This is a genomic window from Ralstonia sp. VS2407 (genome assembly GCF_052950655.1).
The window spans coordinates 397,904-454,865 of the sequence record NZ_JBRFVG010000003.1; the positions used below are offsets into that span (position 1 = coordinate 397,904).

Sequence of the window (56,962 nt, forward strand, 5' to 3'; positions counted from 1 at the left end):
CACCTCGGGGATCACGTCTCCGGCGCGCCGGACGATCACGGTGTCGCCAACGCGCACATCCTTGCGGCGCACTTCGTCTTCGTTGTGCAGCGTCGCATTGGTGACCGTCACGCCGCCAACGAACACCGGCACAAGCCGCGCCACCGGTGTGATGGCGCCCGTGCGACCGACCTGCACGCCAATCGATTCGACGGTGGTCAGCGCTTCCTGCGCCGGATATTTGTGCGCGACTGCCCAGCGCGGCTCACGCGTGCGAAAGCCGAGTTCGCGCTGCAATGCGAGTGAATTGACCTTGTAGACCACGCCGTCGATATCGAACGGCAAGCTGTCGCGCTTGGCGCCGATAGCCTCATGAAACGTAACCAGCCCGTCTCCGCCCTTGACCGCAGCGCGCTCCGTGCTGACCGGAAAACCAAACGCCTGCAACGCGTCGAGCATGCCGGAATGCGTGTCGGGCATGCCCTGCCAGCCGACGACCTCGCCCAGGCCATAGGCGAAGAAAGACAGCGGGCGCTCGGCCGCCATTTTCGGATCGAGCTGGCGGACGGCGCCGGCCGCGGTGTTGCGCGGATTGACGAACGTCTTGTCGCCGCGCTCGCGCTGGCGGGCGTTGAGCTTTTCGAAATCATCGCGGCGCATGTAGACCTCGCCGCGCACTTCCAGCACGTCGGGCACATGGCCGCCAACAGGCGACAGCCCGAGTGGAATCTGGCGGATCGTGCGGATGTTCTGCGTGACGTCTTCGCCGGTGGTGCCGTCGCCGCGCGTGGCGGCCTGCACGAGATAACCGCGCTCGTAGCGCAGGTTGATCGCCAAACCATCGAACTTCAGCTCAGCGGCATATTCGACGGGCGGGTCCGTGTCATCGAGGCCCAGTTCGCGGCGTACGCTGGCGTCGAATGCGCGCGCGCCGTTGGCGGTGGTGTCGGTCTCGGTGCGGATCGACAGCATGGGAATGACATGCCTGACCGCCGCAAATTCGGGCAACACAGCCCCGCCGACCCGCAGCGTGGGCGAGTCCGGCGTCTTCAGCTCAGGATGATTGGCTTCCAGCGCTTCCAGCTCGCGATAGAGCCGGTCATATTCAGCGTCGGGCACGCTGGGCTGATCGAGCACGTAGTACTCGTGGGCGTAGCGGTTCAGCTCGGCGCGCAGCCACGCTGCCCGCGCCTCGGGCGTGGCGCCGGACGCGGGTTTCGCAGTCTTACTCATCGTGCGTCCGTCAGTGGCTGAACAAGCGCACCGCGGTGCTGGAACCGGCCGGGATGCCGCGCGATTCGAGCTTGTCGTACAGCACCCGCAGATGCTTCTGGATGGCGACGAACGATTGCTCCGTCAGCGGACGCAGGTTGTCATCCACCACCTGCGCACCCATGCGCTGCGACAGCGTGTAAGCGTATTCGCACACCAGCTTGAACGGCTTGCTTGCCTCTTCCGCCACCGGCACATCAAGCAACAGCGTGATCTGGCGGCCGGCCTTGACGGTGAGGTCATCGCGCAGGAAATTGGTATCGCCGAACTGCAGCGTGAACAGTGCGCGCTGCACACCGTCAGGGCCCGCATGGAAGCGTGTGAAACGCGTGCCGTCGCGCGAAAGCACGAGGCCGTCTTGCGTGGCCACCGTCTGCACGTATGCCGCCGACCAGGGCGCCCCATCGGAGATCACACTCACGCCCAGTTGCACATCACACTCGGCGGCAAAGGCGTCGAGTTCGCGCGCATTGGAAATCGTCTCGCTCATATCCGGAAGCTCGGGCACGGCATCAGCCGCTTCCGACAGCGGATCAATCGCGTTGATGAATTCCGAGAACTCCAACGCATTCAGCGGGCCCGTGCGGTTGGCCAGTTGAACGGCCACTTGCACGTCAAGGTAGCGCTGACCGGCGCGAATGGTTTCCCACGCATTGGCGGCGGGGTTCAAACCTTCCACGTGGATCTGCTTGGTGCCTGCGCGGCGCAGCTTGCCCAGCGCCGGCAGCAGGCGATCGCCCGACACCTCGCGGTCCGGATGCAGCGGCACAATGCAATCGATCAGCGGATCGATCACGCCATTTGCCGGCTCAAGCGAACCCGGCGCCGGTTCTGCAACCTCTTCCGTCTCGGCGGCTTCGAGCGCAGCGTCGTCTCCCGAAGGCGTGAGTTCAGCGCCGATCACGCCGGCTTCGGTTTCGGCACTGCCCGTGGCGGGCGTGTTCGCCTTCGCCGAGAAGCCGGGCTCAAGACGCGGTTCAACGCGGTTGGCGTCGTCACGCTCGCCACCCAGGGCGGGTTCGGCGCGCTCGGTCCAACCGTCGCCGCGCGGGGTCTCGTCGGCGGGCGGGTTGTACGCCTCGGGGCGGCGCGCCTTGCGGATCTGCCACTGGTTGTACACAACGATCACCAGCACAAACACCACGCCGGCGCCCAGCAGGGCCATCACCAGGTTGTTGTCCTGCATTTATGCTGCCTCCGCCATGGTCAGTGCGGCATCCATATCCACCGCCACGATCCGGGACACACCTTGTTCCTGCATGGTCACACCGATGAGCTGTTGCGCCATTTCCATCGCAATCTTGTTGTGAGAAATAAAAACGAATTGAGTCTTGTCGGACATGCGCTTGACCATGTTGGCGTAGCGCTCGGTATTGGCGTCGTCCAGCGGCGCGTCCACCTCATCGAGCAAGCAGAACGGGGCCGGGTTCAACTGGAACATCGCAAACACCAGCGCTATGGCGGTCAGCGCTTTCTCGCCGCCCGACAGCAGGTGAATCGTCGAGTTCTTCTTGCCCGGCGGCTGCGCCATCACCTGCACGCCCGCGTCGAGAATCTCTTCGCCGGTCATCATCAGCTTGGCCTGGCCGCCGCCGAACAGCGTCGGGAACAGTTCGCCAAAGTGATAGTTGACCTGGTCGAACGTGCCTTGGAGCAGCGCACGCGTTTCCTGATCGATCTTCCGGATGGCGTCTTCGAGCGTGGTGATGGCGTCGGTCAAATCCGCCGATTGGGCATCAAGGAAGCCCTTGCGCTCGCGCGCCGCAGCCAGCTCATCGAGCGCGGCCATGTTGACCGGGCCGAGCGCGTTGATGGCGTTGTTGATGCGCGTGACTTCACCCTGCAGGTACGAAGGTTTCAGGTCGCCCGTCAGGCGTTCGGCCAGCGCGGCTTCGTCCACATTGGCAGCGGTAAGCTGCTCAGTGAACTGCTCCTGGTTCAAGCGCGCGGCCTGCTCCTTCAGTTGCAGTTCGGTGATGCGATCGCGCAGCGGTTGCTGGGCGCGTTCGGCAGTCAGGCGTTGCTCGTCGTGCGTGCGCAGTTGCGCGGTCAGCGCATCCAGTTCCATGCGCGCCTGCCCAAGTTTTTCTTCCTTCTCGGCGCGGCGCTCCAGCGCTTCCTGCAGCCCGGTGTGAGCGGTCTGCTCGTTGATGGTTTCCAGCTCGGCGCGTGCGTTCTCCAGCGTCAGCACGATCTGCTGCGCCTGATCGCTCGCCACCTGGATGTTGCGCTTCAGTTCGGCAATGCGGTTCTGCAGATTGCGCTCGGCAAAGTGCGCCTCTTGTGCGCCGCGCTCCTGATCGCGCAAGGCGTTGCGCGCGTCGCTCAGGCGAACTTCCAGCGCTTCGAACGCCTGTTGGCTGTCTTCAAACCGCGCCTGCATGTCGGCGAGCGCCGCATCGTGCTGCTCGAACGTCGCTTCGGACTCGGCACGGATGGCACGCTGCTCTTCGATCTGCGCGCGAATCTCTTCCAGCTCACTGTCGATCTGGCCGCTGCGCGCGTTGTAGCGCTCCATCGCCTGCGACAGTTTGAGCACATCCATCTGCAACACGTGGACGCGGCGCGTGGCCTGCTCGGCACGGGCGCGCACCTGCGTGAGGTTTTGGCTGGCCTGGCTGTACGCCGCGTCGGCGCGAACAGCGGCGCTCTTGGCTTCGTCCGCCAACAGCATCTGCGCACGCACCTGCTTGTTCAGGTTTTCGATTTCCTGCGCGCGCGCCAGCATGCCGGCCTGCTCGGAATCGGGCGCGTACAGCTGCACCGACGACCGGCCGATCAAGTGCCCGGCCTTGACGACAAACGTGCCGCCTTCCGGCAGCGTCTGGCGCGCGGCGAGCGCAGCCTGCATGTCGTCGGCGATATAGACGTCGGCCAGCCAGTCTTGCAGCACGGCGCGAATGCCCGGCTCCGTCACTTGCACCAGCGACATCAGCGGACGCAACCCCGATGGCGCCTCCACCGGACGCGCTGCGGGCGGCGGTGCATAGAAGGCGAGCTTGGCGGGCGGTGCGTCGGCCGCAAACGCCTTGATCCAATCCAGGTTGGAGACTTCGAGCGCGCCGAGCTTTTCGCGCAGCACGGCTTCGAGTGCGGGCTCCCAACCCTGCTCGATCTGCAGCTTCTTCCAGAAGCGCGGCAGTTCGCTCAGCTCATGCTTGGCTAGCCACGGCTGGACCTTGCCGTCGGTCTGTACGTTCTCCTGTAACTGCTTGAGCGCGGCGAGGCGGGCTTCCAGGCTGGCGATGGCGGCGGCTTCGGATTGCACACGGTCTTGCGCGGCTCGGCGTGCCTCGTCGAGCTGCGGCACCTGCGTCTCGGCGTCTTCCAGCCCGGCTTGCGCTTCGGCCAGCACCTCTTCCTGCTCAGCCAGTTCGGCGCGCAGCGTTTCGAGCTGCACGTCGTCCGGCTTGTCGAGGCCCGAGGACTCCTGCGTCAGACGTTCGCGGCGCTGCTCGAGCTGCAGCACGGCCTGATCGGCATTGCGCTGGTGCGCGGCTTCGAGCTTGAGGGCCTGTTCCGATTGCAGGATCGCAGCGCGCTGGTCGTTCAGCGCAGTCTGCGCATCACGCCATTGCGCTTCCATGGCGGGCAGTTCATCGGCTTTGCGCGCGACGTCCTCGGCGGCCTGCGCGGCACGCTCCTCGGCCATGGCCAGCTCTTCCTCGGCCGCGGCCAGGTCTTCCTGCGCCTGTTCGCCCTGCGTATGCCACTGTTCCTGCTGCGCGGTCAGCGTGGCGATTTGCTGCTGGATGCGGTTGCGCGATTCCACCACGTAGCGGATCTCGGCTTCCAGGCGGCTGACTTCGGAGTTGGCTTCGTACAGCGCGCCCTGCGCCGCATGCATCGCATCGGACGACGCGTAATGCGCAACGCGCATCGTTTCGAGTTCGGCCTCGATATGGCGCAACTGCGCGGTCTGCGCTTCCAGGTCGATCTGCGCCTGTTCGATGGCGCGCTGATGCCTTTCCTGCTCGGCTTGCGCTTCACGCTTGCGCAGCAGCCACAGCAAGTGCTGCTTCTCTTCGCCGTCGGCCTGCAGCGCCTGGAAGCGCTGCGCGACTTCGGCCTGGCCCTCGAGCTTTTCGAGGTTGGTGCCCAGTTCGCGCAGGATGTCTTCCACACGCGTGAGGTTTTCGCGCGTATCGGAGAGACGGTTTTCGGTTTCGCGGCGTCGTTCCTTGTACTTCGACACCCCCGCGGCTTCTTCCAGGAAGATGCGCATGTCATCGGGCTTGGCCTCGATGATGCGAGAGATCATCCCCTGCCCGATGATGGCGTAGGCGCGCGGCCCGAGGCCCGTGCCGAGGAAGATGTCCTGGATGTCGCGACGGCGCACCGCCTGGTTGTTGATGAAGTACGAGGAGGTACCGTCGCGGCTGAGCACGCGCTTGACCGCCACTTCGGCGTATTGGCTCCACTGGCCGGCGGCGCGGCCTTCCGCGTTGTCGAAGACGAGTTCGACGCTGGCGCGGCCCGCCGGCTTGCGCTGGGTCGAGCCGTTGAAGATGACGTCCTGCATCGATTCGCCACGGAGTTCCGCGGCGCGTGATTCGCCGAGCACCCAGCGCACGGCGTCGATGATGTTGGATTTACCGCAACCGTTCGGGCCGACGATGCCGACAAGCTGGCCCGGAACATGAAAATTGGTCGGATCGACGAAAGACTTGAAGCCTGCGAGCTTGATCGAAGAGAGGCGCACGTTGTGTTCGTCTCGAAGGGATCAGAAAAGGGGATAAAGCGGGCGCCCAAGGAACGCGCCTTTATCGTCACATCTTCACCGTAAAACGTGAAGTGGCAAGGCACGCCCCAAGGGCGCGGATGGCGCCATCATACCATTCGCACCCCTGCCTCCCGCCAATCAAATCGCTACAAAAATGGACGAAATTTGCAGCGCGGGAAGGCAAATTGCTGCGGATTTGTAAGCAGTTTCACCTTCATGACAAATAGCGTCAGTCCGGACGGCGCGTGCGCGAGCGTTCCGGGGCGGCGAGCCAAGCGAGCAGCGCATTGTGCAGCGCGTCAGGATCCTGGATTTGTGGCGCATGGCCCGCATCCGGCAATTCCACCAGCGTCGCGCGGGGGATGGCCTTGGCGGCCGCCCGGCCAAGCTCGGGGTAATGGCCCAGCTGTGCGCGCACTTCCGGCGGCGCGGCGTCCTTGCCGATGGCGGTGGTGTCCTTCTGGCCGATCAGCAGCAGCGTCGGCGGGCGCAACTGGCCGAACTCATAGACGACGGGCTGCGTGTAGATCATGTCGTACAGCAGCGCGGAATTCCACGCCACCAGATCGCGCCCCGGGCCGCGGTACATGCCGGCCAGCATCTGCACCCACGGTTCGTATTGCGTGCGCCATTGCCCGGCGTAGTACGTGGATTGCTCGTAGGCGCGGATGCGCTCGGCGGTGGTCTGCTTTTCACGCGCGAACCACTGGTCGACGGTCAGGGACGGCACGCCTTTGGCCTTCCAGTCTTCCAGGCCGATCGGGTTGATCATCACCAGCCGCGACACCGCATTCGGATACATCAGCGCGTAGCGCGTCGCCAGCATGCCGCCCGTCGAATGGCCGATCAGGATGGCTTGCTCGATTCCAAGCGACGCCAGCAGCGCATGCGTATTGTTCGCCAGTTGCTGGAACGTGTACTGATACGCGCGTGGCTTGCTCGATTTGCAGAAACCGATCTGATCGGGGGCGATCACGCGGTAGCCGGCACCTGTGAGCGCAGCGATCGTGCCTTCCCAGGTGGCCGCGCAGAAATTCTTGCCGTGCAGCAGCACCGCCACCTGACCGTTGGGCTGCTTGGGCGCGACGTCCAGATACGCCATCTCCAGCGCATTGCCCTGCGACTCGAACTTGAAGAGTTTGACCGGTGCCGGGTAATCGAAGCCTTCCAGGCGCGGGCCATACGCGGGGCCGGTCTCTGCAGGAGCGGCGCCGACGGCCGCAGCGGCTGTCGACAGCGCAAACGTCAGCGCGATGGCAATCGAACGAAGCAACATCGGCAACCCCTCGGTTGATTTGCGAAACACCTGCAGCCTACTTGCGCCGCAACAGCCCCGACAGCGCGCCCGCCAGGATGATGCAAGCGCCACCCAGCATTTCTTGGGGAGACAGGCGCTCCGCTGTCAGCAGCGCCGACGACACGGCCGCCACCACGATTTCAAACAGCATCAGCAGCGCCGCGCGATTGGCCGGCAAGCGTTGCAGGCCGCGCTGCACCAGCGCATTGCCGCCGACCAGTACGCAGGCCATGCCCGCCAGCAGCAGCCACGTATTGCCGTGGGAAAAAGCCGCCGGCACCGAACGCACGCCATCGAGCATCAGCGCAGCCGGAAAACCCACCAGCGCGCAGCCGGTGAAGACGACCACGGTCCGCATCTCCGGGCGCATGGTCGGATGACGCTGCCCCGCCAGGCGTGACAGCACGTTGTTGCACGCAAATGCCAGCCCTGCAATCAGCCCCGCCCATTCCGCCGCTGAACCGGGCCACGGCGTGCCGGCCTCGCCCGACCACAGCATCATCACCGCCCCCGACAGCGCCAGCGCGAGCAGCACGCCGCCACGCCAGCCCAGCCGCTCGTGCAGCCACAGGCGCGCGAGCAGCGCCGTCCACACGGGCGTCAGATAGAACAGCAGCAGCACCCGCATGACCGTGCCGTGCACCGTGCCCCAGACGAAGCCCGCGTTGGTGATGCCCGCCGCCATCCCGAGCGCCGGGATCAGCCACGACCACTGGAACGTCGAAAAGTGACGACGCAGCACTACGGCGGCCAGCACGGCCGCAGCGGCACCCGTCATCGACGAAGCCAGCATGCTGCCGAGCCCCCAGCCGGCCAGCAGCCGGTACGGATACCAGGAAATGCCCCAGACCGAAGCGCCCAGGAGAATGAAGAGTGCCGCCGCCCATTGCGGCTCGTGGTGAGCGGACGCGTCCGCCGAGGAGGCTATCGATGTCATCTAAGCAATAAAAAAACGGCGGAAATCCGCCGCATGCAGCATTGTCTTGGGGCGGCCAGCACACGTTGGCCGTATAATTTCGGGCTTCCCGGCAAGCGCCAAGCTTGCCCGCTGACCAGCCCAACACCGCCGCCCAACACCGTGAATCCGCGTCTGTCCGCCCTCCAGCCGTATCCGTTCGAGAAACTGAAAGCGCTTGTGAAGGACGTCACGCCCAGCGCCGTCCATACGCCGATCAGCTTCGGCATCGGCGAGCCCAAGCATCCGACGCCGGCCCTGGTGAAAGACGCGCTGACGGCGGCGCTTGGCGGGCTGGCGAATTATCCCACGACGCTCGGTTCCGATGCACTGCGACAGTGCATCGCCGCATGGCTGGAGCGCCGCTACGGCTTGCCGAAGGTCGATCCGGCCACCGAAGTCATCCCCGTCAACGGCTCGCGCGAGGCGCTGTTCTCGTTCGCGCAAACCGTGATCGACGGCAGCAAGCCCGGCGCCCGCGTGCTGTGCCCGAACCCGTTCTACCAGATCTACGAAGGCTCGGCGCTGCTGGCCGGCGCCACGCCGCTGTTCGCCAACAGCGACCCGGCGCGCAACTACGCGCCCGATTTCGCCGCGATCGCGCCGGAAGAATGGCGCAACGTGCAGCTCGTCTTTGTATGCAGCCCGGGCAACCCGACCGGCGCCGTGCTCACGCTCGAAGACTGGAAACAGCTCTTCGCGCTGTCGGACGAATATGGCTTCATCATCGCCTCGGACGAGTGCTATTCCGAAATCTATTTCGACGAGGCCAACCCGCCGCTGGGCGCGCTGCAGGCCGCACACCAACTGGGCCGCGGCTTTGATCGCCTGGTGATGTTCTCGAGCCTGTCCAAGCGCTCTAACGTGCCCGGCATGCGCTCCGGTTTCGTGGCCGGCGACGCCAAGCTGCTCAAGGCCTACCTGCTGTATCGCACGTATCACGGCAGCGCGATGAGCCCGTCGGTGCAATCCGCTAGCATCGCTGCGTGGAACGACGAGGCCCACGTGCGTGACAACCGCGCGCAGTACGTCAAGAAGTTCCAGCAGGTCACGCCGATGCTGGCCCAGGTGCTGGACGTGGCCCTGCCCGATGCGGCCTTCTACCTGTGGGCCAACGTCAAGCGCACGGGGCTGTCGGATACCGAATTCGCACGCCAGCTGCTGGCTGCAAAGAACGTCGCCGTCCTGCCGGGCAGCTACCTCGCGCGCGAGGCGCACGGCACGAATCCGGGCCAGGACTACGTGCGCATCGCGCTGGTGGCCGGCGTGGACGAATGCCTGGAAGGCGCACGCCGCATCGTCGAGTTCTGCCAGCAGCGCTGACTCCCCTTACTTTTTTTCCCGAATTTCTCCTAGAGCGAACACAGCCATGACGCAACAACTGCAATCCCTGATCGATCAAGCGTGGGAAGACCGCGCCAACCTGTCGCCCAAGGCCGCTCCGGCCGATGTCCGTGAAGCCGTCGCCAACGTGATCGGCCAGCTCGATCGTGGCGCGCTGCGCGTGGCCGAGAAGAAGGACGGTGAGTGGATCGTCAATCAGTGGATCAAGAAGGCCGTGCTGCTGTCGTTCCGCCTGGAAGACAACGCGCCGATGGCTGCCGGCGGCTTCACGCAGTTCTACGACAAGGTGCCGAGCAAGTTCGCCAACTACACGGCAGAAGACTTTGCCGCGGGCGGCTTCCGCGTGGTGCCGCCGGCCGTGGCGCGCCGTGGCTCGTTCATCGCCAAGAACGCCGTGCTGATGCCGTCGTACGTGAACATCGGCGCTTACGTTGACGAAGGCACGATGGTCGACACGTGGGCCACCGTCGGTTCGTGCGCACAGATCGGCAAAAACGTTCACTTGTCGGGCGGCGTGGGCATCGGCGGCGTGCTGGAGCCGCTGCAGGCCAACCCCGTCATCATCGAAGACAACTGCTTCATCGGCGCCCGCTCGGAAGTGGTGGAAGGCGTGATCGTTGAAGAAAACTCGGTGATCTCGATGGGCGTGTACCTGGGCCAGTCGACCAAGATCTACGACCGCGAAACTGGTGAAGTCAGCTATGGCCGCATCCCGGCGGGCTCGGTGGTGGTGGCGGGCAACCTGCCGTCGAAGGATGGCACGCACAGCCTGTACTGCGCCGTGATCGTCAAGAAGGTCGACGCCAAGACGCGCGCCAAGGTGGGCCTGAACGAGCTGCTGCGCGGCGATTAAGCATCGGCGCAAGGCATGCCTGCTAGTCTTGCGGGCATGCCAACCACTTGAAGCCCAGCCATGTCCGAACGCAATGCCACCGGCACCCGCTTCGGCACGCTGCGCCAACGCATCATGGGTCTTGATCCAAACACCATCGGGACTGTCCTGTCGCTGCTGCCCACCATCCTGGAGCAAGCGAACAAGACCATCGACAAGTTCAAGAACCGCAAGAAAACCGGGACCGAGCCTGCCCGCGGAGAAGGCGCCGCGCCTGACCCGAATACACGGATTGCCGAGCTGGAAGCGGCGATCCTGCAGCAGGCCGAGTCCGTCAAGCTGCTGGCCGAACAGCACGCCATCACCATCGACGCGTTGCGCGACGAAGCCGCGCGGCTGGAGCGCCGCCTCAAGCGCATGACGTGGATGGCGTCCATCGGCTTTGCCTTGGCCGTTGTTGCCCTCTCGTTTGCCCTGCAAGCCTCTCGACACTGATTGCGAATCCCACCATGACGACCCTGCACGGCATCCCCAATTGCGACACCGTGAAGAAAGCCCGCACGTGGCTCGAATCGAACGGCATTGCCTACACCTTTCACGATTTCAAGAAGCAAGGCGTGAGCGCCGACATGCTGGCCGGCTGGCTCAAGCATGTGCCGCTCACCACGCTGCTCAACCGCAAGGGCACCACGTGGCGCGCGCTGTCTGACGCCGACAAGGCCCGCGCGGAAGACGAAGCCGGCGCCATCGCGCTGATGCAGGCCAACCCGTCGCTGATCAAGCGGCCAGTGCTCGTGCACGAAAAGAGCGTCAACGTCGGCTTCTCGGCGGATCAGTACGCCGCCCTGTTCTAACCACAACAACATCACCGTGACTGTCGTCATGTCGAACATGCAGCCCACGCTTGCCCTCACTGAAGACCTGATCCGCCGCCGCTCCGTCACGCCCGAAGACAAGGGTTGCCAGGACGTGCTGATCGAACGCCTGACCGCAGCCGGCTTCGAATGCGAAACCGTGATCAGCGGCCCGGACCACTTTCGGGTGACCAACCTGTGGGCCGTCAAGCGCGGCCGGGCCGGCACCGACGGCAAGCTGCTCGTTTTCGCAGGCCACACCGATGTGGTGCCCACCGGCCCCGTGGAACAATGGCACTCCGACCCGTTCGAACCCACGCACCGCGACGGCAAGCTCTACGCCCGCGGCGCGGCCGACATGAAGACGTCCATCGCCGGCTTCGTGGTCGCATCAGAAGAATTCGTCGCCAAGCATCCGGACCACGCCGGCTCGATCGGCTTCCTGATCACCAGCGACGAGGAAGGCCCGGCGCACGACGGCACCGTCAAGGTGTGCGACCTGCTGCGCGCACGCGGGGAACGCCTGGACTACTGCGTGGTCGGCGAGCCGACCTCCGTATCCACACTCGGCGACATGGTGAAGAACGGGCGACGCGGTTCGCTGTCGGGCAAGCTCACGGTGAATGGCGTGCAGGGCCACATCGCCTACCCGCATCTGGCCAAGAACCCGATCCACCTGGCTGCCCCGGCGCTGGCTGAGCTGGCCGCCGCCAAGTGGGACGACGGCAACGCCTACTTCCCGCCGACCACGTGGCAGATGTCGAACATCCACGGCGGCACGGGCGCGACGAACATCATTCCCGGCCACGTCACGATCGACTTCAACTTCCGCTTCTCGACCGCGAGCACACCGGACGGCCTCAAGGCGCGCGTGCACAGCATTCTGGATGCGCACGGCCTCGACTACACGCTCGACTGGACGCTGGGCGGCGAGCCCTTCCTGACCGAGCGAGGCGACCTCTCCGAAGCCCTGTCCTCCGCCATCCAGGCCGAGTGCGGCGTGACGACCGAACTGTCGACCACGGGCGGCACGTCGGACGGCCGCTTCATCGCCAAGATCTGCCCGCAGGTGATCGAGTTCGGCCCGCCGAACGCGAGCATCCACAAGATCGACGAACACGTCGAAGTGGCGTTTATCGAGCCGCTGAAAAACGTGTATCGCCGCGTCTTGGAAACGTTGATCGCCTGAGGTTGCCCCGATGGCGCGCAACGTCGAGATCAAGGCGCGTGTGCGCGATGTGGCGGCACTCATCGAGCGCGCGGCTGCCATCGCGGATTCCGGCCCCGAACGCATCGAGCAGGACGACACGTTCTTCGCCTGTACGAACGGGCGCCTGAAGCTGCGGCAGTTCTCGCCCGAGCGCGGCGAGCTGATCCACTACTTCCGCGCCAACAGCGCCGGCCCGCGCGTGTCGGACTACCACATCGTTCCGACCAGCGCGCCCGACGCGCTGCGCGACACGCTGGCCGCCGCCATCGGCACGGCCGGCCGTGTCATCAAGGTGCGCCAGCTGTATCTCGCCGGCCAGACGCGCATTCATGTCGATGCAGTGAAAGACCTCGGCGATTTCGCCGAACTCGAAGTCGTGCTGCACGATACGCAGTCCGAAGACGACGGCGTGAAGATCGCCCACCAACTGATGCACGCCCTCGGCATTGCCGAATCCGACCTGCTCGACGTGGCCTACGTCGACCTGCTCGCTGCCACCCAACGCTGAGCCATACCCGTCAACCATGACCACGCCTACCCTCCCCGCCTCCCACCCGTTCACCACCGTCCGCGATCTGCTGCGCTACGCCGTATCGCGCTTCACCGCCGCCGGCCTTGTTTTCGGCCATGGCAGCGAAAACGCCTACGACGAAGCCGCTTACCTGATCCTGCACACGCTGCACCTGCCGATCGACACGCTGGAGCCCTTCATGGACGCGCGCCTGCTGCCCGAAGAAGTGGCCGCCGTGCTGAAGGTGATCGAGCGCCGCGCCGTCGACCGCGTGCCCGCCGCGTACATCACGCACGAGGCGTTCATGCACGGCATGCGCTTCTACGTGGACGAGCGCGTGATCGTGCCGCGCAGCTTCATCGGAGAACTGCTCGAAGACGGACTGGAACCGTGGATTGACCAGGAGGACGGCCCGACCGATGTGCTGGAGCTGTGCACCGGCTCGGGCTGCCTGTCGATCCTGGCGGCGCTGCAATGGCCCAATGCGACGATCGACGCGGTGGACCTGTCGCCGGATGCACTGGTGGTGGCCAATCGCAATGTCGACGAATACCACCTGCAAGACCGCATCCGCCTGCATGAGGGCGATCTGTATGCGCCGCTGCCGCCGGGCGTGCATTACGACGTGATCCTGACGAACCCGCCGTACGTGAACGAGGCGTCGATGCAGGCGCTGCCACCCGAATACCGCGCCGAGCCGCGCATGGCCCTGGCCGGCGGCACCGACGGTATGGACATCGTGCGTCGCATTCTGGCCGATGCGCCACGCCATCTGAAGCCGCACGGCGTGCTGGTTGTCGAGATCGGCAACGAGCGCGAAAACGTTGAAGCGGCGTTCCCCGATCTTGATCTGGTCTGGCTGCCGACCAGCGCAGGCGAAGACCAGGTATTCCTGGTCACGCGCGAGGCGCTGTAAGACGCTGAGCCAAGCGCGCCTCCTGCCATTGCAGCAGGCGCGTTCCGTATCGCTGGCAAGGCAACATCCGCAGCCGGAACAGCCGCAACGGTTTTGCGCTTCGGCATCGCGGGGCATCGAGCGTTGCGCCGCAAGATGCATCCCCGGCCCATCGTCCATGCGGTCCAATCCCCGTCTTGACTTCCCCTCGCCGTGCACTAGGGTCTGATTATGCGTGGAAGGTGCGCACGCCGTAAGCCAGCCGCCCCAGTTTCAGTCCACGCAATCCGTCGTCCTACGACGACGCGCGTCAGGCGCGCACGCGCCTGGAAGAGGCAGGAGAACCACCATGACTCCGTGGGAAATCCAAGGGACTGAGCTCATCAACTGCAATTGCTCATACGGCTGTCCGTGTCAGTTCAACGCGCTGCCAACCAAAGGTATCTGCGAAGCAATGGGCGCGATCTCGATCGACAACGGCTACCACGGCGATGTGCAACTGGACGGCGTGAAGATCGCGCTCTTGTTCCATTGGCCCGGCCCCATCCACGAAGGCAAAGGCAGATGTCAGCCGATCGTCGACGAGCGCACCACCCCGGCACAACGCGAAGCCATCCTGAAAATCATGGCAGGGCAAGATACCGAACCGTTCGCGACGATGTTCTCGGTATTCGCGTCGACGTTTGAGCAGGTATTCGATCCGATCTTTACGCAGATCGACTACGACGTCGATGTCGATGCCCGACGCGGCCGGATTCATGTCGATGGCATATTCGATACCGTTGGCGAACCGATCCGTAATCCGGTGACGGGCGCCGAACACCGTGCCCGCATCGATCTGCCGCACGGCTTCGAATACGAACTGGCCGAGGTTGGCTCCGCCACCAGCCACTCACAGGGCAACATCGCGCTGGATCTCAAAAATTCTTACGGGCAATTCGCGCGACTGCACCTGAACAACAAGGGACCGATTCGGCATCGCACCGCTGCATGAGCGGCCTCGAAAGCGTCCTCCAACGCGAGCGCGCCATCACGGGACTCGGCATCGTTGCCGTAGTCACGCTGTCTTGGTGGTATCTGTGGACGGGTGCAGGCATGGGTATGTCCGCACTCGACATGACGGCGTTCACGCTGTTTCCGCATCGATTGCCTGGCGGCATCGGCGGCATGGATGCATCGTTGCCCACCGTGACCCTGATGTGGTGGGTGATGATGACCGCGATGATGACGCCCAGCGCGGCACCGCTCATCTTGCTGTATCTGCGTGTTCTGCGGCACCACGGCACGGCCGAGGCCAGGTCGGCAATCCTTTCGGTGAGTCTTCTGGCCGGTTACCTGGTTGCGTGGCTGGCTTTTTCCCTGGGTGCGGCATCCCTGCAGATGGCGCTGCAACCGACGGGCCTCATTTCAGAAATGATGCTGTGGTCAAAGAGCGCGGGGCTCTCCGCAGCGGTGCTGGCAGCGGCGGGGGCGTATCAGTTCTCTGCGCTCAAGCGCGCGTGCCTGGCGCAGTGCCGCTCGCCGGTGGGCTTCCTGACCGCGCATTGGCGCCCTGGCGCGGCAGGCAGCTTCTTGCTGGGCATGCGCCACGGCGCGTATTGCGTAGGCTGCTGCTGGGTGCTGATGGCCTTGCTCTTTGTGGGCGGCGTCATGAATCTCGTCTGGATTGCCGCTCTGTCACTCGTCGTCTTTGTGGAGAAGATCCTGCCCCGCGGCGAACACGTCGGCCGCGTGCTGGGCGCCGTGCTGATTGCCTGGGCAGGTGCCACGCTGCTGGTTTGATCCCGTGCGGCCGGCAATGCGGATTGTCCGGATACCGCGCATGGCAGCCGTCAGGACTTCACCTCATCACATGCGTCTTTCACGACGCAGATGGAAAAGCGCTTATCGAACACCTGACCGCTCGGGCAGTGGTCGAAGACGGCTTGCGACTGGGCGTCGCAGGTGGCGTAGGCGGTGGTGCAGTTGGTGCGCACGGGTTGCTTGGGACCGCGGTTGGTACCGTCGTCGATCATGAAGCGGCCCGATGGCGCGGGGCATTTGAATTCAGCGGCGGCCTTGGCCAGTGCGGCGGCAGCCTTTTCGGCCTTCGACGTCTGCGGCGTGGGCGGATTGGCCGGGGACGGGCGGCGGTCGCAGGCCGTTAGTGCTAGCGCACACAGCAGCATGCCGAGTGTGAGTGCGCGGGTCATGGGGGGCTCCTTCGGGGTTGGGTGTCCTGAAGTTTACGCTGCGATGTGCGTTTTTGGTCTATCCCTGTTTCGTCCCCTGCCGGGGCCGACCTACTTTCTTTGTCTTGCCAAAGAAAGGTAGGCAAAGAAAGGCGCGCCCGAGATGGCGACTTCCCCTTGAATTTCTGTAACCGGGCGGAGACGGGGAAAACTCGCTGCGCTCAGACAGTTCCCCGTCTTTCTTCCGCCCGCTTACAAAAATTCAAGGCGCCATCTAGGGCATCAACGGCCAAACCGTCTGAGTGCGTGGGATGGCGCCATGACTTGCGCCACACCTTTCTCAGCGGAGCATCGCTGACATGGCAGAGAGGCTGTTGAGCATGCGCACGGCGTGCTCGACCGAATCGGCCGCGAAGCGCAGCATCGTGCCGTCGACGCGTTCCAAGGCGGGCCATTGGCAGAACAGGTCGGCCTGTGCGGGCGTTTGCGTTTGCAGGCGGCAAACGATCGGTGCCTGGAGGCGCAGCGGCATGCTGAAGTGCCCGCGCTGCACCGTTGCCTTCACCGCCGCGTAGATGGCGTCGCACGACTGCTCAGGCGAGAGCGACGTGCCGGCGTTCTGGCCTTCGGCCTGCTTGGTCTCGACAAACGTGGTGTGCGGCAGCAGCGGCTTGGTTTCCTTGATGAACACGTCGTCGCCGCTGGCAACGGCCACCGGCACACCGCGCTCGCCGGCGAGGGCGCCGTAGAGGCCGGCTTCGCCCAGCTCCTGCTCGTTGAACCAGACGCGCGCAAACGCGAAGCTGTTGATGGTGTGTGCCAACACGCCGCGGCTGCCCGCGCGCGCGTGGTAGCCGATCATGCAGACGGCGTCGCAGCCGTCGACGCCGGCCATCATGCTGAGGTAGCGCGGCTTGCCGAGAACGAAGCGTGCGCGGCGGTCGATGGAATCGGGGATGAGGTTGCGGAAGCCGCCGTGCGAATCGTTGACGAGTACGTCCGTGGCACCGCCATCGAAGGCGCCGCGGACGGCGGCGTCGGCTTCGGCGGTCATCCAGCGGCGGGCGCGTTCGTACTCAGCGTTACCGGCACGCGTTTGCTCGGGGTGGAACACGTTGGCCACGCCTTCAATGTCGGCGGAAATCAGGATGCGCATGGAGTCAGGTCAGAGCAATTCGGTCAGGGCGCGGCGCGTGTTGCCGTCTCGGCCGGTGACGGCGGTCGCGTGGAACAGCGCGTGCACGATGGCTTGTTCGACGCTGTCGGCGGCGGCCTGGAACAGCGGGTCGAGGTGCGATTCGTGGGTCATGGCGACGGCCGGCATGGCGCGTGTGCCTTCGTGCGGCACGGTGTAGGCGGTGGAGAACGCGAGCGCGATGTCGCCGCTGCCATGGCCGAAGACGGAGCCGGTACGCGCCAGGCCGGCGCCCGCGCGCAAGGCGAGGCGGCGCAACTGGCGGGCGTCCAGCGGCGCATCGGTGGCGAGCAGCATGATGATCGAACCTTTCTCGGGCTCTGGGGCAACGGCGGCCAGCGCTTTTGCCAGTTCCTCTCCGACACTGCGTCCCGCAAGGGTCAGGTTCTGCATCACGCCAAAGTTGGACAGCACCAGCGCACCGACCGTGCGTTTGGCGCCGTCGGCAAGCGTCACCACGCGTGAGGCAGAACCGATGCCGCCCTTCACGCCGAACGATGACATCCCACGCCCTGCCCCGACCGCGCCCTGCTCGAACGTTTGGGCTGCCGCAGCGTAGGCCGCGTCGTAGTGCACGTCCTGCACGGCAAACGCCTGCAGGTCGTTCAGGTAGCCGTCATTGCATTCGAAGACGAGCGGGTTGACAGTCGACCATGTGCGGCCGATCTGCGGATTGGCCGCAACCGCCTGGCGGATCTGCGCCTGCGCCACAGCGCCCACGGCAAACGTGTTGGTCAGCGCGATCGGCGTTTCCAGCACGCCCAGCTCATCCACCTGCACCAGGCCGATGCTCTTGCCGAAGCCGTTCAGCACCACGCTGGCGGCCGGCACCTTGTCGAGGAACGAGTCCCCGGCGTGCGGGCGCACCACGGTCACGCCGGTCTGGATGTCGCCGCCGGCAATCGTGGCGTGGCCGACGCCGACGCCGGCCACGTCGGTGATGCTGTTGCGCGCACCGGCAGGCAGCGCGCCGATGTGTGGAATGGTGAGGCGCGTCATCTCAGCGACGGTCGATCTTCGGATCCAGCGCGTCGCGCAGTCCGTCGCCCAGCAGGTTGAATGCCAGCACGGTCAGGAAGATCGCCAAACTCGGGAAGATGGCCACGTGCGGTGCCGTCACCATGTCGGCGCGCGCCTCGTTGAGCATCGCGCCCCACTCTGGCGTGGGCGGTTGTGCGCCCAGGCCCAGGAACGAGAGGCTGGCTGCGGTGATGATCGAGGTGCCGATCCGCATCGAGAAGTACACGACGATGGATGAAATCGTGCCCGGCAGGATGTGCCGCATGATGATGGTCCAGTCCGACGCGCCGATGCTGCGCGCAGCTTCCACATACGTCAGGTGCTTGAGCATGAGCGTGTTGCCGCGCACCAGCCGCGCAAATGCCGGAATGCTGAACACCGCCACGGCAAAAACGACGTTCATCATGCCGTTGCCCAGGATGGCCACAATGCCGATCGCCAGCAGGATGCCCGGGAAGGCGAACAGCACGTCGGAGATGCGCATGACGATGCGGTCCCACCAGCCTTCGTAGTAGCCGGCCAGCAGGCCGAGCACGGTGCCCACGATGGCGCCGATAATGACCGACACGAAGCCCGCTTCCAGCGAGATGCGCGTGCCCATCAGGATGCGGCTGAAGATGTCGCGGCCCAGCGAATCGACGCCGAACCAATGCTGCGCCGACGGCCCCGCGTTGAGCGCGTCGTAGTCGAAATAGTTTTCCGGATCGAACGGCACGATGTGCGGCGCGAGGATGGCGATCACCACCAGCGCGATCACGAACACACCGGCGCCCATCGCCAGATGCTGCTTGCGGAACTTGCGCCAGAACTCGCTCCACGGCGTGCGGACGGGCTCTGCAGCGGTTTGCGGCGCGACCGCCACGCTTGTTGCCTGTGTCATGGCGGTCTCCTTACTTCTTGTAGCGGATGGTCGGATTGATGATCGTGTAGAGCACGTCCACCACCAGGTTGATCAGGATGAATTCCAGCGAGAACAGCAGCACCTCGGCCTGGATGACGGGGTAATCGCGCATCTCCACTGAATCCACCAGCAGCCGACCGAGGCCCGGCCAGTTGAACACCTTCTCCACCACGATCGAGCCGCCCAGCAGGAAGCCGAACTGCAGCCCCATCATGGTCACCACGGGAATCATCGCGTTGCGCAGGCAATGCTTGATGACGACCACCGTTTCGCGCACGCCCTTGGCCCTGGCGGTGCGCACAAAATCTTCCTGCAGCACTTCGACGAACGAAGCGCGAGTGAAGCGCGCCATCACGGCAGCCACCGCAGCACCCAGCGTGAGCGAAGGCAGGATGTAGTGTTTCCAGCTCTCGGCGCCGATGGACGGCAGCCAACCGAGCTGCACCGAGAACACTTCCATCAGCAGCATGCCCAGCGCGAAAGCCGGAAACGAAATCCCCGACACCGCCAGCGTCATGCCCAGGCGATCCGGCCACTTGTTGCGCCACACGGCCGAAGCAATGCCGATGGCCATCCCGAAGATCACCGCCCACACCATGCTCGCAATCGTCAGGTTGAGCGTCGGCATGAAGCGATCTCCGATCTCTTCGCTCACCGGACGCTTGGTACGGATCGAGTTGCCGAACTCGCCGCGCACGGCGTTGGCGAAGAAGCGCACGAACTGCTCGTGCATCGGCTTGTCCAGGCCCAGGTCTTTGCGCACCAAGCCAACGGTCACGTCATCGGCCTCGGGGCCGGCCGCGAGCCGGGCCGGATCACCCGGCAGCAGGTGCACGAACAGGAACACCAGCACTGCCACGATCAGCAGTGTCGGGATCACGCCCAGCACACGTTTAATGAAGTAGTTCAGCATGGCAAATCCACCGCAGGCGGCAATTCAACGGCCCGCGCAACGGCTGCGCGGGCCGGTACGGCAATGAAACTTACTGCTTGATGTCGATATCGTCGAAGCTGAACGAGCCGTCCGGTGCCACGTAGGCACCCGAGAGGCGCTTCGAACGCGCGTAGATGATCTTCTCGGTCACCAGGAAGGCCCACGGTGCGTCTTCCCAGATACGCTTCTGGGCGTCGGTGTAGAGCTTCGACTTTTCAGCACGATCGGTGGTGCGCAGTGCGCCGGCAATGTCGGCATCGACCTGGTCGTTCTTGTAGTACGCCGTGTTCAACGATTTAGGCGGCATCGACTCGGAAGCCAGCAGCGGACGGAGTGCCCAATCCGATTCACCCGTCGACGACGACCAGCCTGCGTAGTACATGCGCACGCCGGCGTCTTCCGGCTTGGGCACGCTTTCCACGCGCTCGACGCGCTGGCCGGCTTCCAGCGCCTGCACCTGAGCCTTGATGCCGACCTGGGCCAGTTGCTGCTGCACGAACTGGATGATCTTCTGCGCCGTCGTGTGGTTGTAGGCCGACCACAGTTGCGTCTCGAAGCCGTTCGGGTAGCCCGCTTCCTTCAGCAGCTCTTTCGCCTTAGCCGGGTTGTACGGCCACGGGCCCAGCTTGACCGCGTAATCCACGCCCTGCGGCACCACGCCGTCGGCTGGCACGGCATAGCCCGAGAACGCCACCTTGGTCAGCGCATCCTTGTTGATGGCGTAGTTGATGGCCTGACGCACCTTCGGATTGTCGAACGGCTTGACGCGCGTGTTGAACGACACGTAACGCTGGATGATGGAAGGCGCGGCGATCAGGTCCACCTTCGGGCTGTTCTTGAGTACGGCCGCCTGCTCGAACGGAATGCTGAACGCGAAATCCGCCTCGCCCGTCTGCATGACGGTGGCGCGCGTGTTGTTGTCTACCACCGGCTTCCAGGTGATGGTGTCGATCTTGGGCAGCCCGTGCTTCCAGTAGCCGGCGAATTTCTTGCCCTTCAGATCATCGGTCTGCTTCCACTCGACAAACTCGAACGGGCCGGTGCCGACCGGGTGGAAAGCAATGTCCTTGCCGTACTTCTTGAGTGCCGTGGGCGAAATCATCGCGGCCGACGGGTGCGCCAGCACGTTGATGAACGGCGAGAACGGCTCCTTGAGCGTCACGCGCGCGGTGTACGGGTCCACCACTTCGGTCTTGGCGACACGGTTGAACAGGGTGTAGCGCTTGAGCTTGTTGGCCGGGTCCGTCACGCGGTCCAGGTTGGCCTTGACGGCGTTGGCATCAAACGTGGTGCCGTCGTGGAACTTCACGCCCTTGTGCAGCTTGAACGTGTAGACCAGGCCGTCCTTGCTGACCTCGTAGCTGTCGCACAGCACGTTGACGAGCTTCATGTCCTTGTCGAAGCCGAACAGGCCTTGATAGAACGACTTGGCGGCGCTGAACGACAGCGTGTCGTTCGCGTCGTACGGGTCCATCGTGGTGAAGGTCGAGTAGACCGCCATCACGGCGTCCTTGGCGGCAAAGGCCGGCATGGTGAATGCCGCCAGCGCCAGGCCGCTGGCAACCATGGCTGCGCGCGGGCCGAATGCGACTCGGTGGGCAAAGCGATTGAACATTTCCTTCCTCCTCATCAAAGATGACGTCTCACTGCATTCAATAAGCGCCGCCAATCGAATGGCGGGCAACAAAGTGGTCTGGCGCCACTTGCACCAACGGCTGCACCACCGGCAGGTCGCCAATGGCACGGATCGGGCTGGGAATTTCGTGCGTGGAGAGTTCACGCTTCAGGTGACGGCGGGCCGGGTCCGCAATCGGCACGGCTGACATCAGCTTCTTCGTATAGGCGTGCTGCGGGTTTTCGAAGATGGCGCGGCGCGGGCCGATCTCGACGATCTGGCCGAGGTACATCACCGCCACGCGATGGCTGATGCGCTCCACCACCGCCATGTCGTGCGAGATGAACAGGAACGCAACGCCAAACTCCTTCTGCAGGTCGAGCATCAGGTTGACGATCTGCGCCTGGATCGACACGTCCAGCGCCGACACCGACTCATCGGCAATCACCACCTTCGGGTTCAACGCCAACGCACGCGCAATGCAGATGCGCTGGCGCTGGCCACCCGAGAATTCGTGCGGATAGCGCGACGCATGTGCGGCCTGCAGGCCCACCTTGTCGAGCAGCCATTCCACGCGTTGCTGCGCCTCTTTGCCGGAGGCCACCTTGTGCACCAGCAGCGGCTCCATGATGGAGTAGCCGACCGGCACGCGCGGGTCCAGCGAGGCGAATGGGTCCTGGAAGATGAACTGGATGTTTCGGCGCAGCGTCTGGAGCGCGGGCCCCTTTAACTCGCCGATGTTCTGGCCGGCAAATTCGATGCTGCCGCTCTGGCTGTCCACCAGACGCAAGAGCGACCGTCCCGTCGTCGACTTGCCGCAGCCCGATTCGCCGACCAGCGCCAGCGTCTCACCAGGGTAGAGATCAAAACTGACCTGCTCCACGGCATGCACCCGGCGCGTGACGCGGCCAAAGATGCCCGTGGGCACGTCAAAGCGCGTGACGAGATCCCGCACACGCAAAATGGGTTGCACATCGTGCGACGCCGCCGGTTGCGGTGTCGTGTCGACCGCAGCGGCCGTGCCATCCACACGCAGCAGCGGAAAACGCGCTGGGCCATCGGTACCCTGCATCGAGCCCAAACGCGGCACGGCTGAGAGCAGCGCACGCGTATACGGATGAGCAGGCTGTGCAAACACGGTGGCAGATGGCCCCTCTTCCACGCGGTCGCCCTTGTACATCACGAGCACGCGGTCGGCCACCTCCGCCACCACGCCCATGTCGTGCGTGATGAACACCACCGCCATGTGCAGCTCTTGCTGCAGCGCGCGGATCAGTTGCAGGATTTCGGCCTGGATGGTCACGTCCAGCGCGGTGGTCGGCTCATCCGCAATCAGCAGCGACGGTTTGCAGGACAGCGCCATCGCAATCATCACGCGCTGACGCATGCCGCCCGACAGCTGGTGCGGATAGCGCCCCAGCACGTTGCGCGCTTCCGGAATGCGCACCAGCTCCAGCATACGCAGCGCCTCGGCCTTTGCCTGACTATGCGTCCTCCCCTGATGCAGACGAATCGACTCGGCAATCTGCTCGCCCACGGTAAACACGGGGTTGAGCGAGGTCATCGGCTCCTGGAAGATCATCGCGATGTCGGCGCCGCGCACGCCGCGCATGGCAGCGGGGCTGGCGCTGGCCAGGTCCAGCACTTCGCCGTTGCGGCGGCGCAGATGCATCTGCCCGCCGATGATCTTGCCGCCGCCGTGTTCCACCAGCCGCATCAGCGCCAGCGACGTCACCGACTTGCCCGAACCCGATTCGCCCACCACGGCCAGCGTCTCACCCCGGTCGACGTGGAACGACAGGTTGCGCACCGCGTCGACCACGCGCTCGGAAGTGGCAAAGCGCACACTCAGGTCTTGCACTTGCACGACGCGCTGATCGGGCATGGCAATGACGCTGCTGGCACTGGGCTGTTTGGTTGCTGTCACGACAAATCTCCTGCTGTCCGGCTTGGCGGGTTCGGCTTCTTACCGATAGATCGACACAACGGGCTCTTGCGCGCCGCGTGCGAACCCGCGGTACATCCCTTCGGTGTTGAACGGCAACGCGACGTTGCCCTGCGCATCCACGGCGATCAGGCCACCGCGGCCATTGATGGCCATCAGCTTGCGCATGACCACGTCGTCGGTTGCATCGGCCAATGACTTGCCGGCGTATTCCATCTGCGCGGCAACGTCGTAGGCAGCTACGGCGCGCATGAACATCTCGCCCGTGCCCGTGCACGACACCGCCGCCACGTTGTTGGCAAAGCAGCCAGCGCCAACGATGGGCGTATCGCCCACGCGGCCGACCTTCTTGTTGGTGACGCCGCCCGTGGAGGTGGCGGCCGCCAGGCGCCCTTGCGCGTCGCATGCCACGGCGCCCACGGTGCCGAACTTGCTGTCGGGGTCGATGGGTGCGGCTTCCTTGGCCACGAGCGACGCGGCATCGTGATCGAGCAGCGCCATGCCGTCCTGCTGGCGGGCGCGCTGCCATTGGGCGTAGCGCGCTTCGGTGTAGTAGTAGTCCGGCTCGACAAACTCCAGGCCCTGCGCCTGTGCGAAGGCCTCGGCGCCTTCGGAGGTGAACAGCACGTGTTCGCTGCGCTCCATCACGGCGCGAGCGGCGAGGATCGGGTTGCGCAGGCGCTTGACGCAGGTGACCGCGCCGGCCGCCAGCGTGGCGCCATCCATGATCGACGCATCGAGTTCGTACGTGCCTGCGCTGGTGAGCACCGAGCCCTTGCCGGCGTTGAACAGCGGGCACTCTTCGAGCAGGCGCACCGCTTCGGTCACCGCATCCAACGCGCTGCCGCCGTCCATGAGAATGCGCTGCCCAGCGGCCAGGATGTCATGGAGCGCTTGTTGGTAAGCGGCTTCCTTGTCGGCACTCATGGCCGTGCGGGTAATGGTGCCGGCGCCGCCGTGGATGGCGAGGATGGGCGTAGTCATGCTTGGCTCGATGTCAATCAGTTTTCAGCGGTGCGTTTGCGGCCGCGTCGGGTGGTCGTCGGGGTGCCGGGGGTGCCTGCGGCATCGTTGGCGCGGGGCGCTGGGGCGGTATGCAGCCACGGCAACACAAATTCAGTGAGTCGCTCGGCCGATTCCAGAGAGTGCGCAGAGCGATGCGCCACCGCGCCGCACAGTGCTTCGAACAGCGCCACGGCAGCCGTGTCAGATGTGGCTGAGAACTGCCGCTCCGGCCGCGCATACAACGCAATGTCGGCCAGCGGCGCGAGCGGCGATGTGGGGCTGTCGGTCAGGGCCAGCAGTTGGCAGCCTTGCTTGCCGGCCTGCTTGGCCAGCGTGATGGTGTCGGCCGCATAGCGCGGGAATGCGATGGCGATCAGCAGATCCTTCGGCCCGATCTTGCGCAGTTGGCGCGCCGCGTCCGATGCGCCGCCCGGCTGCGAAACGGAGATCACCGTGTCGCAGTACAGATCGAGCCCATGGCGCAGCAGACCCGCCAGATAGCCGCTGGCGCCAAAGCCCATCACGTAGATGCGCTGTGCGCCCAGGATGGCGTCGACCGCGCGTTCACACGCTGCGGGGTCGAGCATGCGGCGCGTAGCGTCAAGATTGGCGATGTCTTCGTTGAGTGAGGCGGCAAAGATCTCCGCGCTGGTGGCCGGGCGTGCCAGCTCGTGGCGCAGTTTTTCCACCGGCGCGAGCGTCGCCTCGAAGCCGCGCAGCAGCCCCGCACGGAACTGCGGATAGCCATCAAAGCCCAGCGCCAGCGCAAAGCGGTTGGCCGTGGCAATCGACATGTCCACCGCAGCGGCAAACTCGTCGATGCGCATGGTGGCCGCGCGGAACGGGTTCGCCAGCACGTATTCCGCCATGCGCTGGTGCGCCGGCGTGAGCGTGGCCAGGGCCGCACCAATGCGCTCGGAGACCGTCGCGTCGGCAGCGAATGCGCCTTTCGACACATCCGTGCGCTTGCTGGTGGATTTCGCCATGTTCCTGGGCCGTGAAAATTTTGTGTAAATGTATTTTCACGAATCAACCGTGTAAAGAAAAAAACTTTCATGAAGGCCTATGGTTTTCCCTAGGTCCAATACCGCCGCACAGATTGCGGGCGAGCGCGGCCTCGCCACGGTGCAATGCACCAGTCCAAACGCCGGCGGTGCGCCAGGATCGTGCAACGCAGCACGCTACAATCGCACCCTTCTCCGATTTGCCTTCAAGCGCAGTTTTTCGTGATCCGATTCGACGACCTCGTCCTCCAGCGCGGCACCAAGGTGCTGTTCGACCACGCCACCGCCACCCTCAACCCCGGTGAACGGGTCGGCCTTGTCGGCGTGAACGGCAGCGGCAAATCCACGCTGTTTTCCATGCTGCGCGGCGAGCTGCACGCCGACGGCGGCGAAGTCGCCATCCCGCCCACCTGGCAGGTCGCCCACGTGGCGCAGGAAACCCCCGCAGTCGACCGCAGCGCGCTCGACTACACGCTCGACGGCGATACCCGCCTGCGTGACATCGAACGCCGTCTCGCCGCGGCCGAAGCCGCGCACGATGGCCATGCGCAAGCTGAAGCCCACACCGCCTTTGCCGATGCAGACGGCTACACTGCCCCGGCACGCGCGCAGGCGCTGCTGCTCGGCCTCGGTTTCACGATGGCGCAGACCACGCAACCCGTGGCGAGCTTCTCGGGCGGCTGGCGCATGCGTCTGAATCTGGCGCAGGCGCTGATGTGTCCGTCCGACCTGCTGCTGCTCGATGAGCCGACCAACCACCTGGATTTGGACGCCGTGGTCTGGCTGGAAGACTGGCTGTCGCGCTACGCCGGCACGCTGGTCATGATTTCGCACGACCGCGAATTCCTCGACGGCGTGTGCAACGTCACGCTGCATATCGAAAACCAGAAGCTCAAACGCTACGGCGGCAACTACACGCAGTTCGAGACGCAACGCCTGCAGCAGATGGCGCTGCAGGAAGCGTCGTACGCGCGGCAGCAGAAGCAGATTGCGCATCTCGAATCGTTCATCACGCGCTTCAAGGCCAAAGCCAGCAAGGCCAAGCAGGCGCAGAGCCGCGTCAAGGCGCTGGAGCGCATGGAGCGCCTCGCGCCCGTGCATGCGGCGGCGGGCTTCTCGTTCGAATTTCGCGAACCTGAGGCGGCGCCCAACCCGATGCTCACGTTTGAAGGCGTCGATTGCGGCTATCCGGGCCCGAGCGCTGATGAGCCCATCACCATCCTCAAACACCTGACGTTCTCGATCCAGACGGGCCAGCGCATTGGCCTGTTGGGTGCCAACGGCCAGGGCAAGTCGACGCTGGTCAAAACGCTGGCCGAAACGCTGGCGCCGCTGTCCGGCACGATCCGGCGCGGAAAGGGCCTGCAGATCGGCTACTTCGCCCAGCACCAGCTCGAAACGCTGGACGACCATGCCTCGCCGCTGCTGCATCTGGCTCGCCTGGCGCCCGACGTGCGCGAGCAGGAACTGCGCGACTTTCTCGGCAGCTTCAACTTCCGCGGCGACATGGCGACCTCGCCCATCGAGCCGTTTTCTGGCGGCGAGAAAGCGCGCCTGGCACTCGCCCTGATCGTCTGGCAGCGCCCCAACCTGCTGCTGCTTGATGAGCCGACCAACCACCTGGATCTCGACACGCGCGAAGCGTTGACGATGGCACTCGCCCAGTTCGACGGCACGCTGATCCTCGTCTCGCACGACCGGCATCTGCTGCGCGCCACGACCGACCAGTTCCTGCTCGTCGGCCAGGGCACCGTCGCCCCGTTCGATGGCGATCTGGACGACTACCGTGACTGGCTGCTCAAGCAGGCCGCGGCCAAGCGCGCAGCCGCCAGCGCACAGGCTGCTCCGGCCGACGCCGATGGCGCGCCGGCCACCAACCGCCGCGATCAGAAGCGCGAAGAAGCCGCCGAACGTCAGCGCCTGAATGCGCTGCGCAAACCGCTGCAAAAGAACGTCGACGCCATCGAAAAACGCATGGCGCCGCTGCAGAAGGAAAAGGCCGAACTCGAAGCCTTCCTCGCCGACGGCGCCGCGTATGAAGAGGCCAACAAGGCGCGCATGATGGAAAGCCTGCGCCGGCAGGCCGAGCTGAACGCCGAACTCGACGAACTCGAAGAGCGCTGGCTCGAACTGCACGAACAACTCGAACAAATCAATTAAGGCTGGCGTGCCCGGCCAAGGAGACCTGTTGATGACATCGCCCTCGCCGGACACCGCCACGCACCAGCCACTGGCCGGCGTGCGCGTGCTCGACCTTACGCGCTTGCTGCCTGGCCCGGCCGCCACGCGCCACTTGGCTGACCTTGGCGCAGAAGTCATCAAGATCGAAGACCCCAGCCCCGGCGACTACGCGCGCGACATGATGCGCACCTCCGCTGACCGCGCGGCCGAACGCCCGAGCCTGTTCTTCCGCTCGCTCAATCGCGGCAAGACCGAAATGCGGCTCGACCTGAAACGTGCCGAAGACCGCGACGCGCTCATCGAACTCGTACGCCACGCCGATGTGCTCATCGAAAGCTTCCGCCCTGGCGTCATGGCGCGCCTCGGTGTCGGCTGGGACACGCTGCGCGCGGCCAACCCCGCGCTCGTCATGTGTTCCATCAGCGGCTACGGCCAGGACGGACCGCTCGCACAAGCCGCAGGGCACGACATCAACTACGTCGGCTATGCGGGCATGCTCGATCAGCTCGCCAGCGCGGACGGCACGCCCATCGTCCCCAACGTGCAGATCGGCGACCTGCTGGGCGGTGCGCTCACGGCGGTGGTCGGCATCCTGGCCGCGCTGGTCGACGCGCGCGCCACCGGCCGCGGCCGCTATGTCGACGTTTCCATGACGGACTCGGTATTCGCGCATAACCTGATGGCGTTCTTTGCTGTCGGCACGCGCGGCAAGGCCAGCCCCGCCGGCAGCGATCTGCTCAACGGCGGCGTGCCGTGCTACGGCGTATATCGCACGGCGGACGATCGCTTCATGGCCGTCGGCGCACTCGAATTGAAGTTCTGGCAGGTGCTGTGCGAAGTCATCGGCAAGCCTGCATGGAAAGACAAGCACTGGGCGCTCGGCCAGCGCGTCGGCGGCGACGAGGCACGGGCCGTTCGCGACGAACTTGCTGCGCTGTTCCTAACCGCCACGCAAGCCGAATGGACCGAACGTTTTGCCGATGCCGATTGCTGTGTCACGCCCGTGCTGCGCATGGAAGAAGCACTGCAGCATCCGCTCTTTGCCGAGCGCAACAGCGTCGTGAAGGAGAACGGCGAGCCCGTGCAGCTCGCCCTGCCGCTACGGTTTGGCGACTGACGAATCCGCCCGATCCAGCGTATCGAGCAGGCGAGCGGCGTCTTCCAACTGGTGCTGGCTGAACACGCGGATGCCGTGTTGGCGGAGCAGCGCAGCGGTGACGCCCTCGCCATGCTGCAACTGGCTGGAAAACGTGCCGTCGTAGAGGAATGCAGAACCGCAAGACGGGCTGCGCTCGGTGAGCACGGCGACTTGCACGCCGGCAGCCAGCGCCGCCTGCAGGGCGCGTTGCGCGCCCCGTACAAACGCTTCGGTGACGTCATGACCGTGGTGTTCGACGACACGGGCTGCGCCGCGCAGCACCGCCGCACCACCGCCTTCGCCGTGAATTTCCGCGGGCAGACGCGGCACCGGCAAACCGCCGGCCATCTCGGGGCACATCGGCACGATGCGCCCTTCCATCTGCCAGCGCGCCAGGATGCCGCCCTCGGTGACGACCGTGCCGCCGTCATAGCGCACCGGCTGGCCCAGCAGGCAGGCACTCACCAGCACGCGTTGCATGATCGGCGGCCCCGGCTCAGCGGCGCTCGCGGCGGATCATCCCCACCACCAGCGTGAGCGACAGAATCACCAGCCAGATCAACGACCACACCGGCACCGACAGGCCCAGCACCGGCGGCATCGGCCCGACGCACAAGCCATCGGCTTCGAACACCTGCGGCAACCATTTGGCAGTCGGCAGCGCGTTGACCCAGTTTTCGATCGGGTCGATCCCGCACGTTGCCTTCGGATTCAGCAGCAGCGAGACGTGGTACCCCGCCACGCACAGTCCCGCCAAGCCCGAGAGCATCCCGAGCCCGTGCCACAACAGCCGCGTGGCCGACGACAGCGCCGCCAGCAGCGAGAACACGCCAATGCCCAGGAACGCAAACCGCTGGAGGATGCACAGCGGGCACGGCTGCAGCCCCTCAACGTGCTGCAGGTACAGCGCATAGCCGACCAACCCGAAGGAGATCACGGCAATCAGCAGGAAAAAGGCGCGCGAGTTGGCTTGCATGGCGGCGTCAGTTCAGAGGGAGTCGTGGAGAAAAGTTGGCGGATTATCGCACCGCAACGGCACGCGCATTTTCAAATGGCACCAGCGATACCGTTGCGAAATTTTGAACGATCAAGCCTCCAGCGCCCGCACGCGGTCGATGGCCTGCTCGATACGTTCAACGGCAATAACCTCCAGCCCGTCGATCGCCTGCTTCGGGGCGTTGGATTTCGGGATCACGGCAATCGAGAAGCCCAGCTTGGCGGCTTCCTTGAGGCGCTCCTGGCCGCGCGGTGTCGGGCGGATTTCTCCTGCAAGGCCGATCTCGCCAAACACCACCAGCCCACGCGGCAGCGCCTTGTTGCGCATCGACGAATGAATCGCCAGCAGCACCGCCAAGTCCGCCGCCGGTTCGGTAATCTTCACGCCGCCCACCGCGTTCAGGAACACGTCCTGGTCAAAACACGCAATGCCGGCATGACGGTGCAACACCGCCAGCAACATCGCCAGGCGGTTCTGCTCCAGGCCCACCGCCAGACGACGCGGGTTCGGCACGTTGGCTGTATCCACCAGCGCCTGGATTTCGACCAGCAGCGGCCGCGTACCTTCCTGCGTGACGAGCACGCACGAGCCCGGCACCACCTGCTCGTGCTGCGAGAGGAACAGCGCCGACGGATTGGCCACGCCGCGCAGGCCGCGCTCCGTCATCGCAAACACGCCCAGCTCGTTGACGGCGCCGAAACGGTTCTTGAACGCCCGCACCAGCCGGTAGGCGGAATGCGTGTCGCCCTCGAAATACAACACCGTATCGACGATGTGTTCGAGGACTCGCGGGCCCGCCAGCGCGCCCTCCTTGGTTACATGGCCGACCAGAATGGTGGTCACATCCAGCCGCTTGGCAATGCGCGTCAGCTGCGCCGCGCACTCGCGCACCTGGGCCACGGAGCCCGGCGCCGAGGTCAGCGCCTCCGAATACAGCGTCTGGATCGAATCGATGACGACCACCTCGGGCTTTTCCACCTCGATGGTCGCCTGGATGCGCTCAAGCTGGATCTCCGCCAGCAGCGCAAGGTTCGGGCTTTCGATGCCCAGGCGGCGCGCACGCAGCGCGATCTGCGAGCCGGACTCTTCGCCGCTCACATACAGCACCCGCCGATCGGCCGACAGGTTCGACAGCGCCTGCAGCAACAGCGTCGATTTGCCGATGCCCGGATCACCGCCGATCAGCACCACACCGCCGCTGACAAGGCCACCGCCCAGTACGCGGTCAAATTCGTCGATGCCGCTGGAGAAGCGCGGCACATCCACCGCGTCGATGTCCGACAGCTTGCGCACCGTCGCGCTGGATGCGAGCGACTGGAAGCGCGCACCGGCACCGGACGTCGGCTGCGCGACGGTTTCCACCAGCGTGTTCCACTGCTGGCAATTCGGGCACTGCCCCGCCCATTTCGGCGCCGTACCGCCACATTCAGTGCACGTATAGACCGTCTTGCTCTTGGCCAAACAACCCCCTGCTTGCGGCACCGCGCCTGGGCGGCGGCCGCTTGATCTTTGTATTGATGGTGCCGCGCTCAGGCAGCCTTACCCAGGTCGCTGGCGTCTGCCGTGCTGACCGGCTCGACCGACACGGGCACGCGCGGCGCCAGTGCGCACATCAGCTCATAACCGACCGTGCCGGAAGCGTGTGCGACGTCGTCGATCGGCAAGCCTTCGCCCCACAGCGTGACGGGTGTGCCGACACGCGCCTCGGGCACGCCGGCCAGGTCAACGGTAATCATGTCCATCGACACCCGGCCCACGATGTGCGTGCGCACGCCATCGACCAGCACCGGCGTATGGTTGCCGTCCCAGCCCGGCGCATGGCGCGGGTAACCATCGGCATAACCGCACGCGACGATGCCGATGCGCATCGGGTGCTCCACGGTAAAGCGCGAGCCGTAACCAATCGTCGCGCCCGGCTGCAGATCCTGGATGGCGATCAGTTCGCTCTTGAGCGACATGGCGGGCATCAGGCCCGTGCCGTCAATGTCCGCCGCCACGCCCGTCGGCGATGCGCCGTACATGATCACGCCCGGGCGCACCCAGTCACGATGCGCCTTCGGATGCCACAGCGTGGCCGCGGAGTTGGAAAGCGACGCCTCGCCCGGCAAACCTTGCGTAGCCTGCTCAAACGCGACAAGTTGATGCTCGATGCCACGCGGGCCGTCGGCATCGGAAAAATGCGTCATGTGGACGATCGTGCCGACGCCCGAAATGGCGCGGGCGCGTTCCCATGCAGCGCGGTAGGCGGCGGGCGCGAAGCCCAGGCGGCTCATGCCCGTATTGATCTTGAGCTGCACGCTGATGGGGCCCTTCAGGCGCGCCAGTTCCAGCATGCGCAGCTGCTCTTCGCAGTGAACGGTGGTGGTCAGGCGGTACTGCTCGACGATGGCCAGATCTTCCGGCTTGAAAAAACCTTCGAGCAAGAGAACCGGCCCCTGCCACCCGAGCTGGCGCAGGCGGACGGCCTCGTCCAGGTCGAGCAGACCAAAACCATCGGTCTGGCGCAGACCTTCATACGCGCGTTCGATGCCGTGGCCGTACGCGTTGGCTTTAACGACAGCCCACACGCGCGAATTGGGCGCATGGCGGCGGGCAACCTGGAGATTATTGGCAAGTGCTGGGCCGTGGATGACGGCCTGGATGGGTCTTGGCATGACGGCAAACCTGCAAAACGTGAATGCGATGGCGCGCTCGTGGCGCGGCGTCGGTGCTGCAATGCAACAGGCAAATAGGCTGTGAGCGGGCCGTGCGCCCGGCCTCACGCGCTGAGCGTTCTATTTGACCACAGGACGCCAACTGGTTCGCGCCTGTCATGAGCCTGCCAAAAAAGAAAGTGCGCCGCCGTCACCGGGAGCGCACAAGTTTCGTGATATAAAGCCGTTCAATTTAGGCATGGGAAAACCGTCGTGATGCGCTGCCGGCATGGAGAAAGTTGGGCACCAGCCACTTCTTTTTGCGCGATGGCGTCACATCCGATTTGACCATGCAAACAGGCGAGACCAAAACAAGCTGCGGGCGGAACGCATGGCCCCAACGCCTGTCAGTGAAGATTCCCGCGGTTGCCCGGCGATGCATGTCTTGCAGCACCGGACGGGCCCCGCCCAAGGGAACCACAATCCGGGGAGCCCGCGCGGGCGCTGGCTTCAAGGCCTCCACCGCGCACCTGTGCGCTGCGCGGCGGGTCAGCCGATGCATCGCCTGGCCGGCACCTCGAGGGGGCGCTTCCGAGTTCCGGCACGCTGCCGGCACGACGTGAAGACGAACATGGCACCGCGGTCTACGGGGACGAATTCGAAGGTATGAAGAAGGGTTTTTACACCATCATGGCGGCGCAATTTTTTTCGTCGCTCGCCGACAATGCGCTGCTGATTGCCGCCATCGCCCTTCTGACCGAGATGCATGCGCCGCAGTGGATGACCCCGCTGCTCAAGTTGTTCTTCGTGCTCTCTTACGTTCTACTTGCCGCTTTCGTGGGCGCGTTTGCAGATTCCCGGCCCAAGGGCAAGGTGATGCTCATCACCAATGCCATCAAGCTGATTGGTTGTGGCGTGATGCTTTCCGGCCTGCACCCGTTGCTCGCCTACGGTGTGGTCGGCTTCGGTGCGGCGGCGTATTCGCCGGCCAAGTACGGCATCCTGACCGAACTCCTTCCCCCTGAAAAACTTGTCGCCGCCAATGGGTGGATCGAAGGACTGACCGTCGGCTCGATCATCCTGGGCACCGTGCTAGGCGGCGCGCTGATCTCGAATCATGTATCGGCGTGGCTGCTGTCGTTCGACATTCCTGGGCTGGAGCGCATCAACACCCCGGCCGAAGCGGCCATGCTGGTGATCATGGTGATCTACCTGATCGCGGCACTGTTCAACACGCGCATTCCCGATACCGGTGCACGCTATCCGCAGCAGGAAAAGAACCCGGTACGCCTGGTTTCAGAGTTTGCCGACTGCTTCAACGCCCTGTGGCACGACAAGCTAGGCCAGATCTCCCTGGCCGTGACGACGCTGTTTTGGGGTGCCGGCGCCACGCTGCAGTTCATCGTGCTGAAGTGGGCTGAACAATCGCTGGAACTGAACCTCTCGCAGGGCGCCATCCTCCAGGCCGTGGTGGCTGTGGGCGTGGCCGCGGGGGCGATGGCTGCCGCCGTCAAAATCCCGCTGCGCCGCTCGCTTGACGTGCTGCCGGTGGGTGTGGCGATGGGCGCGGTGGTCATGCTGATGGCGTTCTACACCAAGCACACGATTCCCGAGATCACGTTCCACATCGGCGGGATGAAGCTGCCGTTGTACATGATGATTGCCTACCTGTTCCTGATGCTGGTGGGCGCCATGTCTGGCTTTTTCGTGGTGCCGATGAACGCGCTGCTGCAGCACCGCGGGCATGTGTTGCTCTCTGCCGGGCACTCGATTGCGGTGCAGAACTTCAACGAGAACGTGTCTGTGCTGCTGATGCTGTGCCTGTACGCGCTGCTCATCAAGTTGAACGTGTCGGTGGGCGTGGTGATCGTATCGTTCGGCATCTTCGTCTGCCTGACGATGGCGCTGGTCATGCGCCGGCATCGCGTCAACGAGAAGCTGTTCCACACCGCCGCGCTCATCGGCGAAGACAAGCACCACTGACGCAGTGCCCGCCCCGCCGGACGGGGCTTACTGGCCGCCGCGCTCCGCGTAGATCTTGCGCGCCAGACACAGGTCTTCCCATGCACGGGCCTTGTCTGTCGGCGTCCGCAGCAGATAGGCCGGGTGATAGGTCACCACCACGGGCACGCCTTCCACTTCATGCACCTTGCCGCGCAGCTTGCCGACAGGCGTTTGCGTCTGCAGCAGGTTCTGCGCAGCAATGCGACCCAGCACGACGATGATGCGCGGCTTGACCAGCGCAATCTGACGTTTGAGATACGGATCGCACATCGCTGCTTCGTCCGGCTCCGGATCCCGATTGCCGGGTGGGCGGCACTTGAGCACGTTGGCGATGAACACGCCTTTTTCGCGCGACAGGCCAATCGATCGCAGCATGCTGTCGAGCAGCTTGCCGGCCTGGCCGACGAACGGTTCGCCCTGCTTGTCTTCCTGCTCGCCCGGCGCTTCACCGATCAGCATCCATTCGGCCTGACGGTCGCCAACGCCGAATACGGTGTTTGTGCGGCGCTCGCACAGCTTGCACGACGTGCAGTTGGAAACGGCGGCTTCGAGCTGCGCCCAATCGAATGCGGCGATGCGCTGAGCGCGCGGGGCAGCCGAATCCGGCGGCGCCTCGATGACAGGCGGCTCGACTCGCGCAGCCGCAGGCTCTGCAGCCGCAAACGCGGGGGCTTCAGCCTCCGCGGCAACCGGCTCTGCAACGGCAACCTCGACGGCCTCGTCCGCAGCCGGCTCAGCCCCGCGCAATGTCCATTCGGTCGAAACGCCCAGCGCTTCCAGCATTCGGGATCGACGATTCATGCAGCCTCCACCCCGCTCGCTTCACACACCATGCGCATGACGAGCGCATCTTCGCGCGTGTTGTTCTCAGCCGGGTAATAGCGCTTGCGCCGACCGATCTCGGCAAACCCGACACGGTGATACAGCGCAATCGCGCCGATGTTGGAGGGGCGTACCTCCAGCAGCAAGCTGCCGAAACCATGCACCAACGTGAGCGCAGTTGCCAGACGCAGCAGCCAACGGCCCAGCCCTTGCCGCTGCCACGCCGGCGCCACGGTCACGTTGAGCAGGTGCATCTCGTCGACCACCGGCATGAGAATCAAATAGCCCGCGACCTCGTTGCCGCCATCCCGCAGGACAATGCCGAGGTGACCGGACTTGAGCGAATCCTCAAAGTTGCCGCGGGACCAGGGAAACGTGAACGCCGCCTGCTCGACCGCCGCGACGCCAGCCAGATCGCGTGCGGTCATGCGCTCCGCACGCCAGCCCGCAGGCAACGGCGCTTGCGCGATAACGCCGGCCAGCGTGTTCTCGATCAGGCTCATGGCTGTGCACCCCCTGCGGCAGCCTTAGCCTGTTGCACAGCCTGCCGCTCTTCAATGGTGAGCGCGACCTTGTCACGCACATACAGCGGCGCCGCATCTTCGGGCCGCACCGTATGGCCGGCAGCCAAAAGGCGCAGACCCACGGCGATGATCTCGCGGGCGTGCGGCGCGACTTCCGGCAACACAGCGGCAGCGCCTGCCGCAATGCTCAACTGATCACCGAACACTGCTGCGGCATTGCCCGCCAGCCAGTACGCTTGCGGCGGCGCGGCAACGCTATGCGGCCCGCTTACCTGGATGGGCGAAAGTGCATGCCAGCCCGAGGCGTCCTGGGCCGCATCGGCGGGTACGAAGCTGGCCCAGTAGCACTCTTCCATGCGCGCATCGAGGGCGATGGTCACGGCCGTGCCGGCCGGCAGCGTTGCGCGCGTCAGTTCTGCGCAGGCGACGAGGGAATTGACCGGCACGACGGGCAAGTCCGCACCAAACGCCAAACCCTGCGCGACGCCGCATGCCGTACGCAAACCGGTGAACGAACCAGGGCCGGCGCCAAAGGCAATCGCCGCACAATCGGCCAGGGCGATGCCCGCCTCGGCCAGCAACTCGGATGCCGCCGGCAGCACCCGGCTACTGGAGCGCGGACCGGTGTGTTCATGACGGAACAGCGTGCGCGTGCCGTCACCAAGGGCGACGGAACAGAACTCGGTGGAGGTATCGAAAGCAAGAATCCAGGGCATGGCGGCATTGTACCGGCTGGTGTGGCGCCTGAATGCGCAAACCCGTGGCTGCGCCTCGGGAAACCGGGCCAAAAGTCGCGCAGAAAACCGAAGCCGTCCTCGAATTCAAACGGCCCAGCCATACAACCCCGGCGCTATCATCGCCAGACCATTGTTTTCAGCCGGGAATCATCATGAGCGACTTGCAAGCCCGTTTCGACCAAGCCCAAATCGACGTCAAGGGCCTCTCCGAACGCCCCGCCAACATGACGCTGCTGCGCCTGTATGCGCTGTACAAGCAAGGCGCCGAAGGCGACGCACACGGCGACAAGCCGGGCTTTACCGACATCGTCGGCCGCTACAAGTTCGAGGCCTGGGAAGGCCTGAAGGGCACGTCGCAGGACGAAGCCAAGCAAAAGTACATCGACCTTGTCGAAGAACTGAAGAGTGGCGCAACGACCTGAGCGTCGAATCGCCAAACGAAGAACCGGGCCCCGCGCCCGGTTTTTTATTGCGCCGCAGGAATGGCGGATGGCAGCTCTCGGCGGCGCATGCGCCACGCGGCCAGCACGGCAAGTGCGCACAGCGTGCCGAGAAAGATGAATGTCTCGTCGAAGGCCAGGATGCGCGCCTCGGGGTCGACCGCTGCACCGTGCACGGTTTCGATGCCGCGCACGGCGAGCCGCCATTGCAGAAAAATCCCCGTGGCCGACACGCCGATCGCCCCACCCAACTGGCGCAGGAAATTGACAGCGCTGGAGCCTTGCGCAATCAACGTGAAATCGACACCACGCATGGCGCCAAGGCTCAGCGATGGCAGCACGAAGCCAAGCCCGATCCGCCCAATGATGGCGATGGCGATCAGCAGCAGATAGCTTGTTGCCCGCGTGTTGGTTGCCATCAGGAAGAACGAAAGCGCCAGCGCTGCCAGCCCAAACGACACCAGCCGGAATGGCTCGATTCGATTGGTCAGCCGTCCGGCCAGCATGATCGTCACGGCCAGCACCAGGCCTGCGGGCAGCAGTACCAGCCCTGCGCGCGACGGCGCATAGGCCAGCGCCACCTGCATATACACCGGCACCAGGTACGTCGAACCGTACAGCCCCGCCCCGTAGATGAAGGCCACCACCGCCCCCATCGCAAACTGCCGATAGCTGAAGAGCCGCAGGTTCAACAACGGCGACTCCACCCGCCGCTGCCAGAATACGAAGCCCGCCACACACACGGCCGACACCAGCATCAGCACGATGCCATGCGCGGCATCGCCATGCAGAGCGACCAGCCCATTGAGTAGAGTGACCGTCGCGCCGCCGATGAGCAGCAGGCCGCGCCAATCAAGCGGTTTGGGCTCACCGGCCATCGACGAATTGACGGCCATGAAGCGCCGCGCCATCGCCCACCCAATCAACGTAAACGGCATCACCACGAAGAAGATCGAGCGCCAGCCGAACAACTCCACCAGGAAGCCGCCCACGCTCGGGCCTACGGCCGGGGCCAGCACGACGCCAAAGCCGAACAGGCCGAACGCCTTGCCCTGCTCCCGCTCCGGAAATACGCGCAGGATCAGGATGTTGGGCAGCGGCTGCATGATGCCTGCCGCAATGCCTTCCACGACACGCATGGCGATCATCACTTCGTAATTCGGCGACAGACCACCCGCCAGCCCGCCCACACCCAGCAGCAGCAACGCACCGATGAACGTGCGACGCAGCCCGAAGCGCAGCAGCAGCCAGGGCGTCAGCAGCATCGACAAGGTCATCGCCACCATGAAGCTGGCCGACACCCATTGCGCGCGTTCCTGCCCGAGCACGAAATGCCGGCTCAGATCGGGAATCGCCACGTTGACGATGGTGGCCGAGATGACGGAGGACACCGCCCCCACCATCAGCGTGAAGAGAACGAGCCACTTGAAGCGCTCGCCGTAACGCGCGCGCAGGGCCTCCAGGGTGGGCGTGAATGTCGTCATGGTCTCGTTGTTGTGATGTGTGAGACGACCAAAGGCAAGCAAAGCAACCCGGCCGGCGCCTCCTCCAGCGCCGACTGGGCGGGACACGTCAGCCGAGGCGGCCGGTGGCGGCAATCTCGCGGATACGGCGCACGGTGTCGATGTCGGATTCGCGATAGGCGGATTTGACGATCTCGGCGTAGCGCGTGTCGCCGGTTTCGTCGGCGTTGGGCAGCGTGGTGTCGTAGACGAAACGGATGAACGCGGCGTTGGCCTCGTTGCTCTCGATCGTCATGGTCAGCGACCCACCGGCGTGTTCGCCGGTGGCCGCGGTGGTGTAGGTCACGCGCTTGTGCGGCTCGAGCGTCACGCGATCCTGGATGCGCGCCTTGCCGAAAACGAGTTCGCGTTCGACCCAGCCGTCGCCCTCAGCGGTGATGATGCATTCGTCCAGGCTTTCGACAAATTCGGTTTGCTCGCGCACGCGCAATACCAGGCCTTGCCAGATCTGGTTCAGGGTCAGCGTGTCGATGAGGGGGTTCAGTGGATCGTTGACTTCCACCAGGTGTTCAAAGCGCAAAGCGGCCTCCGAAAGATTTCGTGACATTATCGCGCGGCTTGACCGGCCTTGCGGCAAAAGAAAAACGCCGGCGGGTTGCCCCGGCCGGCGTTTCCTCTGCGCGCTTTAAGCGTCGCTTACCTTCAGATTTCTTCGTACAACGGCAGCGTCAGGAATTCTGCAAAGTCTTCCGACGTCGACATCTGTTCGAAGATTTCCGCAGCGCGGTCAAAGTGGCCCACCGCGCCCGTCTCCTTCACCTTGGCCAATTCTTCCGGGATCAGCTTGCGCACCAGTTCAGCCGTGACCTTGGTGCCGTCTTCCAGCTTGCCCTTCGGCGAGCGGATCCATTGCCACACCTGCGAGCGCGAGATTTCTGCCGTAGCGGCATCTTCCATCAGGTTGTGGATCGGCACGCAACCGTTGCCGGCCAGCCAGGCGCCCAGGTAGTGGATGCCAACGTTGATGTTCATGCGCAGGCCGCCTTCGGTGATCGGCGTTTCCGGCTGGAAGTCCAGCAGGTCGGCAGCCTTCACTTCCACGTCCGGGCGTTGCTTCTCGAACTGGTTCAGCTTGTCGCCCAGCACGGCCACGAATTCCTTCATGGCCGGCTCGACCAGGCCCGGGTGGGCCACCCAACCGCCGTCGTAGCCGTCGGTCGCGTCGCGCTTCTTGTCGTTGATGATGCCGGCCATGGCGATGGCGTTCTTCTCCGGATCGTTCTTGATCGGGATCAGCGCGCTCATGCCGCCGATGGCGGGCGCACCACGCTTGTGGCAGGTCTTGAGCAGCAGCAGCGCGTAGGCGCGCATGAACGGCGAGGTCATCGTCACCTTGGCGCGGTCGGCCAGGCAGAAGTTCTTGTCGACCTTGAACTTCTTGATGCACGAGAAGATGTAGTCCCAACGGCCAGCGTTCAGGCCAGCGCTGTGCTCGCGCAGTTCGTACAGGATTTCTTCCATCTCGAACGCGGCGAGGATAGTTTCGATCAGCACGGTGGCCTTGATCGTGCCTTGCGGCAGACCGATCTCGTTCTGCGCCATCACGAAGATGTCGTTCCACAGGCGCGCTTCCAGATGGCTTTCCATCTTCGGCAGATAGAAGAATGGGCCGGCGCCACGAGCGATCTGTTCCTTGGCGTTATGGAACAGGAACAGCGCAAAGTCGAAGATGCCGCCGGACACGCGCTCGCCATCGATCAGCACATGCTTCTCGTCCAGGTGCCAGCCGCGCGGACGCACTTGCAGCGTGGCGATCTTGTCGTTGAGCTTGTAGGTCTTGCCGTTCTGCTCCAGCGTGAGCGTGCGGCGGATGGCGGCCTTCAGGTTGACCTGGCCCTGGATCTGGTTATGCCAGCTCGGCGAATTCGAATCTTCGAAGTCGGTCATGTAGCTGTCCGCGCCCGAATTGAACGCGTTGATGACCATCTTGGCATCGACCGGGCCAGTGATTTCCACACGGCGGCAGTGCAGTGCCGGCGGAATCGGGGCGACCTTCCAGTCGCCTTCACGCACGGCCTTCGTTTCCGGCAGGAAATCCGGGCGCTCGCCGGCGTCCAGGCGCTTGGCGCGCTCGACACGGGCAGCCAGCAGCTCCTTACGACGCGGCTGGAAGGCACGATGCAGCTTGGCAACCAGCGCCAGCGCTTCGGGGGTCAGAATGTCTTCGTAGGCCGGCAGAATCTCGGCCTTGATCTCCATGCCTTGGGGCAGCGTGAGCGCCATGGTTGTTCTCCAGAAGATGATGTGAGGGTTGAACGTGTTTTGGTCTTAATTTGGTCCTATGGCTGGACCGATTGAATGCAATGCCTTAAGTCGCTTGTGTTGCCTGCACGAACTGCAGCAGATCGCGCATGTCGTGGCCTGCCGCGGTGGGCGCCACGTCGAGTGCCTCGGGCGGATGCCCCAGGCGGTTGATCCAGAACGTTGTGAAGCCGTACCACGTCGCGCCGCACGCATCCCAGCCATTGGACGAGACAAACAGAATCTGTTCCGCCGGCACGCCAAACGCTTGTGGCGCCAGCGCATAGGCTTGGGGCGCAGTCTTGTAGAGCTTGACCGCATCGACCGACAGCACGTGATCGAACAGCCCGGACATCCCCGCACTCTTCACGGCAATGTCGAGCATCTGCGGGTTGCCGTTGGAGAGGATGCCCAGCGGCAAGCCCATCTCACGCAGGCGGCGCAGCGCGGGCACGTTCTCGGGAAACGCAGACAGGCACGCATATTCGCGCATCAGCGTGGCCTCGTCGTGGGCGGAAAGCTCGACGCCCAGGCGTGCCGCGGCATAGCGCAGCGCATCGACGGTGATGTCCCAGAACGGCTTGTAGTGTTCGCCCGAGGGGCCGGCCAGCGAGCGGATGCGCGTGTAATCGATCTGCTTGTCGCGCCAGAGCACCGACAGCGCCTCGCCCTTGCCGGCAAACAGTTGCTCGGCACGCGCGGCCACGGAGTACACGTCAAACAACGTGCCATAGGCATCGAAGACCACCGCGCGAATCGAACGCATCTGAAGCTCCACGGACCCGAAGGCCCCGCAATTGGGCGTTCCATCACGCAGAACGCCTTGCCGACCTTCGCAACGAGGGCCATTGTAGAAAAGCTGACGCACCGCACAAAGACGCCAATGGTCACTTGATCTTTGACTTTTACTGATGGAATGACGAGTGATAACCTTTATATTCGTCACAATCCCGCAGACCTCGGTTGCCACGGTATACATCAGGCATGGATCATTTCAAGCAGCTCGAAACCTTTGTCGCCGTCGCAACACGCGGCAGCCTATCCGCCGCCGCCGCCGCTGAGGGCGTGGCGCCTGCCATCATCGGGCGCCGCATCGACGCGCTGGAAGAACGCCTGGGCGTCAAGCTCCTGGTGCGCACCACGCGGCGCATCACCCTCACGTTCGAGGGTTCGGCGTTCCTGGAGGATTGCCAGCGGATTCTCAACGACCTGCACAACGCCGAGGCAAGCGTCTCGGCCGGTGGCGTAAAAGCCAGCGGGCACCTGCGTGTGACCGCCCCCGCCGGTTTTGGCCGCCGCCATGTCGCGCCCATGGTGCCGGACTTTATCGAGGCCCACCCGGATGTCTCGATGACGCTGGACCTGGGCGACCGGGTGGTCGACCTCGTCAACGAAGGCTTCGATTGCGCGATCCGCCTGGGCGATCTGCCCGATTCGAGCCTCGTGTCGATCCGCCTGTGGGAAAACCGCCGCGTGGTGGTGGCCGCACCGTCATATCTCGAGCGCCGCGGCGTTCCGACGCAGGTTGAGCAGCTTTCGACGCACAACTGCCTGGCCTTCGGCGCCAGCGCCAACGTGCAGCGCGGCTGGGTCTTCCAGCAAGGCGGCAAGGCCGTCACCGTCAAGGTGTCCGGCACGATGGAATGCACGGACGGCGCCGTGCTGCGCGAGTGGTGCCTGCAAGGTTATGGCCTGGCGTGGCGCTCCTGGTGGGAGGTCGGGCACGACATTGCCACGGGCAAGCTGGTGACGGTGCTCGATGCCTTTGAAGCGCCGCCGATCGGCATCCACGCGGTGTTTCCGCAGCGCAAGCATCTGCCGCTGCGCGTGCGCCTCTTTATCGATTTCCTCAAGAACACGTATGGCAACCCGGCCTATTGGCGCCGGGCAGACGCCATCATCGGAATGGATTAGCAATCACCCCGAGTGGGTGAAACACCGCGTGCGGCCTACAATCAAGACAAGAACGTCTTCCGCATCCCACTCAGGAGGCCGCATGTTCCAGCACATCCTCATCCCCACCGATGGTTCCGAGCTGTCGCGCAAGGCGGTGGCGGGCGCGCTCGACTTTGCCAAGACGCTGGGCGCGCGTCTGACGGCCTACACCTGCCTTGAGGAATATCCATACACACCGTTCTCCGAGATCGTCGTGGAGACGCCCCAGGCGTTCAAGGAGCGCGTCGAAGCACAGGCGCGCGTGGTGCTCAAGGACGTTGAAGATGCCGCCCGCAGCGCCGGCATCAACTGCGACACCGACATGAGCTGCTTTGCCGTGCCTTACATGGGCATCATCGACGCGGCCGAGCGCCATGGCTGCGACGTCATCTTCATGGCATCCCACGGCCGGCGCGGGCTGGCCGGGCTGCTGCTCGGCAGTGAAACGCAGAAGGTGCTCACGCACACCGAGATTCCAGTGATCGTCTATCGCTGAAGTCTCACCCTGCCCGCACGATAAATAGCCGCCTTTTGAGGCGGCTTTTTTTTCTCCTTGACTCTTGTCTTGCTGGCGCATACAACTTTGTACACAAAACAAAAACATGTTGTGTACATTTTTGCGCACAACGCCTGCACGGCTTGGAAACCGGCAAAACCAAAGGAGACAGCATGACCAGCACCACCGCTTCGGCGGCGCAGGCGGTTGATTCGCCACACGCGCATCCCAACGTCGTCATCAAACCGCATTACGACCCGCGGCTTACCAACGAAGACCTCGCCCCGCTACGCAAGCAGACCTGGGGCACCTACAACATCTTCGCGTTCTGGATGTCCGACGTGCACAGCGTGGGCGGTTATCTGACGGCAGCGAGCCTGTTCTCGCTGGGCCTGTCGAGCCTGCAGGTGCTGTTCGCGCTGCTGGTGGGCATCGTCATCGTGCAGGTGTTCTGCAACCTCGTCGCCAAACCCAGCCAGGCGACCGGCACGCCGTATCCGGTGATCTGCCGCGCGTCGTTCGGTGTGCTGGGCGCAAACATTCCGGCCATCATCCGCGGGCTGATCGCGGTGGCGTGGTATGGCATCCAGACCTATCTGGCATCGAGCGCGTTCCTGGTGCTGGCGCTGAAGTTCATGCCGCAACTCGCGCCGTATGCCGACGTGGCGCAGCATGGCTTTGTGGGCTTGTCGACGCTGGGTTGGGCGGCGTTCATGCTGCTGTGGGTGCTGCAGGCGTTCGTGTTCTGGCACGGCATGGAATCGATCCGCAAGTTCATCGACTGGGCGGGCCCGGCGGTGTACGTGGTGATGATCGCGCTGGCCGCATGGCTCGTGCACAAGGCCGGCTGGAACAACATCAACCTCACGCTTTCCTTCCTCAAATACGAGGGCTGGGATGCGGTGCCAGTGGTGCTGGGCGGGATCGCGCTGGTGGTGTCGTACTTCTCTGGCCCGATGCTGAACTTCGGTGACTTCTCCCGCTACGGCAAGGATTTCACCTCCGTCAAACGCGGCAACTTCTGGGGGCTTCCGGTCAACTTCCTCGGCTTCGCGCTGCTGACGGTCATCACCACGTCGGCCACGCTGCCGGTGTTTGGCGAGATGATCTCCGACCCCGTCGCCGTCGTTGCCCGCATCGACAACATTACGGCCGTGGTGCTCGGTGCGCTCACGTTCATGATCGCGACCATCGGCATCAACATCGTCGCCAACTTCGTGTCGCCGGCGTTCGACTTTTCCAACGTGGCGCCGCAACACATCAGCTGGCGCACGGGCGGCATGATTGCGGCGGTCGCGTCGATCTTCATCACGCCCTGGAACCTCTACAACAACCCCGAGGTGATCCACTACACGATCGACGTGCTGGGCGCGTTCATCGGCCCGCTGTTCGGCATCCTGATCGCGGACTACTACTTCGTGCAACGGCAGCAGGTGCATGTCGACGATCTCTACACGCTGCGCCCCACCGGCCGCTACTGGTACCGCAACGGCTACAACCCGGCTGCCGTTTTGACGCTGATCCCGTCCGCGCTGATCCCGATGGCATGCGTTGTGTTCGAACGGCTGCACGCGCTGGCCAACTACAGCTGGTTCATCGGCGTGGGCATCGCGCTGGTGCTCTACACCGTGCTCAGCCGCAAGCAAGGCACCCTCACCCGCTAATCCGAATCATCCACGCGTCAAGAACATGGACATCCGCATCATCAACCCCAACACCACGACGAGCATGACCGCGCTCATCGGCCGCTGCGCGCAAGCCGCGGCCGCATCGGGCACGCGCATCACGGCGGTGAGCCCGAAGATGGGCCCGGCTTCCATTGAAAGCCATTACGACGAGGCGCTCTCGGTGCCCGGCATCCTGGAGGAAATCCGCCACGGCGAATGCGATGGCGCCGACGCCTACGTCATCGCCTGCTTCGGCGACCCGGGCCTCTACGCCGCACGTGAACTCGCGCACGGCCCCGTGATCGGCATTGCTGAAGCCGCCATGCACATGGCCAGCCTGATCGGCAACAGCTTCAGCGTCGTGACGACGCTGGAGCGCACCGTCGGCATGGCGTGGCACCTGGCAGAGCGCTACGGCATGCGGCATGCGTGCCGCAACGTCCACGCAAGCGACCTGCCCGTGCTGGACCTGGAGAAGCCCGGCTCCAACGCACGCCAGATCATCCTCGACGCCTGCCGCAGCGCGCTTGCGCAAGACCGCAGCGACTGCATCGTGCTCGGCTGTGCCGGCATGGCAGACCTGTGTGAAGACCTGAGCGCCGAGCTGCGCGTGCCTGTCATCGACGGCGTGGTGGCTGCGGTAAAGCTGGTCGAGGCGCTGGTCGGCATGCGGCTTTCCACCAGCAAGCGCGGCGACTGGGCGCGGCCGCTCCCGAAACCCTATACCGGAATGCTTGCTCCGTTTGCACTGGCGTAGTGCAAGGCGGAGTGGCGCATTTGCTACCATGCACCATTCCGCTTTTTCTTCTGCACCGCCACCTGCCATGCCCGCACCCGCACGGGAACCTGCCGACAGCCAACCGGCTGCCGAACCGATCTACCAGGGCCTGCTGACGGCCATCATGGAGCACCGACTGCCGGCCGGCACCAAGCTGGTCGAAGAGCGGCTGTGCGAAGCCACCGGCGCGGGCCGGCCGCGCATCCGCCAGGTGCTGGCCCGGCTGGCGCATGAGCATCTGGTGACCCTCGTGCCCAACAAGGGCGCGTTCGTCGCGCAGCCTTCCGTAAAAGAGGCGCGCGACGTTTTCCAGACCCGCCGCATCATCGAACCCGAACTGGCCAGCATGCTCGCAAACGCATGCACGCCGGCAAAAGCCAAACGCCTGCGCGAACACATTGCGGCGGAACACGCGGCACGCGAACGCGGCGACCGCGCGGCCACCATCCGTCTATCCGGCGAATATCACGTCCTGATTGCCGAGATGGCCGGCAACCATGTGCTGGAACGGCTCACGCGCGAAGCGGTGTCGCGCACGTGCCTGATCATCACGCTCTATGACCGCCCCGGCCTGCCCGCCTGCCCCGAGCACGAGCACGACACCCTGACCGAAGCGATCGCCACCGGCGATGCCGCGCGTGCACACGACCTGATGCGCGAGCATCTGGAGCACATCGAGCACTCGCTCGACCTGCACGCGACTCCCACATCGGCGCTGGATCTCGAATCGATTTTCAAGCGCGCCTGATCGGCCACGCCGCAACGCACCGCACCGCACTAAGCCGCAATCGCACAGAAAAAAAAAACCGCGCCGTTGAGGAAGCGCGGTTCGAGAGGCCGGTGTGTGGTCAGCACGGCCGGCCCGGGAGCCTGGATGCCGGATGCGTCGGCAACCTCAGGCCACCTTCTTGGCTTGCGCCGTTTCTTCGAAGAATTGTTCGTCTTCCGTCGAGCCCTTCAGCGCCGTGGTCGACGCCTCGCGCTCGATGGTCTGCGTCACGGCATCGAAGTAGCCCGTGCCGACTTCGCGCTGGTGCTTCACCGCCGTGAAGCCCTTTTCCGCCGCCTTGAACTCGGCCTCTTGCAGCTCCACGAACGCGCTCATCTGGTTGCGGGCATAGCCGTAGGCCAGGTTGAACATCGAGTAGTTCAGGGCATGGAAACCCGCCAGCGTGATGAACTGGAACTTGTAGCCCATTGCGCCGAGTTCCTTCTGGAATCGGGCGATCGTCACGTCGTCCAGGTTCTTCTTCCAGTTGAACGACGGCGAGCAGTTGTAGGCCAGCATCTTGCCGGGGAACTTGGCGTGGATGGCCTCGGCAAACTTCTTGGCGTATTCCAGATCGGGCTTACCGGTTTCGCACCACACGAGGTCGGCCACTTCCGCATACGCCAGACCGCGCGAGATGGCCTGCTGCAGACCCGGCTTGGTGCGGTAGAAACCTTCGACGGTGCGCTCGCCGGTGCAGAACGGCTTGTCGTTCTCGTCCACATCGGTGGTCAGCAGGTCGGCAGCTTCTGCGTCAGTGCGGGCGATCAGCACAGTCGGCACGCCCATCACGTCAGCAGCCAGACGCGCGGCCACGAGCTTGCTCACGGCCTCACGCGTCGGCACCAGCACCTTGCCGCCCATGTGGCCGCACTTTTTCACAGCCGCAAGTTGGTCTTCAAAGTGCACGCCTGCGGCACCGGCCTCGATCATGGCCTTCATCAGTTCGAACGCGTTCAGCACGCCGCCGAAACCCGCTTCCGCATCCGCCACGATCGGTGCGAAGAAGTCGATGTCGTCCTTGCCTTCCGACCACTGGATCTGGTCAGCGCGCTGGAACGTGTTGTTGATCTTCTTGACGACCTTGGGCACCGAATCCACCGAGTACAGCGACTGGTCCGGATACATCTCGCCGTTGCTGTTGGCATCGCCCGCCACCTGCCAGCCCGACAGATAGATCGCCTTCAGGCCAGCCTTGACCTGCTGCATGGCCTGGTTGCCCGTGAGCGCGCCCAGCGCGTTGACGAAGGGCTCGTTGTTGATCAGGTTCCACAGCTTTTCGGCACCACGCTTGGCCAGCGTGTGTTCGATCTGCAGCGAGCCGCGCAGGCGCACGACATCTTCAGCGGTGTAACCACGCTTGATGCCCTTCCAACGCGGGTTGGTATCCCATTCCTTCTGCAGCTTTTGCACTTCGAGTTCGCGTGACATCGCACTCTCCTGTTTGATCGCATCCATCAAATAAAAACCGGGTAACTCACTCTGCGCCTTGAGCCGCTCGCACCTTCTTGGGGCGCAGCCAGGTGGCTCAAGTCATATGTCTTATATAAGAGTGTAGAAATGGCCGGTGCAGCGCAACAAGGAGAACATGCGCAGGGATTGAAGTTTTTACCTCATATTTTTCAATGACTTACCAACCGTGTTTCATGATGCGGAAAGATTTTTTCTATCATGAAAGAACGTGATGGTGCTGTGCGATGCAGAATTTTTGCGGACCAAAACCACTTTCCGCATTGTGAAAAATCGTGGGCATCTGTCCGTCACATCATCGGGGCACAAAAAACGCCGCAGATGCGGCGTTCAGGATGGTGATGATCGCGTGTGCGCTCAGGACGGGCGCTCTAAGTCCGCCAATACATCCCACTGCAGAAGATCCGGCGCCTTGCCCCGCGGGGCCGCTGCTACAAACAGATAGATCGCATCGATGAAACCGGCCCGAAACTCGCGCGGCAGCGCATGCGTGATGCCGTCGATTTTCGAGCGCAGCCGCATGGCCACGAAGGGCCGGCCGGCACGCGCATCAATGTGCGTACGGAAGAGAAATTCCTTGGCTTCGAGGGCGCCCGATTGGTAATGGCGTAGCGCGTTCAACGTGCACCTCCGTAAAACGGAGGCCAGGAGATGCAAGACGGTGGCGAGGGATAAGACGCGGGGCGATGCCCGCTTGATGCGAAAGACATGACGTCTCCTAGATGAAGAGGCCAGCCGCTCGCTGCTAAACGAGGGTGGCGGGCCTGACGACGGCGTTAGCAGACCGGCCATCTAGAAACCGGCAGACCCGAAGGTCTCACCGCCCGGCCCGCCATGAAGCATAGGCGTGCACAAGCACCGGACATTGTCCGTCTAGATGGCACATCTGGTGGGCTGCTAAACCCGGCTGCTCGAACGAACAGCGCGCGAATTATATCGTGCGCCCCTCCCCCTCCAAATCGGAATCAACCTCGAGACAGGCGATGCGCCACCCAGTCTCCACACGTGATGGCGGGCCGCCCGGCAATGTGCTGCGGGCTAACCGGATAGACAATGCAATCGATCGGTTCGCTGCCGAGCATGACGGCGTGGTTCTCGCGCAGGAACAGCGCATCGCCGCCGGGGTAGACCTCTTCGATCTCGTCCAGCACGGGGACGAGCGCCGCATCGATGCGATACACATCGCCACGCACGGCGGTGCCAGTCGGATCGAGCACGAGCCCGGGATACGCGCCAAAGTCATACAGTCGGCCATGCAACATGGCAGTACCGAGCAGCTCCGGCTCAGGAATGCCGCGCTTGGCCGCGGCAACCCGCAGATCGTTCGCCTCGCCGGCACGCAGCGTGCCGTAGACGAACACGTGGATGGCGTTGGCGCGGATCATTCCAGCATGTCCTGCGAGACCAGCACGCCGTCTTCGTCGGCATAGACCCACTCGCCAGACTGGATGTACGCGCCCGGCATCTGCACGCCCACTTCGCGCTGCCCGGCGTTTTTCTTGATGCTCTTGCGCGGGTGCACCGCCAGGGCGTGGATGCCGACGTTGCATTCGGCCAGCTCGCGCGTATCGCGCACGCAGCCGTTGAGCAGAATGCCCTCCCAGCCGTTCTCTTCGGCCAGCTTGCCGAGATTGCCGCCCACCAGCGCGCAGCGCAGCGAGCCGCCGCCGTCAATCACCAGCACGCGGCCAGCGCCCTGCTCTTCCAGCGCGGCGCGTACCAGGCCGTTGTCTTCAAACACCTTGAGCGTGGAAGCCGGGCCGGCAAACGCGGCGCGCTTGCCAAAGCTGCGGAACACCGGCGTAAGCACACGCAGGCTGCCGTACACCAGCTTGTCTTCGTGCATGTCGCACAAATCAGTCACGGGAATCATCGTCATGGCAATGGATGGTTTGGCGTTAGCAAAAACAGAAAAGCGAAAGCGGAATCAACTGCGCGACTGTGCACGCAACGAATCGATCGTCGCGCGCGGGCTGATGATGTTCGGATCGGTCTGCACCTCAATGACGGACGCAACGCTTGCCGCCAGCGCGGTTTCCACCGCCGACTGGAAGCCTTCGAGCGAACGTACCGTATGCCCCTCGGCGCCGTAGGCTCTGGCGAGCGCGGCAAAGTCGGGGTTGCGCAGCTCGGTCCCGCTCACGTGCTCGGGGTACTCGCGCTCCTGGTGCATGCGGATGGTGCCGTACATGCCGTTGTTGACCACGATAAAGATCACCGGCGCGTTGTACTGCATGGCGGTCGCCAGCTCCTGGCCGTTCATCAGGAAGCAACCGTCGCCAGCCATGCAGATGACGGGCGTGTCAGGGCAGATGATCTTGCCCGCCACTGCGGCGGGCGCCCCATAGCCCATCGCCCCGCTCGTCGGCGCGAGCTGCGTACGCGAGCCCGACGCCAGCGCACCATACTGATAGAAGCGATGCAGCCACGTGGCGTAGTTGCCGGCGCCGTTGGTCAGGATGCTGTTGTGCGGCAGACGCTCGCGCAGCCATTGCATGGCGCGGGCCATGTCGATGCCCTTGCCACCGAACGGCGGCGGCGCGATGTTGGCGCGGTAGTCGGCGTTGGCGGCTTCTGTCCAGTCGGACCACCGCGGCGGCGCATCAGGCGACATACTATCCAGCGCTTCGGCCATCGCGGGCATCGACGCGTGAATCATCAGGTCGGCCTGGTAGACGCGCCCCAACTCTTCTGCGCCGGCATGCACATGCACCAAGGTCTGCTTTGGGCGCGGCACATCGAAGAGCATGTAGCCCGAGGTCGTCATCTCGCCCAGGCGTGTGCCGATGGCGAGTACCAAGTCGGCGTCTTTGACGCGCGCTGCGAGCTTCGGGTTGATGGCGATACCGACATCGCCGGCGTAATTCGGGTGGCGGTTGTCGAACAGGTCTTGCCGGCGGAACACGCAGCCTGCGGGCAGATTCCAGCGCTCGGCAAAGGCTTGCATGCGGGCGGCAGCTTGCGGCGTCCAGCCGGAACCGCCCAGCAGCAGCATCGGCCGCTCGGCGTTCTGCAACAGCGTCTTCAGTTGCGCAAGGTCATGCGGGCCGGGCCACGCCATCGCGCGAGGCATTGGCGGCACATCGGCCACGGTGGCGACGTCGGTCAGCATGTCTTCGGGCAGCGCCAGCACAACCGGGCCGGGGCGGCCCGCGGTGGCGGTCTGGAAAGCGCGTGCGATGTGTTCGGGGATGCGCTCGACGCTATCGATCTGCGCGACCCACTTGGCCATCTGCCCGAACATGCGGCGGTAGTCGATTTCCTGGAACGCTTCGCGATCGACGAAATCGCGGCCGACCTGGCCGATGAAGAGGATCAGCGGCGTGGAGTCTTGAAACGCTGTGTGGACGCCAATGCTGGCGTTGGCGGCGCCCGGCCCGCGTGTGCAGAAGACGATGCCGGGGCGGCCGGTGAGCTTGCCGTAGGCATCCGCCATGTTGGCGGCGCCGCCCTCTTGCCGGCAGACGATGAAGCGTGCGCGGTCGCGGCGCTGGTAGAAGCCTTCGAGCACCGAGAGGTAGCTCTCGCCGGGCACGCCGAAGGCCACATCGACGCCGTGGGCCACCAGTGCATCAACAAGAATCTGGCCGCCGTGGCGTGGCTCGGCAACGTGGCTGGCGGGGCGTGCGGCTGGTGTCTCCATGGCGGGTGCTCTCGCTCTCTCGATCCGTTGACGACACGAAGGATCATAGCGGACCCGCCCCTGCGGCGACTACATCTGCCGGAACAAATGCGCGTATTGCCGCGCCACCGGCAGCGTCTCCGCGCGCCCGCGTATCTTCAGCCCCAGGCGGCCCAGCGACAGATGCACGGCACTCGACACATGCGCCACGTTGACCACCGTGCCGCGATGCACCTGCCAGAAGTGCTCGGGGTCCAACTGGGTCAGCAAATCGCGCAGGCTGGTACGGATGAGGGATTCGCCACTGCCGGCCACCACGTTGACGTACTTGTCAGTCGCTTCCAAGTAGATCACGTCATCCACCGGGATGAAGCGCACCTCCTGCCCGACCAGCGCCTTGATGAAGCGCAGATAGCCGCCCTGCGGGGTGGCACGCGTTTGGGCAGCGCCCTGCAGCCCGGCAAGGCGCTCGACGAGTTCAGCCAGCGTCTGCGCTGGGTCCGTGGCGGCGGCGGTGGCGCCGGCGTTGCCGTTCGGGCGCGCGCCGAGCCGGTCCTTCAGCCTCTTGACGGTCTCGGCCAGGCGCTCGGTCTGAACGGGCTTGAGCACGTAGTCGACCGCGGCTTGCTCAAAGGCGTCGAGCGCGAACTGGTCATATGCGGTAACGAACGCCACCAGCGGACGCATCTCCCGCTGCGATAGTTCGCGCGCCACATCAATGCCCGACAACCCCGGCATGCGGATGTCGAGAAAGACCACATCAGGCCCCTGCCCATCGGCCGCATCGTCAATTACATCGAGCACGGATTGGCCATCGTGCACGGCCGGCAGCAGCGTGGCATCGGGCCAGAGCGCCGTCAGCTCAGCGACGAGGTTTTCAGCCAGTGCCGGTTCGTCGTCGGCAATGAGCACGCGTGGGGAAGCAGGCATCGATCAGGTTCCGGCGGATGCGCGCGATGAGAGCGCGCCGGTGGCGTTGGCGGTTGAGCGCGAGAAGCGGCAGCGCCATTCCGGCGCGTCGGGTTGAGACGGTGCAGGCGACGTTTCGTGCGCCAGCGGCAATTCGACGATGATCGTCACGCCGTGCGGCACGGTCTCGGTGATGGTCAGGCGCGCATCGCCGTCAAACAGGCGCGACAGGCGTTCGCGCACGTGCGTAAGGCCCAGCCCCGAGCCCGTGGCGCCGTCGTTGCCGAAACCGACGCCCGTGTCGCGCACTTCCAGCACGAGGCGCTCGCCCTCGCTGCCTGCAGCCAAGCGAGCAGACAGGGCGATCTCCCCGCCCTCGCGCGCAGGTTCGATGCCGTGCACCACGGCGTTTTCCACCAGCGGCTGAATCAGCATCGGCGGGATGACGATGTTGGCGATGGCATCGTCCAGCGCCAAGGAGAAACGCAGGCGATTGCCAAAGCGCAACGCCTGGATGTCGAGATACGCGCGCAGCAGCGCAAATTCCTGAGCCAGCGTGCACTGCTCGGCGCGCGCGTGCGAGAGCGAGCTGCGCAGAAAGCCGATCAGATGCTGCAGCAGGCGCCGCGCGCCGGCCGGGTCCCGCGCAATCAGCACATCGACGTGGGCCAGTGAATTGAACAGGAAGTGGGGCTCGATCTGTGCCTGCAGCGCCATCAACTGCGCGCGCACGACCTGCTTCTCGGCCTCTTCGCGCTCCAGCGCGTCGAGCGCAGCCTGGCGCTGCAATGCCGCCAGCTTGCCGCGTGACCAGTAGTAATACGTTGCGCCAAGGGCGGCCAGCATGGCGATGATGAAACTCATGCGCAGGCTGTCGGCGCGCCAGGGTTCCGGGTTCGGGTTGTGCAAGCACAGGATCGTCCGCGCGATCCACTGGCCAAACGGCACGCCGATCAGCACCGCGCCCACGATGATCCACGGGAACACCTTTTTGTTGGGCGGCCCGTCACCCCAGAGCACGTGGCGCGGTATGCCGATCAACGAGAACATCGACAGCCCGATCGCCTGGCTGAATACGAAGTCTTTCCAGAAGGTCTCTTCTGGCCGGATACCGAACGCAAGCACGGCCGCAATCAGCGTATTGATGACGATGATGACCGCATAGCGGATCACCCAGCGCCGGGCAAGGTGCAGGCAGTCTGCAAGCGAAGGGAGCGACACATTGGCGAACATGCGGGCGATCTTACCGGACGGTTCTCCGGGGTTGAAGCTTGGGGTTTCCCGCATTAACGGCGGCCGGCCTGCTCGCGCAGACGGGCGAGTTCCTGATCGACCATGCGCTGGTAGCCGTTGCCCTGGCTCCAGGCCAAGCTCAGGCCGTGCGCAGCCAGGCCCAACCCCCAGCCCAGCAGCGGCCACACAAACCAGAACTGCCCGTGCGATAGCGCAATCGCCGCCAACCCTGCGTTCACGGCCAGGAACGACAGCAGGTGAATGCGGAACCCCAGGCGAGCGCCGGCGCGGTGGCGAGCGCGGCGCAGCAGCACGTCGTCGGATTCAACGGATTGCGAAATTGGGGTGTAAGGCACGGCGGACATGGCGGTCTCTGGCGGAACCGAGGATGCCCGCAGTATAGGAATGACGCCTGGGCAGGCGCCATGCGGATGCGACGAATGGTGCAATTGGGCGGATGAACGGCGCGCAACCGGCTCCGCCTGCGGGACGATTACGCCGCCAGTGCCTCCCGCGCGGATTGCGCCACCACCGTGGAAGCCACTGCCTCCGCCACTGTCTCGCGGGAGAGGTGTGGCGCGAACATGCCGATGAAGTCGTGCGCGTAGCCCCGCAGATACGCGCCGCGGCGCACCGCCACACGCGTCGTGTTCGGCTCGAACAAGTGATCTGCCCCGATGCAGACGAGGTTGTCGTCCTTGCGCCCGTCATACGCCATCGACGCGATGATGCCCACTCCCACATCCAGCGCCACGTAGGTCTTGATCACGTCGGCGTCCATGGCGGTCAGCACGATTTCGGGGTGCAGGCAGGCGCCGGCAAATGCCGCGTCGATGTTGCGGCGGCCCGTGAAGCCCGCGTCGTACGTGATGAGGGGGTATTGCGCCACGTCTTCCAGCGTCGGGAGCGGGTTCTTCGTCAGCGGATGGTCCGGGCTGACTACCAGCACGTGACGCCAGCGGTACGCCTCGAACGACGTCAACCCCGGCTCGTTGGCCACGGCCTCGGTGGCGATACCGATATCGGCCTGCCCCGTCAGCAGCAGTTCGACGATGTGCGAGGGCGATGCCTCCTGCAGTGCCAGCGTGACGTGCGGATACTCCTTGCGGAACGACTGCACCACCTTCGGCAGCGCATAGCGGGCCTGCGTGTGCGTGGTCGCCACGGTCAGGCGGCCGGATTGTCGGCCGGAGAATTCCTCGCCGGCCTGGCGCAGGTTTTCGGCTTCGAGCAGCAGGCGCTCGACAATGCGGACGATCTCGCGGCCCGGTTCGGTCAGGCCCGTCAGCCGCTTGCCGTAGCGCTCGAAAATCTCCACGCCAAGCTCATCCTCCAGCTCGCGAATCTGCCGCGACACACCGGGCTGCGACGTGTACAGCGCGTTGGCGACTTCGGTCAGGTTGAACTGGCGGCGCACCGCCTCGCGGATGGAACGCAGTTGCTGGAAGTTCATGGCTCGTGTCCTCTCGTATGGGTTGTCGTCGGAGCGTCGTGTTACACGGCGGCCTGCGCGACGGGCCGTGCATTGCCTTGCGCGAACACGCGGATCGCGCGCGGGCGCACCACCAGCGTTTCACCTTCACGGAAGCCCTCGGCGCGAAAGCGCTCGATGGGCAGGGAGACTTCGATGATGTCGTCAGTGTCTTCGCGCTCCAGCTCCAGCTGCGCGATGGCGCCCAGCGTGAGCGCGCGGCGCAGCGTCACGGGAATGCCCTCGGCGCCAGGCGCATAGCGCTCCAGATCGATCTCATGCGGGCGCACGAAGGCCACCGCCTGATCGGCGCGCGACGAATCCACGCCGCCCGACGGCACGGCGATGGCCGAATCACCCACGTGCAGCACGCTGCCGCCCTCGCCTTCTTCCAGGCGGCCGTGGAACAGGTTCACGTTGCCCAGGAAGCCGTAGACGAACGGCGTGGCCGGCGTGTTGTAGACCGCATCGGGGCTGCCGACCTGCTCCACTTGGCCGCGGTTCATCAGCACCACGTTGTCGGCCACTTCCAGCGCCTCTTCCTGGTCGTGCGTCACGAACAGGCTCGTGACATGCAGATCGTCGTGCAGGCGGCGCAGCCAGCGGCGCAGTTCCTTGCGCACCTTGGCGTCGAGCGCGCCGAAGGGTTCGTCGAGCAGCAGCACACGCGGTTCCACCGCCAGCGCGCGCGCCAGGGCAATGCGCTGACGCTGTCCGCCTGACAGCTGCGGCGGGTAACGATCGGCCAGCCAATCCAGCTGCACAAGTTCCAGCAGTTCCTTCACCTTGGCGCGGATCCGCGCTTCGCCCGGCCGCTGCGCACGCGGTTTCACACGCAGGCCGAAGGCCACGTTCTCGAACACCGTCATGTGCTTGAACAGCGCGTAATGCTGGAACACAAAACCGACCTGGCGCTCGCGCACATGCTGGTCCGATGCGTCTTCGCCGTTCAGGTGGATGCTGCCCGAATCGGCATGCTCCAGCCCCGCGATGATGCGCAGCAGCGTGGTCTTGCCGCAGCCAGACGGACCCAGCAGCGCAGTCAGTTCGCCCTGCTTGAAGTCGAGCGAGACATCGTTGAGGGCCACGAAGTTGCCAAAGCGCTTGGTGATGTGTTGAACCTGGATGCTCATGCTGCGTTCACCTCATTACACATATCGATAACTCGCCCGTCGCGGTGTCGGTGACCGGCAACATTCGCGGTCGTGCGCATCCCCGCTGCGCGGGGCCCCTGCTTACTGCTCATGCTGCCCCTTCGAGCGGAGATTGCACGGAGACGTGCGAATGCGAAATCGATGGTGACGATAACGGTGCGACGCGCGCGCCCGGGCCTTCGCCCACGCCGGCATCTGCATCAGCCAGCTCGCGGCGGCTGCGCCATTCGACCAGCGTCTTCAGCGCCAGCGTGACGAGCGCCAGCAATGTCAGCAGCGACGCCACGGCAAATGCGGCCGCAAAGTTGTATTCGTTGTAGAGAATTTCCACGTGCAGCGGCATCGTGTTGGTCAGCCCGCGAATGTGGCCCGACACCACCGACACTGCGCCAAATTCGCCCATCGCCCGCGCGTTGCAGAGGATCACGCCGTACAACAGGCCCCACTTGATGTTCGGCAGCGTCACGCGAAAGAACGTCTGCCAGCCCGATGCGCCGAGCACGATGGCGGCCTCTTCCTCTTCGCTGCCCTGCGCCTGCATGAGCGGAATCAGCTC

Annotated in this window: 54 protein-coding genes (2 of these 54 cut by a window edge); 18 read left to right on the forward strand and 36 right to left on the reverse strand. The window is 64.6% G+C overall.

The window, feature by feature from the left end; all coding sequences use genetic code 11:
• The 5 genes from ligA to ACU8YE_RS07535 form a co-directional block, all read right to left on the reverse strand.
• Positions 1-1,212: the 5' end (the start) of an NAD-dependent DNA ligase LigA gene (ligA, locus tag ACU8YE_RS07515; RefSeq protein ID WP_260802543.1), read on the reverse strand. 1,230 nt of this gene lie to the left of the window's left edge; the window shows 1,212 of its 2,442 coding nt (coding positions 1-1,212); its start codon is at positions 1,210-1,212; its stop codon lies off the left edge, out of view.
• Positions 1,213-1,222: 10 nt separating this feature from the next.
• Positions 1,223-2,437, reverse strand: a complete 1,215-nt coding sequence (locus tag ACU8YE_RS07520; RefSeq protein ID WP_440077029.1) for a cell division protein ZipA C-terminal FtsZ-binding domain-containing protein — start codon at positions 2,435-2,437, stop codon at positions 1,223-1,225.
• Entirely contained in the window at positions 2,438-5,953 is a 3,516-nt protein-coding gene (gene smc, locus ACU8YE_RS07525) for a chromosome segregation protein SMC (RefSeq protein WP_446928427.1), read from the reverse strand.
• 250 nt (positions 5,954-6,203) lie between these two features.
• Positions 6,204-7,250, reverse strand: a complete 1,047-nt coding sequence (locus ACU8YE_RS07530) for an alpha/beta fold hydrolase (RefSeq protein WP_446928428.1) — start codon at positions 7,248-7,250, stop codon at positions 6,204-6,206.
• Between the two features lie 37 nt (positions 7,251-7,287).
• Complete coding sequence (locus ACU8YE_RS07535; protein ID WP_446928429.1) at positions 7,288-8,208, reverse strand: DMT family transporter; 921 nt, start codon at positions 8,206-8,208, stop codon at positions 7,288-7,290.
• 141 nt (positions 8,209-8,349) lie between these two features.
• Here ACU8YE_RS07535 and dapC point away from each other — a divergent pair, with 141 nt between their 5' ends.
• The 9 genes from dapC (at position 8,350) to ACU8YE_RS07580 (ending at position 15,654) form a co-directional block, all read left to right on the forward strand.
• Positions 8,350-9,549: a succinyldiaminopimelate transaminase gene (gene dapC, locus ACU8YE_RS07540; RefSeq protein ID WP_446928467.1), complete on the forward strand. Its 1,200-nt coding sequence runs from the start codon at positions 8,350-8,352 to the stop codon at positions 9,547-9,549.
• 46 nt (positions 9,550-9,595) lie between these two features.
• Positions 9,596-10,423 (forward strand): 2,3,4,5-tetrahydropyridine-2,6-dicarboxylate N-succinyltransferase, encoded by an 828-nt coding sequence (dapD, locus tag ACU8YE_RS07545; RefSeq protein WP_024975807.1) that lies wholly within the window; start codon positions 9,596-9,598, stop codon positions 10,421-10,423.
• A 60-nt stretch (positions 10,424-10,483) separates the two neighbouring features.
• Entirely contained in the window at positions 10,484-10,897 is a 414-nt protein-coding gene (locus tag ACU8YE_RS07550; RefSeq protein WP_440818321.1) for a hypothetical protein, read from the forward strand.
• Between the two features lie 14 nt (positions 10,898-10,911).
• Complete coding sequence (locus tag ACU8YE_RS07555) at positions 10,912-11,256, forward strand: ArsC family reductase (protein ID WP_316656073.1); 345 nt, start codon at positions 10,912-10,914, stop codon at positions 11,254-11,256.
• A gap of 37 nt (positions 11,257-11,293) precedes the next feature.
• Complete coding sequence (dapE, locus tag ACU8YE_RS07560; RefSeq protein ID WP_433867573.1) at positions 11,294-12,445, forward strand: succinyl-diaminopimelate desuccinylase; 1,152 nt, start codon at positions 11,294-11,296, stop codon at positions 12,443-12,445.
• Between the two features lie 10 nt (positions 12,446-12,455).
• The gene (locus ACU8YE_RS07565; RefSeq protein WP_322016632.1) at positions 12,456-12,974 is read left to right on the forward strand and encodes a class IV adenylate cyclase; all 519 of its coding nucleotides are present in this window, start codon (positions 12,456-12,458) and stop codon (positions 12,972-12,974) included.
• Between the two features lie 16 nt (positions 12,975-12,990).
• Complete coding sequence (gene prmB / locus ACU8YE_RS07570; RefSeq protein ID WP_446928430.1) at positions 12,991-13,893, forward strand: 50S ribosomal protein L3 N(5)-glutamine methyltransferase; 903 nt, start codon at positions 12,991-12,993, stop codon at positions 13,891-13,893.
• Between the two features lie 328 nt (positions 13,894-14,221).
• Complete coding sequence (locus ACU8YE_RS07575; RefSeq protein ID WP_446928468.1) at positions 14,222-14,866, forward strand: DUF1326 domain-containing protein; 645 nt, start codon at positions 14,222-14,224, stop codon at positions 14,864-14,866.
• Positions 14,863-15,654: a DUF2182 domain-containing protein gene (locus tag ACU8YE_RS07580; protein ID WP_446928431.1), complete on the forward strand. Its 792-nt coding sequence runs from the start codon at positions 14,863-14,865 to the stop codon at positions 15,652-15,654. Before ACU8YE_RS07575 ends, ACU8YE_RS07580 begins: the two co-directional genes overlap by 4 nt.
• 50 nt (positions 15,655-15,704) lie before the next feature.
• Here the strand turns inward: ACU8YE_RS07580 and ACU8YE_RS07585 are convergent, their stop codons facing one another.
• The 9 genes from ACU8YE_RS07585 to ACU8YE_RS07625 all read right to left on the reverse strand — a co-directional run bounded on the left by ACU8YE_RS07585 (position 15,705) and on the right by ACU8YE_RS07625 (position 25,644).
• Positions 15,705-16,064, reverse strand: a complete 360-nt coding sequence (locus tag ACU8YE_RS07585) for a chitin-binding domain-containing protein (protein WP_232042699.1) — start codon at positions 16,062-16,064, stop codon at positions 15,705-15,707.
• 319 nt (positions 16,065-16,383) lie between these two features.
• A complete protein-coding gene (locus tag ACU8YE_RS07590) occupies positions 16,384-17,199 on the reverse strand; it encodes a M55 family metallopeptidase (protein ID WP_316656065.1) in 816 nt (271 codons plus the stop codon).
• Positions 17,200-17,208: 9 nt separating this feature from the next.
• Positions 17,209-18,237: a DmpA family aminopeptidase gene (locus ACU8YE_RS07595; protein WP_446928432.1), complete on the reverse strand. Its 1,029-nt coding sequence runs from the start codon at positions 18,235-18,237 to the stop codon at positions 17,209-17,211.
• Between the two features lies 1 nt (position 18,238).
• Positions 18,239-19,138 (reverse strand): glutathione ABC transporter permease GsiD, encoded by a 900-nt coding sequence (gene gsiD / locus ACU8YE_RS07600; RefSeq protein WP_232042696.1) that lies wholly within the window; start codon positions 19,136-19,138, stop codon positions 18,239-18,241.
• 10 nt (positions 19,139-19,148) lie between these two features.
• Positions 19,149-20,072 carry a glutathione ABC transporter permease GsiC gene (gene gsiC / locus ACU8YE_RS07605; protein ID WP_232042695.1) on the reverse strand — a complete coding sequence of 308 codons (924 nt, stop codon included), beginning with the start codon at positions 20,070-20,072 and terminating at the stop codon, positions 19,149-19,151.
• Between the two features lie 70 nt (positions 20,073-20,142).
• Positions 20,143-21,708 carry a glutathione ABC transporter substrate-binding protein GsiB gene (gsiB, locus tag ACU8YE_RS07610; protein ID WP_260802555.1) on the reverse strand — a complete coding sequence of 522 codons (1,566 nt, stop codon included), beginning with the start codon at positions 21,706-21,708 and terminating at the stop codon, positions 20,143-20,145.
• A gap of 37 nt (positions 21,709-21,745) precedes the next feature.
• Positions 21,746-23,593: a dipeptide ABC transporter ATP-binding protein gene (locus tag ACU8YE_RS07615; RefSeq protein ID WP_440077122.1), complete on the reverse strand. Its 1,848-nt coding sequence runs from the start codon at positions 23,591-23,593 to the stop codon at positions 21,746-21,748.
• A gap of 81 nt (positions 23,594-23,674) precedes the next feature.
• The gene (locus ACU8YE_RS07620; protein ID WP_260802557.1) at positions 23,675-24,637 is read right to left on the reverse strand and encodes an isoaspartyl peptidase/L-asparaginase family protein; all 963 of its coding nucleotides are present in this window, start codon (positions 24,635-24,637) and stop codon (positions 23,675-23,677) included.
• A gap of 17 nt (positions 24,638-24,654) precedes the next feature.
• A complete protein-coding gene (locus tag ACU8YE_RS07625; protein ID WP_322016625.1) occupies positions 24,655-25,644 on the reverse strand; it encodes a MurR/RpiR family transcriptional regulator in 990 nt (329 codons plus the stop codon).
• Between the two features lie 240 nt (positions 25,645-25,884).
• On the opposite strand from ACU8YE_RS07625, the gene ACU8YE_RS07630 reads away from it, so the two are divergent.
• Positions 25,885-27,822: an ATP-binding cassette domain-containing protein gene (locus tag ACU8YE_RS07630; RefSeq protein ID WP_446928433.1), complete on the forward strand. Its 1,938-nt coding sequence runs from the start codon at positions 25,885-25,887 to the stop codon at positions 27,820-27,822.
• Positions 27,823-27,853: 31 nt separating this feature from the next.
• Positions 27,854-28,960: a CaiB/BaiF CoA transferase family protein gene (locus ACU8YE_RS07635; protein ID WP_446928434.1), complete on the forward strand. Its 1,107-nt coding sequence runs from the start codon at positions 27,854-27,856 to the stop codon at positions 28,958-28,960.
• On the opposite strand, the gene ACU8YE_RS07640 is transcribed toward ACU8YE_RS07635, so the two are convergent.
• The 4 genes from ACU8YE_RS07640 to alr all read right to left on the reverse strand — a co-directional run bounded on the left by ACU8YE_RS07640 (position 28,943) and on the right by alr (position 32,632).
• On the reverse strand, positions 28,943-29,461 hold the full coding sequence (locus tag ACU8YE_RS07640) for a DUF523 domain-containing protein (RefSeq protein ID WP_446928435.1): 519 nt from the start codon (positions 29,459-29,461) through the stop codon (positions 28,943-28,945). The genes ACU8YE_RS07635 and ACU8YE_RS07640 overlap by 18 nt on opposite strands.
• A gap of 16 nt (positions 29,462-29,477) precedes the next feature.
• On the reverse strand, positions 29,478-29,957 hold the full coding sequence (locus ACU8YE_RS07645; protein ID WP_232042687.1) for a disulfide bond formation protein B: 480 nt from the start codon (positions 29,955-29,957) through the stop codon (positions 29,478-29,480).
• 111 nt (positions 29,958-30,068) lie between these two features.
• Complete coding sequence (gene radA / locus ACU8YE_RS07650; RefSeq protein ID WP_024975828.1) at positions 30,069-31,439, reverse strand: DNA repair protein RadA; 1,371 nt, start codon at positions 31,437-31,439, stop codon at positions 30,069-30,071.
• Between the two features lie 68 nt (positions 31,440-31,507).
• On the reverse strand, positions 31,508-32,632 hold the full coding sequence (alr, locus tag ACU8YE_RS07655) for an alanine racemase (RefSeq protein WP_316868902.1): 1,125 nt from the start codon (positions 32,630-32,632) through the stop codon (positions 31,508-31,510).
• 645 nt (positions 32,633-33,277) lie between these two features.
• On the opposite strand from alr, the gene lplT reads away from it, so the two are divergent.
• A complete protein-coding gene (gene lplT / locus ACU8YE_RS07660) occupies positions 33,278-34,594 on the forward strand; it encodes a lysophospholipid transporter LplT (RefSeq protein WP_440476702.1) in 1,317 nt (438 codons plus the stop codon).
• 27 nt (positions 34,595-34,621) lie between these two features.
• Here lplT and ACU8YE_RS07665 read toward each other — a convergent pair whose 3' ends face one another.
• The 3 genes from ACU8YE_RS07665 to tsaB are packed head-to-tail and all read right to left on the reverse strand — an operon-like array spanning position 34,622 to position 36,677.
• A complete protein-coding gene (locus ACU8YE_RS07665; RefSeq protein ID WP_446928436.1) occupies positions 34,622-35,416 on the reverse strand; it encodes a uracil-DNA glycosylase in 795 nt (264 codons plus the stop codon).
• Positions 35,413-35,940 carry a ribosomal protein S18-alanine N-acetyltransferase gene (rimI, locus tag ACU8YE_RS07670; protein ID WP_322016621.1) on the reverse strand — a complete coding sequence of 176 codons (528 nt, stop codon included), beginning with the start codon at positions 35,938-35,940 and terminating at the stop codon, positions 35,413-35,415. The genes ACU8YE_RS07665 and rimI overlap by 4 nt, the downstream gene beginning before the upstream one ends.
• Complete coding sequence (tsaB, locus tag ACU8YE_RS07675; protein WP_446928437.1) at positions 35,937-36,677, reverse strand: tRNA (adenosine(37)-N6)-threonylcarbamoyltransferase complex dimerization subunit type 1 TsaB; 741 nt, start codon at positions 36,675-36,677, stop codon at positions 35,937-35,939. The genes rimI and tsaB overlap by 4 nt, the downstream gene beginning before the upstream one ends.
• Before the next feature lie 173 nt (positions 36,678-36,850).
• On the opposite strand from tsaB, the gene ACU8YE_RS07680 reads away from it, so the two are divergent.
• A complete protein-coding gene (locus ACU8YE_RS07680; protein WP_004626591.1) occupies positions 36,851-37,120 on the forward strand; it encodes an acyl-CoA-binding protein in 270 nt (89 codons plus the stop codon).
• A 44-nt stretch (positions 37,121-37,164) separates the two neighbouring features.
• On the opposite strand, the gene ACU8YE_RS07685 is transcribed toward ACU8YE_RS07680, so the two are convergent.
• The 4 genes from ACU8YE_RS07685 to ACU8YE_RS07700 all read right to left on the reverse strand — a co-directional run bounded on the left by ACU8YE_RS07685 (position 37,165) and on the right by ACU8YE_RS07700 (position 41,668).
• A complete protein-coding gene (locus tag ACU8YE_RS07685) occupies positions 37,165-38,622 on the reverse strand; it encodes a DHA2 family efflux MFS transporter permease subunit (protein ID WP_343621330.1) in 1,458 nt (485 codons plus the stop codon).
• Positions 38,623-38,710: 88 nt separating this feature from the next.
• A complete protein-coding gene (locus ACU8YE_RS07690) occupies positions 38,711-39,181 on the reverse strand; it encodes an SRPBCC family protein (RefSeq protein ID WP_232042998.1) in 471 nt (156 codons plus the stop codon).
• A 122-nt stretch (positions 39,182-39,303) separates the two neighbouring features.
• Complete coding sequence (gene aceB / locus ACU8YE_RS07695) at positions 39,304-40,884, reverse strand: malate synthase A (RefSeq protein ID WP_322016619.1); 1,581 nt, start codon at positions 40,882-40,884, stop codon at positions 39,304-39,306.
• A gap of 85 nt (positions 40,885-40,969) precedes the next feature.
• Entirely contained in the window at positions 40,970-41,668 is a 699-nt protein-coding gene (locus tag ACU8YE_RS07700) for a haloacid dehalogenase type II (protein ID WP_004626582.1), read from the reverse strand.
• A 218-nt stretch (positions 41,669-41,886) separates the two neighbouring features.
• On the opposite strand from ACU8YE_RS07700, the gene ACU8YE_RS07705 reads away from it, so the two are divergent.
• The 5 genes from ACU8YE_RS07705 (at position 41,887) to ACU8YE_RS07725 (ending at position 46,526) form a co-directional block, all read left to right on the forward strand.
• Positions 41,887-42,816 (forward strand): LysR family transcriptional regulator, encoded by a 930-nt coding sequence (locus tag ACU8YE_RS07705; protein ID WP_232042679.1) that lies wholly within the window; start codon positions 41,887-41,889, stop codon positions 42,814-42,816.
• Between the two features lie 82 nt (positions 42,817-42,898).
• Positions 42,899-43,333 carry a universal stress protein gene (locus ACU8YE_RS07710; protein ID WP_048932252.1) on the forward strand — a complete coding sequence of 145 codons (435 nt, stop codon included), beginning with the start codon at positions 42,899-42,901 and terminating at the stop codon, positions 43,331-43,333.
• Positions 43,334-43,506: 173 nt separating this feature from the next.
• Positions 43,507-44,997: an NCS1 family nucleobase:cation symporter-1 gene (locus ACU8YE_RS07715; protein WP_446928438.1), complete on the forward strand. Its 1,491-nt coding sequence runs from the start codon at positions 43,507-43,509 to the stop codon at positions 44,995-44,997.
• A 25-nt stretch (positions 44,998-45,022) separates the two neighbouring features.
• Positions 45,023-45,757, forward strand: coding sequence for an aspartate/glutamate racemase family protein (locus ACU8YE_RS07720; protein WP_260802565.1), 735 nt, complete (start codon positions 45,023-45,025; stop codon positions 45,755-45,757).
• Between the two features lie 67 nt (positions 45,758-45,824).
• Entirely contained in the window at positions 45,825-46,526 is a 702-nt protein-coding gene (locus tag ACU8YE_RS07725; protein WP_012761856.1) for a GntR family transcriptional regulator, read from the forward strand.
• Positions 46,527-46,673: 147 nt separating this feature from the next.
• On the opposite strand, the gene aceA is transcribed toward ACU8YE_RS07725, so the two are convergent.
• From aceA to cysW, 11 genes are all read right to left on the reverse strand, one after another.
• Positions 46,674-47,978 (reverse strand): isocitrate lyase, encoded by a 1,305-nt coding sequence (gene aceA, locus ACU8YE_RS07730; protein ID WP_004626576.1) that lies wholly within the window; start codon positions 47,976-47,978, stop codon positions 46,674-46,676.
• A gap of 396 nt (positions 47,979-48,374) precedes the next feature.
• Complete coding sequence (locus tag ACU8YE_RS07735; RefSeq protein WP_446928439.1) at positions 48,375-48,638, reverse strand: hypothetical protein; 264 nt, start codon at positions 48,636-48,638, stop codon at positions 48,375-48,377.
• Between the two features lie 344 nt (positions 48,639-48,982).
• On the reverse strand, positions 48,983-49,402 hold the full coding sequence (locus ACU8YE_RS07740; protein WP_446928440.1) for a gamma-glutamylcyclotransferase family protein: 420 nt from the start codon (positions 49,400-49,402) through the stop codon (positions 48,983-48,985).
• Positions 49,399-49,896 carry a ribonuclease E activity regulator RraA gene (gene rraA / locus ACU8YE_RS07745; protein ID WP_027677514.1) on the reverse strand — a complete coding sequence of 166 codons (498 nt, stop codon included), beginning with the start codon at positions 49,894-49,896 and terminating at the stop codon, positions 49,399-49,401. The genes ACU8YE_RS07740 and rraA overlap by 4 nt, the downstream gene beginning before the upstream one ends.
• A gap of 48 nt (positions 49,897-49,944) precedes the next feature.
• On the reverse strand, positions 49,945-51,660 hold the full coding sequence (locus tag ACU8YE_RS07750; protein ID WP_446928441.1) for a thiamine pyrophosphate-binding protein: 1,716 nt from the start codon (positions 51,658-51,660) through the stop codon (positions 49,945-49,947).
• Between the two features lie 69 nt (positions 51,661-51,729).
• On the reverse strand, positions 51,730-52,569 hold the full coding sequence (locus ACU8YE_RS07755; protein WP_446928442.1) for a LytR/AlgR family response regulator transcription factor: 840 nt from the start codon (positions 52,567-52,569) through the stop codon (positions 51,730-51,732).
• A gap of 3 nt (positions 52,570-52,572) precedes the next feature.
• Positions 52,573-53,835, reverse strand: coding sequence for a histidine kinase (locus ACU8YE_RS07760; protein WP_440838302.1), 1,263 nt, complete (start codon positions 53,833-53,835; stop codon positions 52,573-52,575).
• Complete coding sequence (locus ACU8YE_RS07765; RefSeq protein ID WP_440838303.1) at positions 53,835-54,146, reverse strand: 2TM domain-containing protein; 312 nt, start codon at positions 54,144-54,146, stop codon at positions 53,835-53,837. Before ACU8YE_RS07765 ends, ACU8YE_RS07760 begins: the two co-directional genes overlap by 1 nt.
• Before the next feature lie 128 nt (positions 54,147-54,274).
• Complete coding sequence (locus ACU8YE_RS07770) at positions 54,275-55,234, reverse strand: CysB family HTH-type transcriptional regulator (RefSeq protein WP_446928443.1); 960 nt, start codon at positions 55,232-55,234, stop codon at positions 54,275-54,277.
• A gap of 41 nt (positions 55,235-55,275) precedes the next feature.
• Positions 55,276-56,385 carry a sulfate/molybdate ABC transporter ATP-binding protein gene (locus ACU8YE_RS07775; protein WP_446928444.1) on the reverse strand — a complete coding sequence of 370 codons (1,110 nt, stop codon included), beginning with the start codon at positions 56,383-56,385 and terminating at the stop codon, positions 55,276-55,278.
• Between the two features lie 109 nt (positions 56,386-56,494).
• On the reverse strand, positions 56,495-56,962 hold the final stretch of the coding sequence (gene cysW, locus ACU8YE_RS07780; protein WP_446928445.1) for a sulfate ABC transporter permease subunit CysW. Its footprint extends 516 nt past the window's final position; the window shows 468 of its 984 coding nt (coding positions 517-984); its start codon lies off the right edge, out of view — the gene reads right to left on this strand; the stop codon is at positions 56,495-56,497.

Bases quoted from the DNA above. Each gene is read 5' to 3' on its own strand.
- ACU8YE_RS07520 (WP_440077029.1), bottom strand. From the start codon at position 2,437: ATGCAGGACAACAACCTGGTGATGGCCCTGCTGGGCGCCGGCGTGGTG.
- ACU8YE_RS07530 (WP_446928428.1), bottom strand. From the start codon at position 7,250: ATGTTGCTTCGTTCGATTGCCATCGCGCTGACGTTTGCGCTGTCGACA.
- ACU8YE_RS07535 (WP_446928429.1), bottom strand. From the start codon at position 8,208: ATGACATCGATAGCCTCCTCGGCGGACGCGTCCGCTCACCACGAGCCG.
- dapD (WP_024975807.1), top strand. From the start codon at position 9,596: ATGACGCAACAACTGCAATCCCTGATCGATCAAGCGTGGGAAGACCGC.
- ACU8YE_RS07550 (WP_440818321.1), top strand. From the start codon at position 10,484: ATGTCCGAACGCAATGCCACCGGCACCCGCTTCGGCACGCTGCGCCAA.
- ACU8YE_RS07555 (WP_316656073.1), top strand. From the start codon at position 10,912: ATGACGACCCTGCACGGCATCCCCAATTGCGACACCGTGAAGAAAGCC.
- dapE (WP_433867573.1), top strand. From the start codon at position 11,294: ATGCAGCCCACGCTTGCCCTCACTGAAGACCTGATCCGCCGCCGCTCC.
- ACU8YE_RS07565 (WP_322016632.1), top strand. From the start codon at position 12,456: ATGGCGCGCAACGTCGAGATCAAGGCGCGTGTGCGCGATGTGGCGGCA.
- prmB (WP_446928430.1), top strand. From the start codon at position 12,991: ATGACCACGCCTACCCTCCCCGCCTCCCACCCGTTCACCACCGTCCGC.
- ACU8YE_RS07575 (WP_446928468.1), top strand. From the start codon at position 14,222: ATGACTCCGTGGGAAATCCAAGGGACTGAGCTCATCAACTGCAATTGC.
- ACU8YE_RS07580 (WP_446928431.1), top strand. From the start codon at position 14,863: ATGAGCGGCCTCGAAAGCGTCCTCCAACGCGAGCGCGCCATCACGGGA.
- ACU8YE_RS07585 (WP_232042699.1), bottom strand. From the start codon at position 16,064: ATGACCCGCGCACTCACACTCGGCATGCTGCTGTGTGCGCTAGCACTA.
- ACU8YE_RS07590 (WP_316656065.1), bottom strand. From the start codon at position 17,199: ATGCGCATCCTGATTTCCGCCGACATTGAAGGCGTGGCCAACGTGTTC.
- ACU8YE_RS07595 (WP_446928432.1), bottom strand. From the start codon at position 18,237: ATGACGCGCCTCACCATTCCACACATCGGCGCGCTGCCTGCCGGTGCG.
- gsiD (WP_232042696.1), bottom strand. From the start codon at position 19,138: ATGACACAGGCAACAAGCGTGGCGGTCGCGCCGCAAACCGCTGCAGAG.
- gsiC (WP_232042695.1), bottom strand. From the start codon at position 20,072: ATGCTGAACTACTTCATTAAACGTGTGCTGGGCGTGATCCCGACACTG.
- gsiB (WP_260802555.1), bottom strand. From the start codon at position 21,708: ATGTTCAATCGCTTTGCCCACCGAGTCGCATTCGGCCCGCGCGCAGCC.
- ACU8YE_RS07615 (WP_440077122.1), bottom strand. From the start codon at position 23,593: ATGCCCGATCAGCGCGTCGTGCAAGTGCAAGACCTGAGTGTGCGCTTT.
- ACU8YE_RS07620 (WP_260802557.1), bottom strand. From the start codon at position 24,637: ATGACTACGCCCATCCTCGCCATCCACGGCGGCGCCGGCACCATTACC.
- ACU8YE_RS07625 (WP_322016625.1), bottom strand. From the start codon at position 25,644: ATGGCGAAATCCACCAGCAAGCGCACGGATGTGTCGAAAGGCGCATTC.
- ACU8YE_RS07635 (WP_446928434.1), top strand. From the start codon at position 27,854: ATGACATCGCCCTCGCCGGACACCGCCACGCACCAGCCACTGGCCGGC.
- ACU8YE_RS07640 (WP_446928435.1), bottom strand. From the start codon at position 29,461: ATGCAACGCGTGCTGGTGAGTGCCTGCCTGCTGGGCCAGCCGGTGCGC.
- ACU8YE_RS07645 (WP_232042687.1), bottom strand. From the start codon at position 29,957: ATGCAAGCCAACTCGCGCGCCTTTTTCCTGCTGATTGCCGTGATCTCC.
- alr (WP_316868902.1), bottom strand. From the start codon at position 32,632: ATGCCAAGACCCATCCAGGCCGTCATCCACGGCCCAGCACTTGCCAAT.
- lplT (WP_440476702.1), top strand. From the start codon at position 33,278: ATGAAGAAGGGTTTTTACACCATCATGGCGGCGCAATTTTTTTCGTCG.
- ACU8YE_RS07665 (WP_446928436.1), bottom strand. From the start codon at position 35,416: ATGAATCGTCGATCCCGAATGCTGGAAGCGCTGGGCGTTTCGACCGAA.
- rimI (WP_322016621.1), bottom strand. From the start codon at position 35,940: ATGAGCCTGATCGAGAACACGCTGGCCGGCGTTATCGCGCAAGCGCCG.
- tsaB (WP_446928437.1), bottom strand. From the start codon at position 36,677: ATGCCCTGGATTCTTGCTTTCGATACCTCCACCGAGTTCTGTTCCGTC.
- ACU8YE_RS07680 (WP_004626591.1), top strand. From the start codon at position 36,851: ATGAGCGACTTGCAAGCCCGTTTCGACCAAGCCCAAATCGACGTCAAG.
- ACU8YE_RS07685 (WP_343621330.1), bottom strand. From the start codon at position 38,622: ATGACGACATTCACGCCCACCCTGGAGGCCCTGCGCGCGCGTTACGGC.
- aceB (WP_322016619.1), bottom strand. From the start codon at position 40,884: ATGGCGCTCACGCTGCCCCAAGGCATGGAGATCAAGGCCGAGATTCTG.
- ACU8YE_RS07700 (WP_004626582.1), bottom strand. From the start codon at position 41,668: ATGCGTTCGATTCGCGCGGTGGTCTTCGATGCCTATGGCACGTTGTTT.
- ACU8YE_RS07705 (WP_232042679.1), top strand. From the start codon at position 41,887: ATGGATCATTTCAAGCAGCTCGAAACCTTTGTCGCCGTCGCAACACGC.
- ACU8YE_RS07710 (WP_048932252.1), top strand. From the start codon at position 42,899: ATGTTCCAGCACATCCTCATCCCCACCGATGGTTCCGAGCTGTCGCGC.
- ACU8YE_RS07715 (WP_446928438.1), top strand. From the start codon at position 43,507: ATGACCAGCACCACCGCTTCGGCGGCGCAGGCGGTTGATTCGCCACAC.
- ACU8YE_RS07720 (WP_260802565.1), top strand. From the start codon at position 45,023: ATGGACATCCGCATCATCAACCCCAACACCACGACGAGCATGACCGCG.
- ACU8YE_RS07725 (WP_012761856.1), top strand. From the start codon at position 45,825: ATGCCCGCACCCGCACGGGAACCTGCCGACAGCCAACCGGCTGCCGAA.
- aceA (WP_004626576.1), bottom strand. From the start codon at position 47,978: ATGTCACGCGAACTCGAAGTGCAAAAGCTGCAGAAGGAATGGGATACC.
- ACU8YE_RS07740 (WP_446928440.1), bottom strand. From the start codon at position 49,402: ATGATCCGCGCCAACGCCATCCACGTGTTCGTCTACGGCACGCTGCGT.
- rraA (WP_027677514.1), bottom strand. From the start codon at position 49,896: ATGACGATGATTCCCGTGACTGATTTGTGCGACATGCACGAAGACAAG.
- ACU8YE_RS07750 (WP_446928441.1), bottom strand. From the start codon at position 51,660: ATGGAGACACCAGCCGCACGCCCCGCCAGCCACGTTGCCGAGCCACGC.
- ACU8YE_RS07755 (WP_446928442.1), bottom strand. From the start codon at position 52,569: ATGCCTGCTTCCCCACGCGTGCTCATTGCCGACGACGAACCGGCACTG.
- ACU8YE_RS07760 (WP_440838302.1), bottom strand. From the start codon at position 53,835: ATGCGGGAAACCCCAAGCTTCAACCCCGGAGAACCGTCCGGTAAGATC.
- ACU8YE_RS07765 (WP_440838303.1), bottom strand. From the start codon at position 54,146: ATGTCCGCCGTGCCTTACACCCCAATTTCGCAATCCGTTGAATCCGAC.
- ACU8YE_RS07770 (WP_446928443.1), bottom strand. From the start codon at position 55,234: ATGAACTTCCAGCAACTGCGTTCCATCCGCGAGGCGGTGCGCCGCCAG.
- ACU8YE_RS07775 (WP_446928444.1), bottom strand. From the start codon at position 56,385: ATGAGCATCCAGGTTCAACACATCACCAAGCGCTTTGGCAACTTCGTG.